Source organism: Streptomyces sp. NPDC048462 (assembly GCF_043200175.1).
Lineage (GTDB): Bacteria > Actinomycetota > Actinomycetes > Streptomycetales > Streptomycetaceae > Streptomyces.
The window spans coordinates 165590-220957 of record NZ_JBICXG010000011.1 but is presented as its reverse complement, the minus strand read 5'-3'; the positions used below and the strand labels follow the sequence as shown (position 1 = coordinate 220957).

General features: G+C 67.9%; 64 protein-coding genes and 1 tRNA gene (2 of these 65 only partly in view). 10 read left to right on the top strand and 55 right to left on the bottom strand.

The window, feature by feature from the left end:
- On the bottom strand, positions 1-50 hold the start of the coding sequence (gene rplM / locus ACGFU6_RS20595; protein ID WP_024490227.1) for a 50S ribosomal protein L13. The gene continues 394 nt to the left of window position 1, outside the view; 50 of the gene's 444 nt are visible here — the first part of the coding sequence; its start codon is at positions 48-50; its stop codon lies off the left edge, out of view.
- A 243-nt stretch (positions 51-293) separates the two neighbouring features.
- Positions 294-1913: an ABC-F family ATP-binding cassette domain-containing protein gene (locus ACGFU6_RS20590; protein ID WP_393612598.1), complete on the bottom strand. Its 1620-nt coding sequence runs from the start codon at positions 1911-1913 to the stop codon at positions 294-296.
- A gap of 67 nt (positions 1914-1980) precedes the next feature.
- Here ACGFU6_RS20590 and ACGFU6_RS20585 point away from each other — a divergent pair, with 67 nt between their 5' ends.
- A complete protein-coding gene (locus tag ACGFU6_RS20585; protein WP_393612596.1) occupies positions 1981-2835 on the top strand; it encodes a hypothetical protein in 855 nt (284 codons plus the stop codon).
- Positions 2836-2866: 31 nt separating this feature from the next.
- Here ACGFU6_RS20585 and truA read toward each other — a convergent pair whose 3' ends face one another.
- The 32 genes from truA to ACGFU6_RS20425 all read right to left on the bottom strand — a co-directional run bounded on the left by truA (position 2867) and on the right by ACGFU6_RS20425 (position 21861).
- A complete protein-coding gene (truA, locus tag ACGFU6_RS20580; RefSeq protein ID WP_393612594.1) occupies positions 2867-3721 on the bottom strand; it encodes a tRNA pseudouridine(38-40) synthase TruA in 855 nt (284 codons plus the stop codon).
- Positions 3722-3823: 102 nt separating this feature from the next.
- On the bottom strand, positions 3824-4327 hold the full coding sequence (gene rplQ, locus ACGFU6_RS20575; RefSeq protein WP_123524181.1) for a 50S ribosomal protein L17: 504 nt from the start codon (positions 4325-4327) through the stop codon (positions 3824-3826).
- 187 nt (positions 4328-4514) lie between these two features.
- Complete coding sequence (locus tag ACGFU6_RS20570; RefSeq protein WP_024491600.1) at positions 4515-5537, bottom strand: DNA-directed RNA polymerase subunit alpha; 1023 nt, start codon at positions 5535-5537, stop codon at positions 4515-4517.
- 137 nt (positions 5538-5674) lie between these two features.
- The gene (rpsK, locus tag ACGFU6_RS20565; RefSeq protein WP_003956432.1) at positions 5675-6079 is read right to left on the bottom strand and encodes a 30S ribosomal protein S11; all 405 of its coding nucleotides are present in this window, start codon (positions 6077-6079) and stop codon (positions 5675-5677) included.
- A 105-nt stretch (positions 6080-6184) separates the two neighbouring features.
- The gene (gene rpsM / locus ACGFU6_RS20560) at positions 6185-6565 is read right to left on the bottom strand and encodes a 30S ribosomal protein S13 (protein WP_014047799.1); all 381 of its coding nucleotides are present in this window, start codon (positions 6563-6565) and stop codon (positions 6185-6187) included.
- A 192-nt stretch (positions 6566-6757) separates the two neighbouring features.
- Complete coding sequence (gene rpmJ / locus ACGFU6_RS20555; protein WP_003956441.1) at positions 6758-6871, bottom strand: 50S ribosomal protein L36; 114 nt, start codon at positions 6869-6871, stop codon at positions 6758-6760.
- Between the two features lie 60 nt (positions 6872-6931).
- Positions 6932-7153 (bottom strand): translation initiation factor IF-1, encoded by a 222-nt coding sequence (infA, locus tag ACGFU6_RS20550; RefSeq protein WP_014047798.1) that lies wholly within the window; start codon positions 7151-7153, stop codon positions 6932-6934.
- A gap of 200 nt (positions 7154-7353) precedes the next feature.
- On the bottom strand, positions 7354-8190 hold the full coding sequence (map, locus tag ACGFU6_RS20545; protein WP_393612593.1) for a type I methionyl aminopeptidase: 837 nt from the start codon (positions 8188-8190) through the stop codon (positions 7354-7356).
- Between the two features lie 117 nt (positions 8191-8307).
- The gene (locus ACGFU6_RS20540; RefSeq protein ID WP_123524183.1) at positions 8308-8967 is read right to left on the bottom strand and encodes an adenylate kinase; all 660 of its coding nucleotides are present in this window, start codon (positions 8965-8967) and stop codon (positions 8308-8310) included.
- Positions 8967-10286: a preprotein translocase subunit SecY gene (gene secY / locus ACGFU6_RS20535; RefSeq protein WP_123524184.1), complete on the bottom strand. Its 1320-nt coding sequence runs from the start codon at positions 10284-10286 to the stop codon at positions 8967-8969. Before secY ends, ACGFU6_RS20540 begins: the two co-directional genes overlap by 1 nt.
- A 224-nt stretch (positions 10287-10510) precedes the next feature.
- Positions 10511-10966, bottom strand: coding sequence for a 50S ribosomal protein L15 (rplO, locus tag ACGFU6_RS20530; protein ID WP_073732675.1), 456 nt, complete (start codon positions 10964-10966; stop codon positions 10511-10513).
- Position 10967: 1 nt separating this feature from the next.
- Positions 10968-11150: a 50S ribosomal protein L30 gene (gene rpmD, locus ACGFU6_RS20525; protein ID WP_024491595.1), complete on the bottom strand. Its 183-nt coding sequence runs from the start codon at positions 11148-11150 to the stop codon at positions 10968-10970.
- Positions 11150-11746: a 30S ribosomal protein S5 gene (gene rpsE, locus ACGFU6_RS20520; RefSeq protein WP_393612590.1), complete on the bottom strand. Its 597-nt coding sequence runs from the start codon at positions 11744-11746 to the stop codon at positions 11150-11152. The genes rpmD and rpsE overlap by 1 nt, the downstream gene beginning before the upstream one ends.
- A 47-nt stretch (positions 11747-11793) precedes the next feature.
- Positions 11794-12177 carry a 50S ribosomal protein L18 gene (rplR, locus tag ACGFU6_RS20515; RefSeq protein ID WP_024491593.1) on the bottom strand — a complete coding sequence of 128 codons (384 nt, stop codon included), beginning with the start codon at positions 12175-12177 and terminating at the stop codon, positions 11794-11796.
- Positions 12178-12180: 3 nt separating this feature from the next.
- The gene (gene rplF, locus ACGFU6_RS20510) at positions 12181-12720 is read right to left on the bottom strand and encodes a 50S ribosomal protein L6 (RefSeq protein ID WP_393612588.1); all 540 of its coding nucleotides are present in this window, start codon (positions 12718-12720) and stop codon (positions 12181-12183) included.
- A 21-nt stretch (positions 12721-12741) separates the two neighbouring features.
- Positions 12742-13140, bottom strand: coding sequence for a 30S ribosomal protein S8 (gene rpsH, locus ACGFU6_RS20505; protein ID WP_393612586.1), 399 nt, complete (start codon positions 13138-13140; stop codon positions 12742-12744).
- Positions 13141-13364: 224 nt separating this feature from the next.
- Positions 13365-13550, bottom strand: a complete 186-nt coding sequence (locus tag ACGFU6_RS20500) for a type Z 30S ribosomal protein S14 (protein ID WP_024491590.1) — start codon at positions 13548-13550, stop codon at positions 13365-13367.
- Between the two features lie 2 nt (positions 13551-13552).
- Positions 13553-14110 (bottom strand): 50S ribosomal protein L5, encoded by a 558-nt coding sequence (gene rplE / locus ACGFU6_RS20495; protein WP_018550615.1) that lies wholly within the window; start codon positions 14108-14110, stop codon positions 13553-13555.
- Complete coding sequence (gene rplX / locus ACGFU6_RS20490) at positions 14110-14433, bottom strand: 50S ribosomal protein L24 (protein WP_389685538.1); 324 nt, start codon at positions 14431-14433, stop codon at positions 14110-14112. Before rplX ends, rplE begins: the two co-directional genes overlap by 1 nt.
- A gap of 2 nt (positions 14434-14435) precedes the next feature.
- Positions 14436-14804, bottom strand: a complete 369-nt coding sequence (gene rplN, locus ACGFU6_RS20485) for a 50S ribosomal protein L14 (protein ID WP_003966950.1) — start codon at positions 14802-14804, stop codon at positions 14436-14438.
- Positions 14805-14911: 107 nt separating this feature from the next.
- Complete coding sequence (gene rpsQ, locus ACGFU6_RS20480; protein ID WP_393612584.1) at positions 14912-15196, bottom strand: 30S ribosomal protein S17; 285 nt, start codon at positions 15194-15196, stop codon at positions 14912-14914.
- Positions 15196-15420, bottom strand: a complete 225-nt coding sequence (rpmC, locus tag ACGFU6_RS20475; RefSeq protein ID WP_136328433.1) for a 50S ribosomal protein L29 — start codon at positions 15418-15420, stop codon at positions 15196-15198. The genes rpsQ and rpmC overlap by 1 nt, the downstream gene beginning before the upstream one ends.
- On the bottom strand, positions 15420-15839 hold the full coding sequence (gene rplP / locus ACGFU6_RS20470) for a 50S ribosomal protein L16 (protein WP_003966953.1): 420 nt from the start codon (positions 15837-15839) through the stop codon (positions 15420-15422). The genes rpmC and rplP overlap by 1 nt, the downstream gene beginning before the upstream one ends.
- Positions 15840-15844: 5 nt before the next feature.
- Positions 15845-16690 (bottom strand): 30S ribosomal protein S3, encoded by an 846-nt coding sequence (gene rpsC, locus ACGFU6_RS20465; protein ID WP_393612582.1) that lies wholly within the window; start codon positions 16688-16690, stop codon positions 15845-15847.
- The gene (gene rplV, locus ACGFU6_RS20460) at positions 16690-17037 is read right to left on the bottom strand and encodes a 50S ribosomal protein L22 (RefSeq protein ID WP_073733141.1); all 348 of its coding nucleotides are present in this window, start codon (positions 17035-17037) and stop codon (positions 16690-16692) included. Before rplV ends, rpsC begins: the two co-directional genes overlap by 1 nt.
- Positions 17038-17079: 42 nt before the next feature.
- Positions 17080-17361: a 30S ribosomal protein S19 gene (gene rpsS, locus ACGFU6_RS20455; protein ID WP_015610726.1), complete on the bottom strand. Its 282-nt coding sequence runs from the start codon at positions 17359-17361 to the stop codon at positions 17080-17082.
- A gap of 12 nt (positions 17362-17373) precedes the next feature.
- On the bottom strand, positions 17374-18210 hold the full coding sequence (rplB, locus tag ACGFU6_RS20450; protein WP_024494973.1) for a 50S ribosomal protein L2: 837 nt from the start codon (positions 18208-18210) through the stop codon (positions 17374-17376).
- A 39-nt stretch (positions 18211-18249) separates the two neighbouring features.
- A complete protein-coding gene (gene rplW, locus ACGFU6_RS20445) occupies positions 18250-18573 on the bottom strand; it encodes a 50S ribosomal protein L23 (protein ID WP_014154589.1) in 324 nt (107 codons plus the stop codon).
- Positions 18573-19226: a 50S ribosomal protein L4 gene (gene rplD, locus ACGFU6_RS20440; protein WP_393612580.1), complete on the bottom strand. Its 654-nt coding sequence runs from the start codon at positions 19224-19226 to the stop codon at positions 18573-18575. Before rplD ends, rplW begins: the two co-directional genes overlap by 1 nt.
- 4 nt (positions 19227-19230) lie before the next feature.
- On the bottom strand, positions 19231-19875 hold the full coding sequence (gene rplC / locus ACGFU6_RS20435) for a 50S ribosomal protein L3 (protein ID WP_014154591.1): 645 nt from the start codon (positions 19873-19875) through the stop codon (positions 19231-19233).
- A 14-nt stretch (positions 19876-19889) separates the two neighbouring features.
- Complete coding sequence (gene rpsJ, locus ACGFU6_RS20430) at positions 19890-20198, bottom strand: 30S ribosomal protein S10 (RefSeq protein ID WP_003948644.1); 309 nt, start codon at positions 20196-20198, stop codon at positions 19890-19892.
- A 415-nt stretch (positions 20199-20613) separates the two neighbouring features.
- Positions 20614-21861: a hypothetical protein gene (locus ACGFU6_RS20425; RefSeq protein ID WP_393612578.1), complete on the bottom strand. Its 1248-nt coding sequence runs from the start codon at positions 21859-21861 to the stop codon at positions 20614-20616.
- A 214-nt stretch (positions 21862-22075) separates the two neighbouring features.
- Between ACGFU6_RS20425 and ACGFU6_RS20420 the strand changes: the two genes are divergently transcribed.
- Complete coding sequence (locus tag ACGFU6_RS20420; protein ID WP_393612576.1) at positions 22076-23746, top strand: RNA ligase family protein; 1671 nt, start codon at positions 22076-22078, stop codon at positions 23744-23746.
- Positions 23746-25917, top strand: a complete 2172-nt coding sequence (locus ACGFU6_RS20415) for an RNA repair domain-containing protein (RefSeq protein ID WP_393612574.1) — start codon at positions 23746-23748, stop codon at positions 25915-25917. Before ACGFU6_RS20420 ends, ACGFU6_RS20415 begins: the two co-directional genes overlap by 1 nt.
- Before the next feature lie 4 nt (positions 25918-25921).
- Here the strand turns inward: ACGFU6_RS20415 and ACGFU6_RS20410 are convergent, their stop codons facing one another.
- Positions 25922-26131 carry a DUF397 domain-containing protein gene (locus ACGFU6_RS20410; RefSeq protein WP_393612572.1) on the bottom strand — a complete coding sequence of 70 codons (210 nt, stop codon included), beginning with the start codon at positions 26129-26131 and terminating at the stop codon, positions 25922-25924.
- Positions 26128-27006: a helix-turn-helix domain-containing protein gene (locus ACGFU6_RS20405; protein WP_393612571.1), complete on the bottom strand. Its 879-nt coding sequence runs from the start codon at positions 27004-27006 to the stop codon at positions 26128-26130. Before ACGFU6_RS20405 ends, ACGFU6_RS20410 begins: the two co-directional genes overlap by 4 nt.
- Positions 27007-27169: 163 nt before the next feature.
- Here ACGFU6_RS20405 and ACGFU6_RS20400 point away from each other — a divergent pair, with 163 nt between their 5' ends.
- The 4 genes from ACGFU6_RS20400 (at position 27170) to ACGFU6_RS20385 (ending at position 29693) form a co-directional block, all read left to right on the top strand.
- Positions 27170-27595 carry an ATP-binding protein gene (locus tag ACGFU6_RS20400; protein ID WP_393612569.1) on the top strand — a complete coding sequence of 142 codons (426 nt, stop codon included), beginning with the start codon at positions 27170-27172 and terminating at the stop codon, positions 27593-27595.
- A 297-nt stretch (positions 27596-27892) separates the two neighbouring features.
- On the top strand, positions 27893-28876 hold the full coding sequence (locus tag ACGFU6_RS20395) for a helix-turn-helix domain-containing protein (protein ID WP_393612567.1): 984 nt from the start codon (positions 27893-27895) through the stop codon (positions 28874-28876).
- 65 nt (positions 28877-28941) lie between these two features.
- Positions 28942-29157, top strand: a complete 216-nt coding sequence (locus ACGFU6_RS20390) for a hypothetical protein (protein WP_393612565.1) — start codon at positions 28942-28944, stop codon at positions 29155-29157.
- Between the two features lie 68 nt (positions 29158-29225).
- Positions 29226-29693: a GNAT family N-acetyltransferase gene (locus tag ACGFU6_RS20385; RefSeq protein WP_393612563.1), complete on the top strand. Its 468-nt coding sequence runs from the start codon at positions 29226-29228 to the stop codon at positions 29691-29693.
- Between the two features lie 95 nt (positions 29694-29788).
- Here ACGFU6_RS20385 and tuf read toward each other — a convergent pair whose 3' ends face one another.
- The 14 genes from tuf to ACGFU6_RS20315 all read right to left on the bottom strand — a co-directional run bounded on the left by tuf (position 29789) and on the right by ACGFU6_RS20315 (position 47936).
- Positions 29789-30982, bottom strand: a complete 1194-nt coding sequence (tuf, locus tag ACGFU6_RS20380; RefSeq protein WP_393612561.1) for an elongation factor Tu — start codon at positions 30980-30982, stop codon at positions 29789-29791.
- 161 nt (positions 30983-31143) lie between these two features.
- Complete coding sequence (gene fusA / locus ACGFU6_RS20375) at positions 31144-33273, bottom strand: elongation factor G (protein ID WP_393612559.1); 2130 nt, start codon at positions 33271-33273, stop codon at positions 31144-31146.
- Between the two features lie 38 nt (positions 33274-33311).
- Positions 33312-33782 carry a 30S ribosomal protein S7 gene (gene rpsG / locus ACGFU6_RS20370; RefSeq protein ID WP_014047773.1) on the bottom strand — a complete coding sequence of 157 codons (471 nt, stop codon included), beginning with the start codon at positions 33780-33782 and terminating at the stop codon, positions 33312-33314.
- Positions 33783-33784: 2 nt separating this feature from the next.
- Positions 33785-34156 carry a 30S ribosomal protein S12 gene (gene rpsL / locus ACGFU6_RS20365; RefSeq protein ID WP_003948652.1) on the bottom strand — a complete coding sequence of 124 codons (372 nt, stop codon included), beginning with the start codon at positions 34154-34156 and terminating at the stop codon, positions 33785-33787.
- 385 nt (positions 34157-34541) lie between these two features.
- Complete coding sequence (locus ACGFU6_RS20360) at positions 34542-38441, bottom strand: DNA-directed RNA polymerase subunit beta' (protein WP_393612557.1); 3900 nt, start codon at positions 38439-38441, stop codon at positions 34542-34544.
- Positions 38442-38571: 130 nt separating this feature from the next.
- Positions 38572-42057 (bottom strand): DNA-directed RNA polymerase subunit beta, encoded by a 3486-nt coding sequence (gene rpoB, locus ACGFU6_RS20355; RefSeq protein WP_393612555.1) that lies wholly within the window; start codon positions 42055-42057, stop codon positions 38572-38574.
- A gap of 607 nt (positions 42058-42664) precedes the next feature.
- A complete protein-coding gene (gene rplL, locus ACGFU6_RS20350) occupies positions 42665-43048 on the bottom strand; it encodes a 50S ribosomal protein L7/L12 (protein ID WP_393612553.1) in 384 nt (127 codons plus the stop codon).
- An 83-nt stretch (positions 43049-43131) separates the two neighbouring features.
- Complete coding sequence (rplJ, locus tag ACGFU6_RS20345; RefSeq protein WP_393612551.1) at positions 43132-43689, bottom strand: 50S ribosomal protein L10; 558 nt, start codon at positions 43687-43689, stop codon at positions 43132-43134.
- Positions 43690-43962: 273 nt separating this feature from the next.
- Positions 43963-44865, bottom strand: a complete 903-nt coding sequence (locus ACGFU6_RS20340) for a hypothetical protein (protein WP_393612549.1) — start codon at positions 44863-44865, stop codon at positions 43963-43965.
- 158 nt (positions 44866-45023) lie between these two features.
- The gene (gene rplA / locus ACGFU6_RS20335; RefSeq protein WP_123461041.1) at positions 45024-45746 is read right to left on the bottom strand and encodes a 50S ribosomal protein L1; all 723 of its coding nucleotides are present in this window, start codon (positions 45744-45746) and stop codon (positions 45024-45026) included.
- Between the two features lie 79 nt (positions 45747-45825).
- Positions 45826-46260: a 50S ribosomal protein L11 gene (rplK, locus tag ACGFU6_RS20330; protein ID WP_024494105.1), complete on the bottom strand. Its 435-nt coding sequence runs from the start codon at positions 46258-46260 to the stop codon at positions 45826-45828.
- A gap of 188 nt (positions 46261-46448) precedes the next feature.
- Positions 46449-47396, bottom strand: a complete 948-nt coding sequence (nusG, locus tag ACGFU6_RS20325) for a transcription termination/antitermination protein NusG (RefSeq protein WP_393612547.1) — start codon at positions 47394-47396, stop codon at positions 46449-46451.
- 73 nt (positions 47397-47469) lie between these two features.
- Complete coding sequence (secE, locus tag ACGFU6_RS20320; protein ID WP_073732696.1) at positions 47470-47757, bottom strand: preprotein translocase subunit SecE; 288 nt, start codon at positions 47755-47757, stop codon at positions 47470-47472.
- 106 nt (positions 47758-47863) lie between these two features.
- Positions 47864-47936 (bottom strand) — tRNA-Trp (locus ACGFU6_RS20315).
- A gap of 235 nt (positions 47937-48171) precedes the next feature.
- On the opposite strand from ACGFU6_RS20315, the gene ACGFU6_RS20310 reads away from it, so the two are divergent.
- Both ACGFU6_RS20310 and ACGFU6_RS20305 read left to right on the top strand, forming a co-directional pair.
- The gene (locus tag ACGFU6_RS20310) at positions 48172-49398 is read left to right on the top strand and encodes a pyridoxal phosphate-dependent aminotransferase (RefSeq protein WP_393612545.1); all 1227 of its coding nucleotides are present in this window, start codon (positions 48172-48174) and stop codon (positions 49396-49398) included.
- A 122-nt stretch (positions 49399-49520) separates the two neighbouring features.
- Positions 49521-50543 carry an adenosine deaminase gene (locus ACGFU6_RS20305; RefSeq protein WP_393612543.1) on the top strand — a complete coding sequence of 341 codons (1023 nt, stop codon included), beginning with the start codon at positions 49521-49523 and terminating at the stop codon, positions 50541-50543.
- Positions 50544-50572: 29 nt separating this feature from the next.
- Here ACGFU6_RS20305 and ACGFU6_RS20300 read toward each other — a convergent pair whose 3' ends face one another.
- Positions 50573-51178, bottom strand: coding sequence for a TetR/AcrR family transcriptional regulator (locus tag ACGFU6_RS20300; protein ID WP_393612542.1), 606 nt, complete (start codon positions 51176-51178; stop codon positions 50573-50575).
- Positions 51179-51264: 86 nt separating this feature from the next.
- Between ACGFU6_RS20300 and ACGFU6_RS20295 the strand changes: the two genes are divergently transcribed.
- On the top strand, positions 51265-51900 hold the full coding sequence (locus ACGFU6_RS20295) for an NAD(P)-dependent oxidoreductase (RefSeq protein WP_393612541.1): 636 nt from the start codon (positions 51265-51267) through the stop codon (positions 51898-51900).
- A 42-nt stretch (positions 51901-51942) separates the two neighbouring features.
- Here ACGFU6_RS20295 and ACGFU6_RS20290 read toward each other — a convergent pair whose 3' ends face one another.
- The 4 genes from ACGFU6_RS20290 to ACGFU6_RS20275 all read right to left on the bottom strand — a co-directional run.
- A complete protein-coding gene (locus tag ACGFU6_RS20290) occupies positions 51943-52998 on the bottom strand; it encodes a UDP-N-acetylmuramate dehydrogenase (protein WP_393612540.1) in 1056 nt (351 codons plus the stop codon).
- 70 nt (positions 52999-53068) lie between these two features.
- The gene (locus tag ACGFU6_RS20285) at positions 53069-54499 is read right to left on the bottom strand and encodes an MFS transporter (protein WP_393612538.1); all 1431 of its coding nucleotides are present in this window, start codon (positions 54497-54499) and stop codon (positions 53069-53071) included.
- 75 nt (positions 54500-54574) lie between these two features.
- Positions 54575-55123 (bottom strand): TetR/AcrR family transcriptional regulator, encoded by a 549-nt coding sequence (locus ACGFU6_RS20280; RefSeq protein ID WP_393612536.1) that lies wholly within the window; start codon positions 55121-55123, stop codon positions 54575-54577.
- Between the two features lie 125 nt (positions 55124-55248).
- A protein-coding gene (locus tag ACGFU6_RS20275) for a MaoC family dehydratase (protein ID WP_393612534.1) crosses the window boundary here: on the bottom strand, positions 55249-55368 show its final stretch. Its footprint extends 309 nt past the window's final position; the window shows 120 of its 429 coding nt (coding positions 310-429); its start codon lies off the right edge, out of view; its stop codon occupies positions 55249-55251.

The window sequence follows — 55368 nt, the reverse complement described above, 5'->3', positions numbered from 1 at the left end:
ATGTGCCACTGGCGAGTGACATCGCCGGGCTTGGGGCTGTACGTACGCACTTCGTAGCCTTCGCTTCTTCAGTGGATGGGGTCCATACACACGACACACCTCTGAAGCGATCATGCAGCTGGGGCTCACAATGCCGGGAACGACACCCGTATGCGAGCCACTGGTAACTGCTCCAGAGAACCTACGCAGGGGCGGTCCTTCGTGCGAGAACGACACGGCCCATACGTATAACAAACCTCGACACTACCCGCCGCGCCCCGGGCCGGTCAAAACGCCCCGGCCCGCCCAGGCCGCTACCGGGCCCGCTCCACCCGCCGCTCGTCCCACACCGGCTCCGCCGTCTCCCGTACGACCCCGTCCGAGCCGAAGACCAGGTACCGGTCGAAGGACTTCGCGAACCAGCGGTCGTGGGTGACGGCCATCACCGTGCCGTCGTAGACCTCAAGGCCGTCCTGGAGCGCCTCGGCCGACTCCAGGTCCAGGTTGTCGGTCGGCTCGTCCAGCAGCAGCGCCGTCGTGCCGGCCAGTTCCAGCAGCAGGATCTGGAAGCGGGCCTGCTGGCCGCCGGACAGCTTCTCGAAGGGCTGGTCCCCCTGCCGCTCCAGCTCGTACCGCCGAAGCACGGACATCGCGCCGCCCCGGTCCTTGGCCTGCTCCGTCCACAGGATCTCGACCAGCGTCTTGCCGAGCAGCTCCGGGTGGGCGTGGGTCTGCGCGAAGTGGCCGGCCACCACCCTCGCCCCGAGCTTCCACTCCCCCGTGTGTGCCACCGTCTCGCCGGCCAGCAGCCGCAGGAAGTGCGACTTGCCCGACCCGTTCGATCCGAGGACGGCGACCCTCTCCCCGTAGAAGATCTCCAGGTCGAACGGCTTCATCAGACCGGTCAGCTCCAGGTTCTTGCAGGTCACCGCCCGCATCCCGGTCCGGCCGCCACGCAGCCGCATCCGGATGTCCTGCTCCCGGGGCGGCTCCGGCGGCGGGCCGGCGTCCTCGAACTTCTTGAAGCGGGTCTGCATCGCGTGGTAGCGGTTCGCCATGTCGGGGCTGTTCGCCGCCTGCTGCCGCATCCGCAGGACGAGCGCCTTCAGCCGGGCGTGCTCCTCCTCCCAGCGCCGCAGCAGCTCCTCGAAGCGCGCGAACCGCTCCTTGCGGGCCTGGTGGTACGTGGCGAAGCCGCCACCGTGCACCCACACGTCACTGCCGGCCGCGCTCGGCTCCACGCTGACGATCTTCTCGGCGGCCCGGGACAGCAGCTCCCGGTCGTGGGAGACGAACAGGACCGTCTTACGGGTCTCCTTCAGCCTCTCCTCCAGCCAGCGCTTCCCGGGGACGTCCAGATAGTTGTCCGGCTCGTCGAGCAGCAGCACCTCGTCGGGGCCGCGCAGCAGCGCCTCCAGCACCAGGCGCTTCTGCTCACCGCCGGACAGCGTGCGCACCTCACGCCACTGCGCCTTCTCGTACGGGACGCCGAGCGCCGCCGTCGTGCACATGTCCCAGACGGTCTCGGCCTCGTACCCGCGCGCCTCGGCCCAGTCGCTGAGCGCCTGCGCGTACGCCATCTGCGCGGCCTCGTCGTCCACGGTGAGGATCTTCTCCTCGGCCCGGTCGACGGCCTGCGCGGCCTCGCGGATACGGGGCTGGGCGACGGAGACCAGCAGGTCGCGCACCGTGCGCTCGTCGCGGACCGAGCCGACGAACTGCTGCATCACGCCGAGCCCGCCGCTCACCGAGACCGAGCCGCCGTGCGGCTGGAGCTCACCGGCGAGCAGCCGCAGCAGCGTGGTCTTCCCGGCGCCGTTCGCCCCGACGAGGGCGACCACCGCGCCGTCCGCCACCCGGAACGAAGCATCGCCGAGCAGCACCCGCCCGTCCGGTAGGTAGTACTCCAGATGGCCTGCTTCAAGATGTCCCATGCAGAGCATTGTCACGGCCCGCCAGGCTATGGCCCAACCGGTTTCACGCGGCGCTAGGATTCGCCGCATGAGCTTTGGGCAAGGGGGGCCCTCCTGGGGGCCAGGGGAGAGCGGGACTCCGGACTGGGCGGCTCTGGCCGATCAGTCCGCGTCACGGACCAGGCGCAAGCGGTGGCTGATGATCGGCGGGGGCGCGCTCGCCACCGCCGCCGTCGCGGCGATCGTGGCAACGGCGGTCATCAAGACCGACAAGGACGACACCAGCGCCTCCGGGGGGAAGGACGCGAGCCAGCTGCCGTCGGCGACGGACCTGCCGAGCCAGACCGCCGAGCCCGAGCCGTCCTTCTCCGCGGTGCAGCCGCCGCCCCCGCCGGACCCGAAGGACTACATATCCGACGTGAAGAAGGACCGGGCGCCCGTCAGCGCCGACGCCTTCTTCCCCGGCAAGCAGCTCAAGATGGGCGACCGCGTCTACGCCAAGGGCGCCACGGCCCGCACCACCAACTGCGCCGCCACCACCCAGGGCGCACTCGGCTCGATCCTCGTCAACAACGGCTGCGACCAGGTCATCCGGGCTACGTACAGCCGCGGCGGCGTGGCCGTGACCATCGGGCTGGCGGTCTTCGAGACCGAGGCCCAGGCCAAGAAGGCCGCCCAGCAGGCCTCCGGCTCCATCGCGTCACTGAGCGGCGCCGGTGTGCCGACCTTCTGCCGAGGCGGCGCCGTCTGCCGCAGTACGACCAACTCCTACGGCCGGTACGTCTACTCCGCGATCAGCGGCTTCACCAACGGCAAGAGCGTCACCAAGGCCGACAAGAACGTGTTCACCGTGGGGAACGACCTGACGGACTTCACGTTCCGCCAGATCCGCCACCGCGGCGAGGTCCAGGCCTCGGCTGCCGCCACCGCACCCACCACCTGACCCCGCCGCCCGCCGCACGGGGGCCGTCCGCTCAGCAGCAGCCGGCCCCCGGCAGCGTCCGCACGTTACGGGCCTCGACAGCCCGCGCGGCCAGCAACTCATCGGCCGGGTAGGCGACTTCCTCCAGCGTCAGCCCGTGCGGCCGCACCACGTGCACGCCCGGGTCGCGCACCCGGGCCGCGAGCACCTCGGCCGGCCAGGCAGCCGGACGCCGCCCGTCCCCCACGAACAGCGCGGCCCCGATCAGCGCCCGCACCATGTTGTGGCAGAACGCGTCGGCCTGCACGGTCGCCGTCATCACGCCCGACGCCTCATCACGCGCCCAACTCAGCTCCTGCAGCGTCCGGATGGTCGTCGCACCCTCGCGCTTCTTGCAGTACGCGGCGAAATCGTGCTCCCCGGTCATCCGCGCCGCCGCCTCGTTCATCGCGCCGACGTCCAACGTCCGGTCGTGCCACAGCACATGACCCCGGATCAGCGGGTCCACGCCCCCCGGCCGGTCCGCCACCCGGTACGCGTACCTGCGCCACAGCGCCGAGAAACGCGCGTTGAACCCCGTCGGCGCCTCCGCGATCCGCATGATCCGCACATCGGGTGCCATCCGCCCGGCCATCCGCCGCAGCAGCTTGTCCGCGTGCTCGGCCCACACCCCGGCCGGCAGGTCCACGTGCGCGACCTGGCCGCGCGCGTGCACCCCGGCGTCGGTGCGCCCTGCCACCGTCAGGTCGTACGTCCGCGAGGAGCGCGTCACGGTGCGCAGGGCGTCCTCGATCTCGCCCTGGACGGTGCGCCGGCTCGTCTGCTTCGCCCAGCCCGAGAAGTCCTTGCCGTCGTAGGCCAGGTCCAGCCGCACCCGTACGAAACCGGGCTCCACTACGTCACTCACCAGCGATCCTCTCAAGATCCGTACACAGCACACGGCACACAGCAGAACGGGCCCGCACCGCCCCGAAGGGTGATGCGGGCCCGTCCCGTGGTCTCAGAACGCTCAGGCGTCCTTGGACTCCGCGTCGGCGTCGGCCGGCTTGGCGTCCTCGACGGACTCGACCGGGGTCTCGTCCTTCTTCTGGGCGTCTTCCTTGACCGCACGCTTCGTGGCGGCCTCGGCCTCACCGGTAGCGGCCTGCGCCACGGTCAGGGCCTCGACCAGCTCGATGACGGCCATCGGGGCGTTGTCGCCACGACGGTTGCCGATCTTGGTGATACGGGTGTAACCACCGGGGCGGTTCTCGTACCGCGGGGCGATCTCGGTGAAGAGCGTGTGCACGATGCCCTTGTCCGTGATCGACTGCAGCACCAGGCGACGGTTGTGGATGTCGCCCTTCTTCGCCTTGGTGATGAAACGCTCGGCGACCGGACGCAGACGGCGGGCCTTGGCCTCGGTCGTGGTGATGCGGCCGTGCTCGAACAGCGACTTCGCGAGGTTGTTGAGAAGAAGCTTCTCGTGCGCAGCGCTGCCGCCCAGACGGGCGCCCTTGGCGGGCTGAGGCATGGTATTTCTCCTTGTGTGCTGCACCGGCCGTATCAGGTACCGGTGTCAGTTCCCGCGCGGCGGTCGCCACACGGAAGTTCAGGTGCCGGAAGGCCCGAGCGAATTCAAGCCCGTCCGGCAATCGAGGACAAAGCCCTCGCCCGGTCCGGGGCACGCATCAAGGACACGCACCCCGGCCGGAGGCGACTCAGTACTGCTCGGTCTCCACGAAACCGGCATCCGCGTCGTCGTCCGCGCCGAACGCGTCGGCGGCGGCGGTCGGGTCGAAGCCGGGAGGCGAGTCCTTCAGCGCCAGGCCCATACCGGCCAGCTTCGCCTTGACCTCGTCGATCGACTTCGCACCGAAGTTGCGGATGTCGAGCAGGTCCGCCTCGGAGCGGGCCACGAGCTCGCCCACCGAGTGGATGCCCTCGCGCTTGAGGCAGTTGTACGAGCGGACCGTGAGCTCCAGCTCCTCGATCGGCAGCGCCAGATCGGCAGCGAGCGCGGCGTCCGTCGGCGACGGGCCCATGTCGATGCCCTCGGCGTCGATGTTGAGCTCGCGCGCCAGACCGAACAGCTCGACCAGGGTCTTACCGGCCGACGCCATGGCGTCACGGGGACGCATGGCCTGCTTGGTCTCGACGTCGACGATCAGCTTGTCGAAGTCGGTGCGCTGCTCGACACGGGTCGCCTCGACCTTGTACGTGACCTTGAGCACCGGCGAGTAGATCGAGTCGACCGGAATCCGGCCGATCTCCTGGCCCACCTGCTTGTTCTGGACGGCCGAGACGTAGCCGCGACCGCGCTCGACGGTCAGCTCCATCTCCAGCTTGCCCTTGCCGTTCAGGGTGGCCATGACGAGGTCCGGGTTGTGGACCTCGACACCGGCCGGCGGGGCGATGTCGGCAGCGGTGACCAGGCCGGGACCCTGCTTGCGCAGGTACATCACGACCGGCTCGTCGTGCTCCGAGGAGACGACCAGCTGCTTGATGTTGAGGATGAGGTCGGTGACGTCCTCCTTGACACCCGGCACGGTGGTGAACTCGTGCAGAACGCCGTCGATCCGGATGCTGGTGACAGCGGCGCCCGGGATCGAGGAGAGGAGCGTACGGCGAAGAGAGTTACCGAGCGTGTAGCCGAAGCCCGGCTCCAGCGGCTCGATGACGAACCGCGAGCGGAACTCGTCGACGACCTCTTCGGTCAGCGACGGACGCTGAGCGATAAGCATGTGTGAATCCTTCAGTCGTGGGCGACCACTATTTGACGCCCGACAGATGAAACAAGGATACGGGCGGCACACCCCCGTAGGGGGCATACCGCCCGTACCCACGCTACTGACGCACGGCCGTCACCGGCCGTGGCGCATCAGACGCGGCGACGCTTCGGCGGACGGCAGCCGTTGTGCGGCGTCGGGGTGACGTCCTGGATCGAACCGACCTCGAGGCCCGTGGCCTGGAGGGAGCGGATCGCGGTCTCGCGGCCGGAGCCCGGACCCTTCACGAAGACGTCGACCTTGCGCATGCCGTGCTCCTGCGCGCGGCGGGCGGCCGACTCGGCGGCCATCTGCGCGGCGAAGGGGGTGGACTTGCGCGAGCCCTTGAAGCCGACGTGGCCGGCGGAGGCCCAGGAGATCACGTTGCCCGAGGGGTCCGTGATCGAGACGATGGTGTTGTTGAACGTGCTCTTGATGTGCGCGTGGCCGTGAGCGACGTTCTTCTTTTCCTTGCGACGCACCTTCTTGGCTGCGCCCTGACGACCCTTGGGGGGCATGTCTTTACTCCAGATGGAGAGGGGAGGTGATCGGTCCTACAGCGAAGACCGCTGGATGCTGCGGATGCCCGGGGACCCGGACCTTCGCAGTGCGTCCGCTGAGGACTACTTCTTGCCCGGCTTCTTCTTACCGGCGATGGCGCGACGCGGGCCCTTGCGGGTACGCGCGTTCGTGCTGGTGCGCTGGCCGTGCACCGGCAGACCACGGCGGTGACGAATGCCCTGGTAGCAGCCGATCTCGATCTTGCGGCGGATGTCGCCCTGGATCTCGCGGCGGAGGTCACCCTCGGTGCGCAGGTTGGCGTCCACGTACTCGCGGATCTTGACCAGGTCCTCTTCGGCCAGGTCACGAACGCGGGTGTTCGGGTTCACGCCGGTGGTGGCGAGGATCTCCTTGGACCGGGTGCGCCCGATACCGAAGACGTAGGTGAGGGCAACCTCCACGCGCTTTTCGCGCGGGATGTCAACACCTGAAACGCGTGCCATTCAATGGCTCCAGTTGTTATTTCGGGGGTCTTCCGCAGTGCCGCTCCCGACCGCCGACCCCTCACGGGGAGAGGTGGTACGCCCGGGTCTCCGGCCCCCGCCGGAGGTGTCGTCAGCCGTGGCTTGGACGGGCACTGCGTATGTACGTTTACGTGCGTCGCGCGAAGTCTGCGAGATGCAGGGGGTCGTGCGTCAGCCCTGGCGCTGCTTGTGGCGCAGGTTGTCGCAGATGACCATGACCCGACCGTGACGGCGGATCACCTTGCACTTGTCGCAGATCTTCTTGACGCTCGGCTTGACCTTCATGGGATGTCAGGTTCTCCGGGTCAGTGCCAGCACCCCGCCGCAGCGGAATGTGGGCAAGATCTACTTGTAGCGGTAGACGATCCGGCCACGCGTCAGGTCGTACGGGGAGAGCTCCACGACGACCCGGTCATCGGGAAGGATTCGGATGTAGTGCATCCGCATCTTCCCGCTGATGTGCGCGAGGACCTTGTGACCGTTCTGGAGCTCCACCCTGAACATGGCGTTCGGGAGAGACTCGATCACGGTGCCCTCAATTTCGATGGCACCTTGCTTCTTGGCCACGCTTCGCCTTTCGAATCGGCTACCTTGATCGGCTCCGTACCGTCGTGTGCACACATACGGGCACACTGATGCACGAGAGCCGACGAGTCAGTCTACGTCAGCGGACTCCAAAAGACGAATCCGTCAAGTTTGCCCACCGCCGGAGATCCTTAGACCTCCGGGCCACCGCCAATCACCCCGGCGGGCGCGGTGCACACCATTCAGCCCAGCGGGTCCGGCGCCGCCTCGATGCCGTACTGCGCGAGCTTCTCGCGGCCGCAGTCCGGCGCGGTGAGCACCAGCGGGCCCTGCTCCGTGAGGGCGATGGAGTGCTCCCAGTGGGAGGAGGAGCTGCCGTCGGTCGTGATCACGGTCCACTCGTCGGCCAGCACCTCGGTGCGGGCCGTGCCGAGGGAGACCATCGGCTCGATGGCCAGGCAGACGCCGGGGACCAGCTTGATGCCCTTGCCGCGCTTGCGGGCGACGTAGTTCAGCAGGTGCGGGTCCATGTGCATCTCGGTGCCGATGCCGTGGCCGCCGTAGTCCTCGACGATGCCGTACTTACCGGTCGACGGGCGGGGCTGGCGGCGGATGTAGGACTCGATCGCCCGCGAGATGTCGACCAGGCGGTTGTTCACCTTCATCGCCGCGATGCCGGCCCACATCGACTCCTCGGTCACCCGGGACAGCTCGACGAGCTCCGGAGCGTGACCGGTGCCGACGAAGGCCGTGTAGGCGGCGTCGCCGTGCCAGCCGTCGATGATCGCGCCGGCGTCGATGGAGATGATGTCGCCGTCCTTGAGGACGGTCTTCTCGTCCGGGATGCCGTGGACCACGACCTCGTTGACCGAGGTGCAGATCGTCGCGGGGAATCCGCCGTAACCGAGGAAGTTCGACTTCGCACCGTGGTCGGCGATCACCTTGCGGGCGACCTGGTCCAGGTCCAGCGTGGTGGCGCCGGGAACGGCGGCCTCTCGGGTGGCCGCGTGAATGGCAGCGACCACCAGCCCCGCCTCACGCATCTTCGCGATCTGCTCGGGGGTCTTGATCTGCACCATTGCGCGGCGCCTTTCTGCATACGGGACGGGGCGGCCTACTCAACGATACGGCCGCACGCACTCGGCCGCGGCGCCCATGGACGCCGCGGCCGAATGACAGGTACTACGGGTTCGCTCTCAGGCCTCGTCGGGCTTCTTGAGCGCCTCCATGGCCCGCTCGGTCACATCGGTGACCTTGCCGAGCGCGGAGATGGTGACCACCAGGTCCTGGGCCCTGTAGTAGTCGATGATCGGCTCGGTCTGCGTGTGGTAGACCTCGAGCCGGGTGCGGACCGTCTCTTCGCTGTCGTCGTCGCGCTGGTACAGCTCGCCGCCGCAGGTGTCGCAGACACCCTCGGTCTTCGGCGGGTTGTACGTCACGTGGAACACGTGCGCGCTCTCGTTGCGGCAGATGCGACGGCCCGCGATCCGCTTCACGACCTCGTCCTCGGGGACCTCGAGATCGAGAACCGCGTCCAGCTCTACGCCCTCGTCCTTGAGCATCACATCAAGGGCTTCGGCCTGGCCCACGTTGCGCGGGAAGCCGTCGAGCAGGAAGCCGTTGACCGCGTCCGACTGGGACATCCGGTCCTTGGCCATCCCGATCGTGACCTCGTCCGGCACCAGCTGCCCCGCGTCCATGTAGGCGCGGGCCTGCTTGCCAAGGTCAGTGCCCTGGCTGATGTTGGCGCGGAAGAGGTCGCCCGTGGAGATGTGCGGAATCGACAGGTTCTTGGCAAGGTACGCAGCCTGCGTTCCCTTGCCGGCACCCGGCGGGCCGACGAGGACGATTCGCATCAGCGGAGGAACCCTTCGTAATTGCGCTGCTGGAGCTGACTCTCAATCTGCTTCACGGTTTCCAGACCCACACCCACGATGATGAGGATGCTCGTCCCGCCGAACGGGAAGTTCTGGTTAGCGCCACCGAAGCCTGCCAACGCCATCGTTGGCACCAGAGCGATCAGACCCAGGTACAGCGAGCCCGGCCAAGTGATCCTGTTGAGCACGTAGCTCAGGTACTCGGCAGTAGGTCGACCAGCCCGGATACCCGGGATGAAGCCACCATACTTCTTCATGTTGTCCGCGACTTCCTCGGGGTTGAACGAAATCGCCACGTAGAAGAAGGCGAAGAAGACGATCAACAGGAAGTACGCGGTGATGTAGTACGGGTGGTCGCCCTTGACGAAGTGGTCCTTGATCCAGGTCGCCCAAGCCGCTTGGGAGTTGGAGAACTGGACGATCAGGGCCGGGATGTAGAGCAGCGAAGAAGCGAAGATGACGGGAATCACACCCGCCTGGTTCACCTTCAGCGGGATATAGGTGGACGTACCACCGTAAGACCTGCGGCCGATCATGCGCTTCGCGTACTGCACCGGAATGCGGCGCTGGGCCTGTTCGACGAAGACGACGAGGGCCACCATCACGAAGCCGATCAGGATGACGGTGCCGAACTCGATCCAGCCGTCGGCGAGCTTGCCGCTCGTCTTGATGGCCCACAGGGCGCCGGGGAAGCTGGCGGCGATCGAGATGAACATCAGGATCGACATGCCGTTGCCGATGCCGCGGTCGGTGATCAGCTCACCGAGCCACATGACGGCGGCGGTGCCGGCGGTCATCGTGATGACCATGGTGATGGTCGTGAAGAGCGAGTCGTTCGGGACGATCTGGTCAGCTACCGGGCAGCCGCTGAAGAGCGCACCGCTGCGTGCGGTGGCCACCAGGCCGGTGCCCTGCAGGATGGCGAGTGCGACCGTCAGATAACGCGTGTACTGCGTGATCTTTGCCTGGCCGGACTGCCCCTCCTTCTTGAGCGCCTCGAGTCGGGGAATCACCACGGTCAGCAGCTGAAGAATGATGCTGGCCGTGATGTACGGCATGATGCCGAGCGCGAAGATCGTGATCTGCAGCAGTGCACCACCGCTGAACATGTTCACCAGGCCGAAGAGGCTGTTGTTGCCCTTGCTTGCCTGATCAACACAGGTCTGGACGTTCTCGTAGCTCACCCCCGGGACCGGGATATGCGCCCCGAGCCGGTAGAGCACGATGATGCCGAGCGTGAAGAACAGCTTCTTGCGCAGGTCGGGCGTCTTGAACGCCCGGGCGAACGCGGTGAGCACGGTGCCTCCTGCGACCCCCGCGCGATGCGTAGAGGTGACGGTCTTGAGGATTGACGAATACGTAACAGTCAAAGGTCCCCGGACGACATGCGTCCAGGGCTTACCACAGCAACGGACGCCACCTTACCGGCGTACATGCCCCCCTAGGAACGACCAACCGGGGATGCCCCATATGAGAGGCATCCCCGGTTGGATGTTCAGGCCACCTATGTGTCCGAGTTGTCTCAGACCAGTTCGGTGACGGTGCCGCCGGCAGCGGCGATCTTCTCCTTGGCGGAGCCGGAGACGGCGTCAACCGAAACCTGCAGTGCCACGGAGATCTCGCCCTGTCCGAGGACCTTGACGAGGTGGTTGTTGCGCACAGCGCCCTTGGCGACCAGACCGGCCACCGTGACCTCTCCACCCTCGGGGTAGAGCGTCGCGAGCTTGTCCAGGTTCACGACCTGGTACTCGGTGCGGAACGGGTTCTTGAAGCCCTTGAGCTTCGGGAGACGCATGTGGAGGGGCATCTGCCCACCCTCGAAGCGCTCCGGAACCTGGTAACGGGCCTTGGTGCCCTTGGTGCCACGTCCGGCGGTCTTACCCTTGGACGCCTCGCCTCGACCCACACGGGTCTTGGCGGTCTTGGCGCCCGGGGCAGGCCGGAGGTCGTGGGCCTTCAGCGGCTGGTTCTCCGCCATGTCAGTCGACCTCCTCAACCGTCACGAGGTGGCGGACGGTGTTAGCCATTCCGCGGAACTCGGGGCGGTCCTCCTTGACAACCACGTCGTGCAGGCGCTTGAGCCCGAGCGAACGCAGGGTGTCGCGGTGGTTCTGCTTGCTGCCGATGTACGACTTGGTCTGCGTGATCTTGAGGCGAGCCATCACATACCTGCCGCTCGGGCACGGAGCAGCGCGGCCGGGGCCACGTCCTCGAGGGGCAGACCACGGCGAGCCGCGATCTCCTCGGGACGCATGAGGCCCTGGAGGGCCGCCACCGTCGCGTGCACGATGTTGATCGGGTTCGAAGACCCGAGCGACTTCGACAGGATGTCGTGAACGCCGGCGCACTCGAGCACGGCGCGCACGGGGCCACCCGCGATCACACCGGTACCGGGGGAAGCAGGCTTGAGCAGGACAACGCCCGCGGCCTTCTCGCCCTGGATCGGGTGCGGGATGGTGCCCTGGATACGCGGGACCTTGAAGAAGCTCTTCTTGGCCTCTTCAACGCCCTTGGCGATGGCCGCGGGAACTTCCTTGGCCTTGCCGTATCCGACACCGACGCTGCCGTCACCGTCGCCCACCACGACCAGCGCGGTGAAGCTGAAGCGACGACCACCCTTCACAACCTTGGCGACACGGTTGATCGCGACGACACGCTCGACGTACGCGGTCTTCTCCGCGGCAGCGCCGTCACGGCCCTTCCGGTCCCGCCGCTCGCCGCCACCGGCACCGCTTCCGCGGCGCTGGGGTCCAGCCATTGGAATTACCTCTCTCTGTTACGTCCGCTGTGCGTAGGAACCGGGACTTAGAACTTCAGTCCGGCTTCACGGGCGGCGTCAGCCAGAGCGGCAATCCGCCCGGCGTACTGGTTGCCACCGCGGTCAAACACGACGGCCTCGACGCCTGCGGCCTTGGCGCGCTCGGCGACCAGGGCCCCGACCTGCTTGGCGAGGGCACTCTTGTCACCCTCGACGCCGCGGATGGAAGCGTCGAGCGTCGACGCCGACGCGAGCGTGTGGCCCGCGATGTCGTCGATGACCTGAGCGACCATGTGGCGGTTCGAACGCGTCACAACCAAGCGCGGACGCTCGGGCGAACCGGAGATGTGCTTCCGGACGCGGATGTGGCGGCGCTTGAGGGCGGCACGCTTGTAGGCGTCGCCCTTGGCGATCTTTACACCGTATGCCATGGCTTACTTACCCGCCTTTCCGACCTTGCGGCGGATAACCTCGCCGGCGTACTTGACGCCCTTGGCCTTGTACGGGTCAGGCTTCCGCAGCTTGCGGATCTTCGCCGAAACCTCGCCGACCTTCTGCTTGTCGATGCCCTCGACACTGAACTTCGTGGGCGACTCGACCTTGAAGGTGATGCCTTCGGGGGCCTCGATGAGGATCGGGTGGCTGTAGCCCAGGGCGAACTCCAGATTGGAGCCCTTCGCCTGGACGCGGTAACCGACACCGCTGATCTCGAGCGCCTTGATGTATCCCGTGGTCACGCCGGTGATCATGTTCGCCACCAGCGTGCGGGACAGGCCGTGAAGGGCCTTGTTCTGACGCTCGTCGTTCGGGCGGACGACGTTCAGAACGCCGTCCTCACCCTTGGTGACCTCGATCGGCGCGGCGACGGTGTGCGAGAGGGAACCCTTGGGGCCCTTCACCGCGACCGTGCGGCCATCGATGGTGACGTCCACACCGGCGGGAACCTGGATGGGGAGCTTGCCGATTCGCGACATGAGCTATTCCTCCGTTCCCGACTACCAGACGTAGGCGAGGACTTCCCCACCTACGCCCTTCTTGCTGGCCTGCTGGCCGGTCAGGAGACCGTAGGACGTGGAGATGATCGCCACGCCCAGGCCGCCGAGAACCTTCGGCAGATTGGTGGACTTTGCGTATACACGCAGACCCGGCTTCGAAATACGCTTGATGCCGGCGATCGAACGCTCGCGGTTCGGCCCGAACTTCAGGTCGAGAACGAGGCTCTTGCCGACCTCGGCGTCCTCGACCTTCCAGCCGGTGATGAAGCCCTCCTGCTGGAGGATCTCCGCGATGTGCGACTTGATCTTGCTGTGCGGCATCTTGACGTCGTCGTGATACGCCGAGTTCGCGTTACGCAGACGCGTGAGCATGTCTGCGATGGGATCAGTCATGGTCATGAGTTGGCCTTCGGCCTCTCTCGCCGGGGTTTCCTGTATGCGCCATCCCTCTCCCCACTCAGTGGCGGGACGGGTGCGGTGCGGGGACCTACGGCGTAGTAAGTCGGTCTAGGGCGGCAGGCGCCCAACCACACAAGCCTACGGCATGTGAGGGCGGGCTCCTGCCGACCAGATACTTACCGAGAGCTTCCGGATAATCCCAACGCCCAGAGGGCGAAGGAGGATTACCAGGAGCTCTTGGTCACGCCCGGCAGCTCGCCACGGTGAGCCATCTCACGAAGGCACACGCGGCACAGGCCGAACTTGCGGTAGACGGAGTGGGGCCGGCCGCAGCGCTGGCAGCGGGTGTACCCGCGGACGCCGAACTTCGGCTTGCGGGCGGCCTTAGCGATCAGGGACTTCTTCGCCACGGTCAGTTCTCCTTGAACGGGAAGCCGAGGTGACGAAGGAGGGCACGACCCTCGTCGTCATTGGTCGCCGTGGTGACCACGGTGATGTCCATGCCCCGGACCCGGTCGATCTTGTCCTGGTCGATCTCGTGGAACATGACCTGCTCCGTGAGACCGAAGGTGTAGTTGCCACGGCCGTCGAACTGCTTCGGCGACAGGCCACGGAAGTCACGGATACGCGGAAGCGCGAGCGACAGCGTACGGTCCAGGAACTCCCACATGCGGTCACCACGGAGGGTGACGTGGCAGCCGATCGGCTGCCCCTCGCGCAGCTTGAACTGCGCGATCGACTTGCGGGCCTTGGTGACGGCGGGCTTCTGGCCGGTGATCGTGGTGAGGTCGCGCACGGCGCCATCGATCAGCTTGGAGTCGCGGGCGGCGTCGCCCACACCCATGTTGACCACGATCTTGACCAGACCGGGGATCTGCATGACGTTCTCGTAGGAGAACTCCTCACGCAGCTTGCCGGCGATTTCCTCGCGGTAGCGCGTCTTGAGACGCGGCGCTGTGGTGGTAGTCATCAGATGTCCTCACCGGTGCGCTTGGCAACGCGGATCTTGTTGCCCTCGTCGTCAAAGCGGTAGCCGACGCGAGTAACGACCTTGTTGCCGTCCTTCTCAACAACCAGCTGCACGTTGCTGATGTGGACGGGAGCCTCGGTCGTCACAATGCCACCGGTCTGCGAACCGCGAGCGGTCTGACCGGCCTTCGTGTGCTTCTTGACCCGGTTGACACCCTCGACGAGGACGCGGTCCTGAGCGGGGTAGGCAACGATGACCTTGCCCTGCTTGCCCTTGTCCTTGCCGGTGATGACCTGAACCAGGTCGCCCTTCTTGATCTTCATGCTTACAGCACCTCCGGCGCGAGCGAGATGATCTTCATGAACTTCTTCTCGCGCAGCTCACGGCCCACCGGGCCGAAGATACGGGTGCCGCGGGGGTCGCCGTCGTTCTTCAGAATGACGGCGGCATTCTCGTCGAAGCGGATGTACGAGCCATCCTGACGACGACGCTCCTTGACGGTGCGAACGATGACGGCCTTGACGACGTCACCCTTCTTCACGTTGCCACCGGGGATCGCGTCCTTGACGGTGGCGACGATGACGTCACCGATGCCCGCGTAGCGACGACCCGAGCCACCGAGAACACGGATGGTGAGAATTTCCTTCGCACCCGTGTTGTCGGCGACGCGCAGTCGCGACTCCTGCTGGATCACGTCTATCTCCTGATCGTCTGCCGGTTCCCGGCGGGGGCCGCTCCGTTACCGGAGCGAACCCCCGCCGAGCCTGGCGGAACCTGCCTGAGGGGAATGCCCTTCAGGAATTACTTGGCCTTCTCGAGGATCTCGACGATGCGCCACCGCTTCGTGGCGGACAGCGGCCGGGTCTCCATGAGGATGACGCGGTCGCCGACGCCAGCGGCGTTCTGCTCGTCGTGAGCCTTGAGCTTGTTCGTACGGCGGATGACCTTGCCGTACTTGGCGTGCTTCACGCGGTCCTCGACAGCGACGACGACGGTCTTGTCCATCTTGTCGCTGACGACCAGACCCTCACGGGTCTTACGGAAACCGCGGTCAGTGTTCGTCTCAGTCACAGTCTTCTCGCTCATCAGACGCTCTCCACCGTCTCGATGCCGAGCTCGCGCTCACGCATCAGGGTGTAGATCCGGGCGATGTCCTTACGGACGGACTTGAGCCGGCCGTGGTTCTCGAGCTGTCCGGTCGCCGCCTGGAAGCGGAGGTTGAACAGCTCTTCCTTGGCCTCGCGGAGCTTGTTGAGGAGCTCCTCGTCGCCCAGCTCGCGCAGCTCGGACGTCTTGGTACCGGCCGACATCACGACTCACCTGCCTCGCGCCGAACAATCCGGCACTTCATCGGAAGCTTGTGAGCAGCGCGGGTGAGCGCCTCACGAGCAATCTTCTCGTTCGGGTAGGACAGCTCGAACATCACCCGACCGGGCTTGACGTTCGCGATCCACCACTCGGGAGAACCCTTACCGGAACCCATGCGGGTCTCGGCAGGCTTCTTCGTCAGGGGGCGGTCCGGGTAGATGTTGATCCAGACCTTGCCGCCACGCTTGATGTGACGGGTCATCGCGATACGAGCGGACTCGATCTGACGGTTCGTCACGTACGCCGGGGTCAGCGCCTGGATGCCGTACTCGCCGAACGCAACCTGCGTGCCACCCTTGGACATACCGCTGCGCTTCGGGTGGTGCTGCTTGCGGTGCTTGACCCTACGGGGGATCAGCATTTCGGTCAGGCCTCCGTTCCGGTGCTCTCAGCCGCCGGAGCAGCGGCGGGCGCCTCGGCCTTGGGGGCCTCGGCGGCCGGAGCCGACTGCTGCGGCTTGCGGCCGCGGCCGCCACGCTCGCCGCCGGCGCCACCGCGGCCACCGCGGCCGGCCGGACGGTCAGCGCCGCCACGGGCCGGGCGGTTGCCCGCACGGGCAGCAGCGTTCTCGGCGCGGACCTCGGCGATGTTCTTGACGTCGCCCTTGTAGATCCAGACCTTCACACCGATGCGGCCGAAGGTCGTCTTGGCCTCGAAGAAGCCGTAGTCGACGTTCGCACGGAGGGTGTGCAGGGGCACGCGGCCCTCGCGGTAGAACTCCGAGCGGGACATCTCGGCGCCGCCGAGACGACCGCCGCACTGGATCTTGATGCCCTTGGCGCCGGCCTTCATCGTGCTCTGCATGCTCTTGCGCATGGCACGACGGAAGGAGACGCGGGAGGAGAGCTGCTCGGCGACGGCCTGGGCCACCAGCTGAGCGTCCACCTCGGGGTTCTTGACCTCGAGGATGTTCAGCTGGACCTGCTTGCCGGTCAGCTTCTCCAGCTCGCCACGGATGCGATCGGCCTCGGCGCCGCGGCGGCCGATGACGATGCCCGGACGGGCGGTGTGGATGTCAACGCGGACGCGGTCGCGGGTGCGCTCGATCTCAACCTTCGAGATGCCGGCCCGCTCCATGCCCTTCGTCATCATGCGACGAATGGCGACGTCTTCCTTGACGTAGTCCTTGTACAGCTTGTCGGCGTACCAACGGGACTTGAAGTCCGTGGTAATGCCGAGCCGGAACCCATGCGGGTTAACCTTCTGGCCCATTACCGGGTTCCTTCCTTGCTGCTGACGACCACGGTGATGTGGCTGGTCCGCTTACGGATCCGGTAGGCACGGCCCTGAGCACGCGGACGGAACCGCTTCAGGGTCGGACCCTCGTCCACAAACGCCTCGCTGATGACCAGCGAAGAGGCGTCGGGGTGGTCGTAGTTGTGTGCAGCGTTGGCGATGGCGCTGTCAAGCACCTTGCCAACCGGCACGCTCGCGGCCTGCGGGGCGAAACGCAGGACCGCCTGAGCCTCCGTGGCATCCATGCCACGGATGAGGTCCACCACTCGGCGGGCCTTCATGGGCGTGACGCGGATGTACCGCGCCTGGGCCCTGGCTTCCATGGTTGTCCCTTCGGTGTGAGTCATAGTCGTTTCCACCCCGCGCTAGCGGCGCTTCGACTTCCGGTCGTCCTTGACGTGGCCGCGGAAGGTGCGAGTCGGCGAGAACTCGCCGAGCTTGTGGCCGACCATCGACTCGGTGACGAACACCGGGACGTGGATCTTGCCGTTGTGCACCGCGATGGTGTGACCCAGCATGGCCGGGATGATCATCGAGCGACGGGACCAGGTCTTGATGACGTTCTTGGTGCCGGCTTCGTTCTGTACGTCCACCTTCTTGACGAGGTGGCCGTCGACGAAGGGCCCCTTCTTGAGACTGCGCGGCATCTAAACCCGCTCCTAGCGCTTCTTGTTCGTCTTGCGGCGGCGGACGATGTACTTGCTCGATGCCTTCTTCGGCGAGCGAGTACGACCCTCCTTCTGACCCCACGGCGAGACCGGGTGACGTCCACCGGAGGTCTTGCCTTCACCACCACCGTGCGGGTGGTCGACCGGGTTCATCGCAACACCGCGGACGGACGGGCGAACGCCCTTCCAGCGCATGCGACCGGCCTTGCCCCAGTTGATGTTCGACTGCTCGGCGTTGCCGACCTCGCCAATCGTGGCGCGGCAGCGGGCGTCGACCAGCCGGATCTCACCGGACGGCATACGAAGGTGGGCCATGGTGCCCTCCTTCGCCAGCAGCTGCACGGAGGCACCCGCGGAACGGGCGAACTTCGCGCCGCCGCCGGGCCGCAGCTCGATGGCGTGGATGGTCGTACCGACCGGGATGTTGCGCAGCGCCAGGTTGTTACCGGGCTTGATGTCGGCGGCCGGGCCGTTCTCGACACGGTCGCCCTGACCCAGGCCGCGCGGCGCGATGATGTATCGCTTCTCGCCGTCGGCGTAGTGCAGGAGCGCGATGCGCGCGGTGCGGTTCGGGTCGTACTCGATGTGCGCGACCTTGGCCGGCACGCCGTCCTTGTCGTGACGACGGAAGTCGATCACGCGGTAGGCGCGCTTGTGGCCACCACCCTGGTGGCGAACGGTCACACGACCGGTGTTGTTACGGCCGCCCTTGCTGTGCAGGGGGCGGACCAGCGACTTCTCCGGCGTGGACCGCGTGATCTCGACAAAGTCGGCGACGCTGGAGCCACGACGGCCCGGGGTCGTCGGCTTGTACTTGCGGATACCCATTTCTCAGTCCTCGTCCGATTCCGGACGACTCGACCTCCGTTAGGAGGTCGGGCCGCCGAAGATGTCGATTCGGTCGCCCTCAGCGAGGGTCACGATGGCGCGCTTGGTGTCTGCGCGCTTGCCGAAACCGGTCTTGGTGCGCTTGCGCTTACCCTGACGGTTGATCGTGTTGACCCCGGTGACCTTGACCGAGAAGACCGCTTCGACGGCCTGCTTGATCTGGGTCTTGTTGGAGCCGGGCGCGACGATGAACGTGTACTTGTTCTCGTCGAGCAGCGCGTAGCTCTTCTCCGAAACAACCGGCTTGACGAGAACGTCACGCGGGTCGGAGTAGGTCTTGCTGGTAACGGTCGCCTCACTCATCAGGCGTCGCTCCCTTCGGTCTCAGCGGTCTGGGGGCCAGACACGAAGGACTCGAAAGCGGCCTGGGTGAAGACCACGTCGTCAGAGACGATCACGTCGTACGTGTTCAGCTGGCCCGGGTCCAGGATGTGCACCTGGGGCAGGTTGCGAGCGGAGAGCCACGCGGCCTCGTCGCTGCGGTCGACGACCAGGAGCACGTTCTTGCGCTCGGAGATCTTGCCGAACAGCGTCTTGGCGGCCTTCGTGGACACCGCGGCACCCTCGACCACGCCGGTGACGACGTGGATGCGGGAGTGACGCGCCCGGTCGGAGAGGGCACCGCGCAGGGCGGCGGCCTTCATCTTCTTCGGGGTGCGCTGCGAGTAGTCGCGCGGCTTGGGGCCGTGCACGACGCCACCGCCGACGAACTGCGGTGCACGGGTCGAACCCTGGCGGGCGCGGCCGGTGCCCTTCTGGCGGTACGGCTTACGGCCACCACCACGGACTTCACCGCGGCGCTTGGTCGAGTGCGTGCCCTGACGGGCAGCTGCCAGCTGTGCGACAACGACCTGGTGGATCAGCGGAACGCTGGTCTTCGCGTCGAAGATCTCCGCGGGGAGCTCGACGGTACCGGCCTTGTCGCCTGCCGGCGAAAGGATGTCAATGGTGCTCATTACCTCAAGCCCCCTTGGCCGCGGTACGGACCAGGACGAGGCCGCCGTTCGGACCGGGGACCGCGCCCTTGATGAGCAGCAGACCCTTCTCCGCGTCAACCGCGTGGATGGTCAGGTTCTGGGTGGTGACGCGCTCGTTACCCATCCGGCCGGCCATGCGCATGCCCTTGAAGACACGCCCAGGGGTGGCACAGCCACCGATCGAACCGGGGGAACGGTGCTTGCGCTGGACGCCGTGTCCGGCGCCGAGGCCCTTGAAGTTGTGACGCTTCATGACACCGGCGAAGCCCTTGCCCTTGCTCTTGCCCGTGACGTCAACCTTGACGCCGGACTCGAACACCTCGGCAGTGACCTCCTGGCCCAGCGTGTACTCGCTGGCGTCAGGGGTGCGGAGCTCCACCAGGTGGCGGCGCGGGGTCACGTCGGCCTTGGCGAAGTGACCCTTGAGGGGCTTGTTCACCTTGCGCGGGTCAATCTCGCCGAAGGCGATCTGGACCGACTCGTAGCCGTCGCTGTCGTTCGTACGGACCTGCGTCACGACGCACGGACCGGCCTTGACGACGGTCACCGGGACAACCCGGTTGTTCTCGTCCCAGACCTGGGTCATACCGAGCTTCTCGCCCAGGACGCCCTTGATGTTCTTGCTCATCTCGGCCCGTCCCCTCAGAGCTTGATCTCGATGTCGACGCCAGCCGGCAGGTCGAGGCGCATCAGCGAGTCAACCGTCTTCGGCGTGGGGTCGAGAATGTCGATGAGGCGCTTGTGCGTGCGCATCTCGAAGTGCTCGCGAGAGTCCTTGTACTTGTGCGGCGACTTGATGACGCAGTACACGTTCTTCTCAGTGGGCAGCGGCACCGGGCCCGCGACCGACGCACCAGTGCGGGTCACCGTCTCGACGATCTTCTTCGCCGAGGAGTCGATGACCTCGTGGTCGTAGGCCTTGAGCCGGATGCGGATCTTCTGTCCCGCCATGGCTACTAGTAGTCCTGTCTCTCGTAACGCTCTGGAACCCGGGGTTCTCGTTACTCCGCCTCCGACCCACGCGGTCGGGCGTGTCGCATCCCCTCTACGAAAATCTCCCGAAGAAGATCCCAACCAAGGGGGTGCGGGCCTGAGACCGCGAATGCCGGGGGAGGAACCCCACCGGGTGCCTGGCCGGTGGCACACATACGCTTCCCGAAAGATTCCCGTACGTCCGGCCCACAAGGGGCCGACGAGTACTGTGGGACTCGCTTCCGGTCCTCCCGGCGGGAGGCGCGCAGCATTGACACTCAACCGAGCAACCTGGTCAGTGTGCCATACGGCGCACTGGCCTGGCCAATCGGGTCGGAGATCTTACCCCCCGCGGATGAATGGTCAAACGCGCGCGCCCCCGGCCGCGGCGGGGTCAGGTCCGGATGACCGTCCCGCAGCCCTCGTTCTCGTCTTCCCGAAGGGACCGGCTCCGGTCGTAGGGGTCCTCGGCCGGGCCGGTGGCGGGATCGCCGGCCGGTGCGTCGTCGTTCGGGAATCCGGGGTGGTAGTACCCGTCGTGAACGCCGCACGCGCTGTTGGCGGACTCACTGGTGTAGTCCCCAACCGTGAGCCTGCCCTTCGTCGCCATCCACTTGTGCGGGTCGAGCAGAGCCAGAGTCACGTCGCGGCGGACGATCGTCCGCGCCACGACGTCACTGTCCGCACCGGCCCGGACCGTCGGATAGACGAAGCTGTAGTCCGCGTGCACCCGCACCTCGCCCGGCTTTCCGGCGGAGAAGGTCAGATGGCCGCGCACCTTGACCACGTCACCTGCCAGGACCACGTCGGCCGGGTCGAAGCGGGTCACCATGTCCAGCGGGTCGTGCTTCTCGTCCGGGTCGCTCAGCGAACGCCGCAGCCCGGGCAGCACCTCCGGCTGCTGCGGGTCGAGCAGGGACATCGCGGCGGTGGGCTGCCCACCGCGCAACACTGCCGGGTCCAGGTTGGTGGCGACCAGGAACTCCTTCGTACGGCGCAGGGCGAGCGCCACGTCCGCCTTGCTCATCCCGCCGGTCGCCTTCGCCCGCGGCAGTTCGATGGCGTCGGCCCCCGAGGCCCACCGCTCGGCGGGCGAGCCGCGGAACGGGTGCTCCCGGGTGGGCCTGGCGGTCTGGACCGCCGCGGCGGGCGCGCTGGACGGCTGCGCCGTCTCGGCGGGCAACGGCGAGGGCGAGGCCTCGGCCGCGGCAGCCGCCGCATCGGGCTGGTGGCCGGGAAGCCGGTCCAGCAGCAGGGACGGCCGTACAGCGACGACGGCGAGCGCGGCCACCAGCACCACCGCGAACAGCGAGCGCACGGTGCGGCCCCGGCCGCTCCGCCCGTTCATCTCCTGCCAGGCCGGGCCGGTACGCCACCCGGGCGGCAACGCCGGCGCCGGCTCCGCCGCGGCCTTACGGCCCCACCGCCGCCGGCCGCTCCCGGCCCGGCCCGACGCCACCTCGTCCTGCTCGCGCAGCCGGCGCGTCACCATGCGCTCCCGCGCGGACGGTTCCTCCGGTGCCTTCCGGGCGTCGCCCTGCACGCTGTCCCGCAGGAACGCGTTCCACTGTTCGTCGGATATCGGGGACGTCCCGTCTTCGGGTCTGTCGTCAGGATGCTCGGGGGACGGAACGGTACTCACGGTCTCGCTCTCACGGAGAAGGGTGCGGCAGGGCAGCGGACGGAAGGGACAGGGCATTGTCGGTGCCCTCTGCACATACGGCCCAGAACCGGATCGAATCCGTGATCCAATCGGTGCCCGGCCGATTCCGCGACCTCCCGAAATCCGGTCGAATACCGCGTGCCCGCGCCCCTAGAGTGACCGGCCGGAGCAGCGACCGACGGGGGCACAGAACATGCGTACGCACTATCCACGGACCCCGCATCTGCCCTGGTCGCCCGGGGCCACCTCGGACGACGTGCGCCTCGCCGACCTCGCCGGACTGACCGGCTGCGAGGTCGTCGTCACCGAGAAGCTCGACGGCGAGAACACCACGCTGTACGCCGACGCACTGCACGCCCGCTCCCCGGACTCCGCGCACCACCCCTCCCGCAACCGGGTCAAGGCGCTCCAGGGCCGCATCGGCCCCCGCATCCCGGCGGGGTGGCGGATCTGCGGCGAGAACATGTTCGCCCGCCACTCGATCCCGTACGACGGCCTGTCGAGCCACTTCTACGGCTTCTCCGTCTGGAACGGGGAGCTCTGTCTGGACTGGGACCGGACCACGGACTTCCTGCGGGACCTGGGTATCCCGACACCACCGGTGCTGTGGCGCGGTGTGTTCGACGCCCGGGCCGAGAGGGCGCTGCGCGCGCTGCGGCCGGACACGGAACGCCAGGAGGGTTACGTCGTCCGACCGGTCGAGCGCTTCTCGGCCGCCGCGTTCAAGCGGCGCGTCGCGAAGTGGGTGCGGCCGGACCACGTGACAACGGACACGCACTGGATGCACGCGGCAGTGGTGGAGAACGGACTCGCTCCCGCCGCCGCCCTGTGGTCCGTGCGTTCGGGCGCCCCGGTGGACCCGGCTGCACTCGCAGCCGCCGCGGGCACCGGCCCCGGCGACGCGGCCGCGGCTCTCGCGACGGCCGACGCGCTGGACGCACGGGGCAGCACCGGCGACGACCGGCTGACGGGGGTGCTGGCCGCCCTGCTCCACCGCACCCGCCGGGCCGCACTCGCACCGGCGCTGGCCGGACCGCTCGGAATGCCGCTCGCCCGGCGGACCGCGGACCTCGTCGGCCTTTACCCCGCACTGCACCGCCCGTATCCGGACGACGAGCGCCACGGCGGCCTGGCGCGGATGGCGCTCGCCGCCGACCTGACGGTCCTGCACGCGCTGGCCGGTGTGCTGGCCGGGACGCCCGAAGCCCGGGACCAGGTGGAGTGGTCGTCCCTGCACGCCCAGGAGGTACGCGAACCGTCCGGACTGTCCGAGGCCTTCGCGGACCTGGCACCGGAAGCCGCCGCCCGCTGTCTGGCGCAGGCCCGTGAGGCGTACGCGCTGGGCCGCGTCACCACCGCGGAGGAGGCGGTCGCCGCGACCTGGCGGTGGCGGTCCGGGGACTTCCCGCGCCTGGTCCATCTGGTCGGCCCGTCCGGCAGCGGGAAGAGCACCTCCGGCCGCGGCCTGCCGGGCACCGCCACGTACATCTCGCTGGACGACCTGCGCGAGTCCCGCGGCTCCCGCGCCGACCAGAGCGCCAACGCGGACGTCCTGCGCGAGGGCCTGCGCCGCCTGGACGCCGCCCTCGTCCCCGGCGGGACGGTGGTCTGGGACGCCACCTCGCTCAACCCGCACCAGCGCTCCCTGATCCACACGGTCGCCCGACGGAGGGACGCCCTGGTCACCCATGCCGTGGCGTGGATCGGCGAGGACGAGCTGACCGCGCGCAACGCCCGGCGCAGCCACCCGGTGCCCCCGGAGGTCCTGGCCTCCCAGCTGCGCCGCTTCGATCCCCCGTATCCCGGCCAGGCCCACCGCACCTGGTACATCGGCACGAGCGGAACCGTGGAGGACCGGGCCTGATGCGTACGAGCGAGGAGATCTACCACCGGGTCCGCTGGGACGCCCGGTTCGATCCGGCGCGCTTCGTCCTCGGCGTCGCCCAGCGCGGCCGGGACCCCAAGCGCGTGCCGCTGGAACGGTTCACGCCGGGCGGGGACATCCCCTGGCACCGGGTGCTGTTCGTCGAGGCGGACGGCGAGACGGTGTGGGACCGGGCCTCGGGCACCGACCGGATCGACGCGACGGAGGCGGGCCGGATCCGGACCCCGCGCCGGCTGCCGTCCCCTTACTTCGCATCCCGCACCCCACACACCTTCTCCTCCACTACGGGCACCTGGGAACCGGCACCGGCCGGACCGACGAGCACGGTCGCCTCGCTGACCGTGCTGACGTGGAACACCCTCTGGGACCGGTACGACAGCGACCGGATCGACACCGCCCGCCGCCGCCCCCTGCTCCTGGGCGCACTGCACGCGGCGGACGCGGACGTCATCGCGCTCCAGGAGGCCGAGCCCGCTCTGCTGGAGCTGCTGCTGACGTCCGCCTGGGTGCGCGAGCGCTACACGCTCGCCACCGAACCGGCCGGCCGCGACGTGGCGGACTGCGGCCTGCTGCTGCTCAGCCGCCTGCCGGTGAGGGAGGCGGGCCTGTACGCGCTCGGCCCGCACAAGGCGGTGGCGGCGGCCGTCGTGGATACGGCGGAGGGTCCCGTCACGGTGGCCGTGACCCACCTCAGCAGCGACCACTCCCCCGCCGGAGCCGTCCGCCGCGACAGCGAACTCGCCCAACTGGCAACGGGGTTGGCCGGCGTCGAGGGTGAGGTGCTGCTCGTCGGCGACTTCAACGACGGCGGCGACCGGCCGCAGCACCGGCTGGCGATGGCGGACGCCTGGCACCAGGTGCACGGCTCCGCCGACCACACCCCGACCTTCGACCCGGCCGCCAACCCGCTGGCCGCCGTCTCCTCGCTGTCCGGCCGCGCCTCCCGGCTGGACCGGGTGCTGCTGCGCACGGAACGCCTCCGGGCCCGCACCGCGACGCTGGCCGGGGACGCCGCGGGCCCGCAGGGGCTGTACATCTCCGACCACTACGGGGTGCGGGTGGAGCTGGGCCCGGCCGCTGCGGATTTTGACGCCGATCGCGTCGCCGAGCGGGTCCTGGCCGCCCTCCCCGGCGCCCGCGTCCACCTCGTCGGCTCCCGGCGCATGGGCTGCGCGCTGCCGGACGCGGACCTGGACCTGGTGGCGGCGCTGCCGGGCGACCCCGATCCGGCAGGCGTACGACGATCGCTGGCCGCCGCGTTCCCGGAAGCCCGGGACCTGCGTGCGGTGTCCGGTGCCCGGGTGCCCGGCCTGCGCTGGTACGTCGACGGTCTCCGGGTCGACCTGGTCACCGTGGCGACCGGTCCCCTCTCCCCCGCCGAGGCGGTCGCGCGCCGCACCGGGCTGGGCGATGCGGCGGCGGTCGCCCTGAGCGCGGTGAGCGACGCCGAAGCGGTGCTCGCGGCAGCGGACCCGCACCGGGAGGCCTTCTCCGGCCTCGCCCGGGACGTCAAGGCGTGGGCGGGGGCGCGTGGCCTCGACTCCGCGCCGTGCGGCGGGCTGCCGGGCCTGGCCTGGGCGGTGCTCGCGGCCCGTACCGCACACGAGGCGGGCGCCCTGCCGCCGCTGGCGCTGCTCCGGCACTTCTTCGCGGCCTGGGCGATGCGGGACTGGGACGAGGCGGTGGGGTCGGGCCCTGCCGTGGGCCCCGTCACGGTGCTGACCCCGACCACTCCGGTGCGCTCCTGCACCACGCAGGTCTCCGCCGCCGGCCGCGATCTCCTCGCCGCCGAGCTGTACCGCGCCTGGGAGATCACGGACGCCGCCGAGGGCGACGAGGACCCGCGCCCTCTGCTCTGCGCCCCGCCGCGCCTGACCGACCTGCACCCGTCGTGGGCCCTTGCCTCTGCACCCCCGGGCGGCCCGGACGAGGGGCGACTGCGCGGCAGGCTCCTCGCCCTTGCGGCCGCACTCGCCGAAGCGGGCGCCGCCGACTGCCGCATCTGGCCACGCCCGCTCACGGCCGACGGCCGCACGGGGTACGCGATCGGGCTCGGCGCGACGCCGCCCGCCGCGCACCGGCTGGCGGAGATCGGGGCGGAGGTGCTGCGGGGGATCCGGGACGCGTCGTTGGCCCCGGTACGTATATAGGGAGTCAGCGGCCGGCCGCGTACGGGACGAAGCCCGCCCACGCGGTCGGGGCGAAGGCGAGCCGTGGCCCCGGCAGGTTCTTGGAGTCGCGCACGTGCACTGCACCGGGGGCCGTCGCAACCTCGACGCACGAGTCCCCCTCACTGCTACTGCTGTAGCTGCTCTTGAACCAGGCCAGCCCGGAAGCGGCCCCGGCAGAGGTCTCGCTGATCATGTCTCTCCCAGCAGTTGCTCGATGAAGGCCAGCGACTCTCCTGGCGGGAGAGCCTGGGCCCGGATCATCCCACAGCGCAACTCAAGGATCCTGAGCTGCTTCGGATCGAACACCGGCCGCCCCGCGAAGGCGCCATCCGACCGCCCCACCGCAGTGCCATCCTCAAACTTCAATACCTCGACCCCACCATCCATTCCGGCGTGGTCCTCACGGCTGGTCGGCATCACCTGAATCTCAACATTCCGCAACTGCCCCACCTCTAGCAGCCGTTCGAGCTGTCGGCGCAGCACCACTGCACCCCCGATAGGGCGAAGCAGAGTCACTTCCTCCTGCACGAAACTGAGCGTGGGACCGGGCGACCTCTCAAAGACGCGCCGCCTGGCCATGCGCGCCGCCAACACCCTCTCCACTTCGTCCTCCGAGTACGCAGGCCGCCTCATCTCGAACAGAGCCCGCGCATACTCCGTTGTCTGCAACAGGCCGTGGATGTTGTGGTTGCTGTACAACCCCATCTCAACCGCCCGCTCCTCCATTTTCGCCAGCTCCCGGATCTTCTTCGGGTACCGCACCTCCGCCAGGTCCCGCTTCATCGCGGCGAGCTTCCCGCCCGCGCCCACCGCATCGTCCGCGCGGTCCAGGAACTCCGGCCGGGCGATGCGCCGCCCGCCCTCGACCTTGTAGACCAGGTCCTCCCCATAACCGATCGCCGCCCCGAACTCGGCGGCCCGCATACCGGCCGCTTCCCGCCAGGCCTTGATCTGGCGGCCCACGGCGGCAACAACCGCGACACCCGGTTCGTCATCGGGATCGACGTCCCAACCGGGCTCGTCCGCCCCGCCGCCGCCCTGCTCCGTGCCGGTCCCGTCCACACTCATCCGTGCCCCACTTCCGACGCGCGTGCCGTTCTTCCTCAACCGCCTCTGTTCCCCACACGTCACTCCGGACAGCCGGGACAGCACTGGACAAGCCCGGGACAATCACCGTACGCAAGGGCTTCGTCACTGTTCACGGTACGCAGACACGGCCACGCTGAGTGACGTGAACCAACAAACCGCCTCCCCCCAACGCCCCACCGCCGAGCGCACGTTCACCGTGCGACTCTCCCCCACCCGGCGAGGGGCCCGGCCGGCCCGGCTGCTCGCCGTGGCCCACCTCGGCCTGTGGGGCCTGCCGTCCGATTCGGCCGCGCACATCGTCGCGGAGCTCGCCGCCAACGCCATGGTCCACGGCCGCGTACCGGGCCGGGACTTCCAACTGAGCCTCACCGTGATCGCGGACGAACGGCTGCGGATCGAGGTCACCGACACCCGGGGCGACCGCCTGCCCGTGGCGGCGGTCCCCGACCGGCTCGCGGAGAGCGGACGCGGCCTGCTCATCGTGGAGGCCCTCGCCGGCCGCTGGGGCGTCATTCCGGGCCCGGTCCCGCGCAAAACGGTCTGGGCGGAACTCGACCTCGTACCGTGACCGGACCCACCGGGTCGCGGGCGCCCACGACCCCCTCGGCCACGACCCGGTGAGCCGCGACGCGGTCGGCCACGACGTCTAAAGGCTTTTAAAGAACTCGGGAAAACAACCCACCCAAACCCCACCCGAACCCGTCCTGACCCGCGTCACTCACACGGGTGACAAATGGCAACAGAGCTGGATTTAGGCCGGGTTGACTGGCATATGCTCGCCGCGACAACCACACAACGAGACGGCCCCCGGCGAGACGCGAATCTCAACCAGGGGCCTGACCACGAGGAAGTAGACCTCTTCCCGATGGATACCCAGCAGGTTATCGCGCCCCCGTGCGCCCGGCCCAGCTCCCCGGGCTCGCCCGGTCCCGGCTCCGCGCATGACGTCACGCCGACATCCGGCGTCCTCCACGTCAACACCCGCCACACCTCCGGCTTCACGGTCATCGGCAACCACCTCGCCCAGCACCACGAGCTCTCCCTCATCGCGATCGGGCTCGCCGCGCACATCCAGTCGCTGCCCGCCGGGGCGAAGGTCGGCATCAAGGTGCTCACCGACCGCTTCCCGGAGAGCGAGGCCCGGATCACGGCCGCTCTGCACGAGCTGGAAGCGAAGGGCTACCTGCACCGCAGCCGGGTGCGCCTCCCCAGCGGTCGCATGGTCACGCGCACGATCTCGTACAACCGGCCCAGCGCCTCCACCATCACCACGCCGCAGCCCCGGTCCAAGCCCCAGCCCCGTCGCAGCCAACCGCCGGTGCCACCCACCACCCCACCGCCGCGCGAGGCCACCTCACCCGCCCCGGCGCCGGCCCTCGCACCCGTCCACGTACCGCCGCCCACCGCCCCCAGGACTCCGCCCCCGCCGCTCCCCCGGCCGCACGCCCCCACCGAGGAGCTGCACCGAACCGCTTCCGCGCTCCTGGCCGACCTACGCCGTCACGCACCCACGCTCACCCTCACCGAGGGCGACATCGCCACCCTCACCCCGGGCATCGCCACCTGGCTCGAACGCGACAGCCACCCCGACACCGTCCGCCACGCCCTCACCACCGACCTCCCGGTCCCCGTCAAGCACCCCGCGAAGCTCCTGCGGCACCGCATCACCACCCTCCTGCCGCCCCCACTCCCCGGCACAGCAGACCTCGCCCCGCCCCGCCGCAAGGTCCTCGTCATCCCGCTCCAGAACTGCGACGCCTGCGAGCGAGCCTTCCGCTCCCCCCACCCCGGCAACTGCCGTGACTGCCAAACCGAAAAACAGGCCGTCACGCACAGCCCCACCGCATGACGCACATCCACCCTCAACCCCCGAGGAACCTGGTGGCCGTGGATACCTCTTTCTACACATCCTTCATGTCAGAAGAAATCCGGGACGAAGGCCGGGCAGAGGGACGCGCAGAAGGCCGCGCGGAAGGCCTCCTCCTGGTCCTCGAAGCACGCGGTATCCCGCTCACCGACGAGACCCGCGAGAAGATCACTACCTGCACCGACCCCCAGCTCCTGCGGCAGTGGCTCCACCCCGCCACTACCGCCGCCACTGCCGAGGAAGTCGTCGTCGAGGAACGCTGACCGTCCGGCTGTGTCCGCTCCCCGGTCGGCCCGGGAGCGGGCCGGTCACGTTCTGGCAGACTCCGGCCATGCATGTACGTACCACTCAGGCGTGGGCGCTGCGCCCCGCCACCCCCGACGACCTGGAAGCCATGGTCGAGCTCCGGGCCGTCGTGATGCGCCCGGACCTGGTCCGCCTCGGACGCTACGACGAGGACCGGGTGCGCCGGCGGATGCGCGACTCCTACCTGCCGGAGCACACCTCGGTCATCGTCGTGGACGGGCGCTTCGCCGGGTGCGTCACCCTGCGGCCGCACGACGACGACGGCCGGTGGCTGGAGAGCTTCTTCCTCGCCCCGGAGCTCCAGGGTGCGGGCATCGGCTCCGCGGTCCTGCGCGAGCTGCTGGCCCGTACCGACGCCGAAGGAGCCACGGTCCGCCTCGACGTACTCCAGGGCAGCGCGGCCCGGCGGCTGTACGAGCGGCACGGATTCGTCCTGGAGCGCGAGGACCCGGTCGACGTCTTCATGGTGCGCCGGCCCGTACCCACCGCCTGACCGCATACAGAAGGGCCCCCTCCCACCGCTTGCGCGATGGGAGGGGGCCCTTCTCGGTGCTCTGTGCGGAGCTACCAGGTCAGACGCTCAAGTAATTACTTGAGGATCTTGGTGACCTGGCCGGCGCCCACGGTCCGGCCACCCTCACGGATGGCGAACTTCAGGCCCTCTTCCATCGCGACCGACTGGATCAGCGAGACGTTCATGAGGGTGTTGTCGCCCGGCATGACCATCTCGGTGCCCTCGGGGAGGGTCACGACGCCCGTTACGTCCGTGGTACGGAAGTAGAACTGCGGGCGGTAGTTGTTGAAGAAGGGGGTGTGACGGCCACCCTCGTCCTTCGACAGGATGTAGGACTGGGCCTCGAACTCGGTGTGCGGCGTGACCGAACCCGGCTTGATGATGACCTGGCCGCGCTCGACGTCCTCGCGCTTGATGCCACGAAGAAGCAGACCGACGTTCTCACCGGCCTGGCCCTCGTCGAGCAGCTTGCGGAACATCTCGATGCCGGTGACCGTGGTGGTGGTCTTGTTCTCCTTGATGCCCACGATGTCAACAGTCTCGTTGACCTTGAGGACACCACGCTCGATACGACCGGTGACGACGGTGCCACGACCGGTGATCGTGAAGACGTCCTCGATCGGCATCAGGAACGGCTTCTCGACGTCACGCTCGGGCTGCGGGATCGACTCGTCGACGGCCTTCATCAGGTCGAGGACGGTCTGGCCCCACTCCTTGTCACCCTCAAGAGCCTTGAGCGCCGAGACCTTGACGACCGGAAGGTCGTCGCCCGGGAACTCGTACTCGGAGAGGAGCTCACGGACCTCGAGCTCGACGAGCTCCAGGATCTCCTCGTCGTCCACCATGTCGGCCTTGTTCAGGGCGACGACGATGTACGGAACGCCGACCTGGCGGGCCAGGAGCACGTGCTCCTTGGTCTGCGGCATCGGGCCGTCGGTCGCGGCGACGACGAGGATGGCGCCGTCCATCTGCGCCGCACCCGTGATCATGTTCTTGATGTAGTCAGCGTGACCGGGGCAGTCGACGTGCGCGTAGTGACGCGACTCCGTCTGGTACTCGACGTGCGCGATCGAGATGGTGATACCGCGCTGGCGCTCCTCAGGAGCCTTGTCGATCTGGTCGAAGGCCGAGGCCTCGTTCAGGTCCGGGTACGCGTCGTGCAGCACCTTGGTAATGGCGGCCGTGAGGGTCGTCTTACCGTGGTCAATGTGACCGATGGTGCCGATGTTGACGTGCGGCTTAGTCCGCTCGAACTTTGCCTTCGCCACTGGGTCCTCCTGCGGAGTGGTTCTGTACGCCTTGCTTCATCGGCGCCAGGTGATCTTTGCTGGGATGCCGGGACCCGGGGGCATTCCGCGCAGCACTTGCGCGCTGTGCGGAATGCCCCACCGGGCTCCGGTGACAAGCCTAAAGCGTGAGCTCGGGAGAGTTACTCGCCCTTGGCCTTCGCGATGATCTCCTCGGCGACGTTCCGCGGAACCTCGGCGTAGGAGTCGAACTGCATCGAGTAGCTTGCGCGACCCGAGGTCTTGCTGCGGAGGTCTCCGACGTAGCCGAACATCTCCGAGAGGGGCACGAGGCCCTTCACGACGCGAGCGCCGCTACGCTCCTCCATGGCCTGGATCTGGCCACGGCGGGAGTTGAGGTCGCCGATCACATCGCCCATGTAGTCCTCGGGCGTGGTGACCTCGACGGACATCATCGGCTCCATGAGCACGGGGGACGCCCTGCGGGCACCCTCCTTGAACGCCTGCGAACCGGCGATCTTGAAGGCGAGCTCCGAGGAGTCGACCTCGTGGTAACCACCGTCGAGAAGGGTGACGCGGACGCCCACCATCTCGTAACCGGCCAGGATGCCGAACTGCATGGCTTCCTGAGCACCCGCGTCCACCGAGGGGATGTACTCCCTGGGGATGCGGCCACCGGTGACCTTGTTGACGAACTCGTAGGACGCGTCGCCACCCTCGATGGGCTCGATGGCGATCTGCACCTTCGCGAACTGGCCGGTTCCACCAGTCTGCTTCTTGTGCGTGTAGTCGATGCGCTCGACGGCCTTGCGGATCGTCTCGCGGTACGCGACCTGCGGCTTGCCGACGTTCGCCTCGACGCGGAACTCGCGCTTCATGCGGTCGACGAGCACCTCGAGGTGAAGCTCGCCCATACCACCGATGATGGTCTGGCCGGTCTCCTCGTCGGAGTGCACCTGGAAGGAGGGGTCCTCCTCGGAGAGGCGCTGGATGGCGACACCCAGCTTCTCCTGGTCGCCCTTGGACTTCGGCTCGATGGCGACCTCGATGACCGGCGCCGGGAAGTCCATGGACTCCAGGATCACCGGGTTCTTGTCGTCACAGAGCGTCTCACCGGTCGTGGTCTGCTTGAGCCCCATGACAGCGATGATGTCGCCCGCGCCCACCGACGCGATCTCCTCACGCTTGTTCGCGTGCATGCGGTAGATCTTGCCGATGCGCTCCTTCTTGCCCTTGACCGAGTTCAGCACCGCGGTGCCGGCCTCGAGGCGACCGGAGTAGATCCGGACGAAGGTGAGCTTGCCGAGGTGCGGGTCGCTCGCGATCTTGAACGCGAGGCCGGAGAACGGCTCGTCGTCCGAAGGCCGGCGCTCGATGACCTTCTCGGGGTCCTTGACGTCGTGGCCTTCGATGGCCTCGACGTCCAGGGGGGAAGGCAGGTAGCGGACGACCGCGTCGAGCAGGGGCTGGACGCCCTTGTTCTTGAACGCGGTGCCACAGAACACCGGGGTGACCGTGACGGAGTCGGCCGTGCCCTTCGACGCGAGGGTGATCCGGCGGATCGCCTCGTGCAGCTGGTCCTGGGTGGGCTCGACGCCCTCCAGGTACAGCTCCATCATCTCGTCGTCGTTCTCGGAAACGGCCTCAAGGAGCTTGCCGCGCCATTCCTCGGCAGCTTCCTTGTGGGTGTCCGGGATCTCGATCGTGTCGTACATCTCGCCCTTGGCGGCCTCTTCGGGCCACACGAAGGCCTTCATCGACACGAGGTCGACGACGCCCTTGAAGTCGGCCTCTGCGCCGATGGGGAGCTGCATGACGAGCGGGACGGCACCAAGGCGGTCGACGATCATGTCGACACAGCGGTGGAACTCGGCACCCGTGCGGTCGAGCTTGTTGACGAAGCAGATACGCGGCACGCCGTAGCGGTCCGCCTGACGCCAGACGGTCTCGGACTGCGGCTCGACGCCGGCCACACCGTCGAACACGGTGACGGCACCGTCGAGGACGCGGAGCGAACGCTCCACCTCGACGGTGAAGTCGACGTGACCCGGGGTGTCGATGATGTTGATCGTGTGGTCAACATCATTGAGCGGCCAGTGACAGGTCGTCGCGGCGGACGTGATCGTGATGCCGCGCTCCTGCTCCTGCTCCATCCAGTCCATCGTGGCTGCGCCGTCGTGGACTTCACCGATCTTGTACGAAACGCCGGTGTAGAAGAGGATCCGCTCGGTGGTGGTCGTCTTGCCCGCGTCGATGTGGGCCATGATCCCAATGTTGCGGACCTTGGCCAGGTCAAGCGAAGTGGTGGCCATAAGGCTCAATCTTCTCTCGGTCTCGATGGGGTAAGCGACTACCAGCGGTAGTGCGCGAAGGCCTTGTTCGACTCGGCCATCTTGTGGGTGTCCTCGCGCTTCTTGACTGCAGCGCCAAGACCGTTGGAGGCGTCGAGCAGCTCGTTCATGAGCCGCTCGGTCATCGTCTTCTCGCGACGGGCACGGGAGTAACCGACGACCCAGCGCAGCGCGAGGGTGGCGGCACGACCGGGCTTGACCTCGATCGGCACCTGGTAGGTGGCGCCACCGACACGGCGGGACTTGACCTCGAGCGAGGGCTTGACGTTCTCAAGCGCGCGCTTCAGCGTGATGACCGGGTCAGCGCCGGTCTTCTCGCGGAGGCCTTCCATGGCGCCGTACACGATCCGCTCGGCGGTGGAACGCTTGCCGTTGAGCAGGATCTTGTTGATCAGCGAGGTGACAAGAGGAGAACCATAGACCGGGTCAATGATGACCGGGCGCTTCGGGGCGGGGCCCTTACGAGGCATTCTTACTTCTCCTTCTTGGCGCCGTAGCGGCTGCGGGCCTGCTTGCGGTTCTTGACACCCTGGGTGTCAAGGGAGCCGCGGATGATCTTGTAACGAACACCCGGCAGGTCCTTCACACGGCCACCACGCACGAGCACGATGGAGTGCTCCTGCAGGTTGTGTCCCTCACCCGGGATGTAGGCCGTGACCTCGATACCGGAGGTCAGACGCACACGTGCGACCTTCCGGAGCGCGGAGTTCGGCTTCTTCGGGGTGGTCGTGAACACACGCGTGCAGACGCCGCGGCGCTGGGGAGAACCCTCGAGCGCGGGCGTCTTGTTCTTCTCGACCTTGTCCTGCCGGCCCTTCCGGACCAGCTGCTGAATCGTAGGCACTACTTCTCCGGTTTCTGTGTGCCGTCGGTGAAACTAACCTGAAACAACTCCGACCCACGCGGTCGGGTGTGTCGAATACTGCGGGTCACTGCCCTGAAGGCGGTTCATACGCAGATCACGGTGGCCAAAGACGGACTCGCCGTGCGGTTGAGGACACGCACACGAGCCCAGGCACACCCCAGGCACAAGGTCTGATCGTACCTACCTCATCGACTCCGGTCAAAACAAGTGCTGTCCACCCGGACACGCCCGTCCGGGTACAGCCCCGCTCGGGGCGCCCCCGGCCGGGCCCGTGGGCCGCCGGCGGGCGGCCGTGCCGCCCACGCCGGAGGGCGGCCACCCCGCGTACGGGGTGACCGCCCTCCGGTCGTATCAAGCGACTCGCTTACTGGTTGTACGGACCGTAGTCGTAGTCCTCCAGCGGAACGGCCTGGCCGGAGCCGGTGCCGAACGGCGAGTAGTCGATGTCGTCGTAGCCGACGGCCGAGTACATCGCGGCCTTGGCCTCCTCGGTCGGCTCGACCCGGATGTTGCGGTAGCGGGACAGGCCCGTACCGGCCGGGATGAGCTTACCGATGATGACGTTCTCCTTGAGGCCGATCAGGGAGTCGGACTTGGCGTTGATCGCCGCGTCCGTCAGGACCCTGGTCGTCTCCTGGAAGGAAGCCGCGGACAGCCACGACTCCGTCGCCAGCGAGGCCTTGGTGATACCCATCAGCTGCGGTCGGCCGGAGGCGGGGCTGCCGCTCTCCTGGACCACACGACGGTTCTCGGTCTCGAACTTCGAGCGCTCGACGAGCTCGCCCGGCAGCAGTTCCGCGTCGCCGGACTCGATGATCGTCACGCGGCGGAGCATCTGCCGGATGATGATCTCGATGTGCTTGTCGTGGATCGACACGCCCTGCGAGTTGTAGACCTTCTGGACTTCGCCGACCAGGTGGACCTGGACCGCGCGCTGACCGAGGATCCGGAGCACGTCGTGCGGGTTGGTGGCACCCACGGTGAGCTTCTGGCCCACCTCGACGCGGTCGCCCTCGCCCACCAGCAGACGGGCGCGCTTGGAGATCGGGAACGGGATCTCCTCGCTGCCGTCGTCCGGCGTCACGACGAGCTTCTTCGTCTTCTCGGTCTCCTCGATCCGGACCCGGCCCGCGGATTCCGAGATCGGGGCGACACCCTTGGGCGTACGGGCTTCGAAGAGCTCGACGACTCGGGGCAGACCCTGGGTGATGTCGTCACCGGCCACACCACCGGTGTGGAAGGTACGCATCGTCAGCTGGGTGCCGGGCTCACCGATGGACTGGGCGGCGATGATGCCGACCGCCTCACCGATGTCGACCAGCTTGCCGGTGGCGAGCGAGCGTCCGTAGCAGAAGGCACAGGTGCCGACCGCGGACTCACAGGTCAGGACCGAGCGGGTCTTGACCTCCTCGACGCCGGCGGCCACCAGGGCGTCGATCAGGACGTCACCGAGGTCGACGTTGGCAGGCGCGATGACCTTGCCGTCGATGACGACGTCCTCGGCGAGCATGCGGGCGTAGACCGAGGTCTCGACGTCCTCCGTCTTGCGGAGCACGCCGTCGGCGCCCTTGACCGCGATCTTCAGCTTGAGGCCGCGGTCGGTGCCGCAGTCCTCCTCGCGAATGATCACGTCCTGCGAGACGTCCACCAGACGACGGGTCAGGTAACCCGAGTCGGCGGTACGCAGGGCGGTGTCCGCCAGACCCTTACGGGCACCGTGCGTGGAGATGAAGTACTCCAGAACGGTGAGGCCCTCACGGAAGGACGCCTTGATGGGACGGGGAATCGTCTCGTTCTTGGCGTTGGACACCAGACCACGCATACCGGCGATCTGACGCATCTGCATCATGTTTCCTCGGGCACCCGAGTCAACCATCATGAAGATGGGGTTCGTCTTGGGGAAGTTCGCGTTCATCGCCTCGGCAACCTCGTTGGTCGCCTTGGTCCAGATCGCGATGAGCTCCTGCGTGCGCTCGTCCTTGGTGATCAGACCGCGCTCGTACTGCTTCTGGACCTTCTCGTCCTGCTCCTCGAAGCCCCTGACGATGGCCTTCTTGGCCTCGGGGACGACGATGTCCGCGACGGACACGGTGACGCCGGAACGAGTCGCCCAGTGGAAGCCCGCCGCCTTCAGGTTGTCGAGCGTCGCCGCCACGATGACCTTGGGGTAGCGCTCGGCGAGGTCGTTGACGATCTCGGAGAGCTGCTTCTTGCCGACCGAGTAGTCGACGAACGGGTAGTCCTCGGGCAGCAGCTCGTTGAAGAGCGCGCGGCCCAGGCTGGTGCGCAGCCGGAAGGTGTCACCCGGCTGGTACTCGGGCTCGCCCTCCTCGGCGACCGGCGGAACCCAGCCACGCGGCGGGATGGTGCCCACCGGGAAGCGGATGTCGACGGACGACTGGAGCGCCAGCTCACCGGAGTCGAACGCCATGATCGCCTCGGCCGTGGAGCCGAACGCACGGCCCTCGCCCTTGGTGTCACGGAGTTCACCGTCGGTGGTGAGGAAGAACAGACCCAGCACCATGTCCTGGGTCGGCATGGTGACGGGACGACCGTCGGCCGGCTTCAGGATGTTGTTCGAGGACAGCATCAGGATGCGGGCCTCGGCCTGCGCCTCTGCCGACAGCGGCAGGTGCACGGCCATCTGGTCACCGTCGAAGTCCGCGTTGAACGCGGTGCAGACGAGCGGGTGGATCTGGATGGCCTTGCCCTCGACCAGCTGGGGCTCGAAGGCCTGGATGCCGAGGCGGTGCAGGGTGGGCGCACGGTTCAGCAGCACCGGGTGCTCGGCGATGACCTCTTCGAGGACGTCGTACACCACGGTGCGGCCGCGCTCGACCATGCGCTTGGCCGACTTGATGTTCTGCGCGTGGTTCAGGTCCACCAGACGCTTCATCACGAACGGCTTGAAGAGCTCCAGCGCCATGGCCTTCGGCAGACCGCACTGGTGCAGCTTGAGCTGCGGGCCGACGACGATCACGGAACGCGCGGAGTAGTCCACACGCTTGCCGAGAAGGTTCTGACGGAATCGGCCCTGCTTGCCCTTCAGCATGTCGCTGAGGGACTTGAGCGGGCGGTTACCGGGACCGGTGACCGGGCGACCGCGGCGGCCGTTGTCGAACAGCGCGTCGACGGCCTCCTGCAGCATCCGCTTCTCGTTGTTCACGATGATCTCGGGGGCGCCGAGGTCAAGGAGACGCTTGAGGCGGTTGTTGCGGTTGATCACACGGCGGTACAGGTCGTTCAGGTCGGAGGTCGCGAAGCGGCCACCGTCCAGCTGCACCATCGGACGCAGGTCCGGCGGGATGACCGGCACGCAGTCGAGCACCATGCCCTTGGGCTTGTTGCTGGTCTGCAGGAACGCGGAGACGACCTTGAGGCGCTTGAGCGCACGGGTCTTCTTCTGGCCCTTGCCGGTGCGGATGATCTCGCGGAGGCGCTCGGCCTCCTCGTCGAGGTCGAAGGACTCCAGGCGCTTCTGCAGGGCGGCGGCGCCCATGCAGCCGTCGAAGTACGTGCCGAAGCGGTCACGCAGCTCGCGGTAGAGCAGCTCGTCGCCCTCCAGGTCCTGGACCTTGAGGTTCTTGAAGCGGCTCCACACCTCGTCGAGGCGGTCGATCTCGCGCTGCGCACGGTCGCGCAGCTGCTTCATCTCGCGCTCGGCGCCTTCGCGCACCTTGCGGCGCACGTCGGCCTTGGCGCCCTCGGCCTCCAGCTCGCCGAGGTCCGTCTCGAGCTTCTTGGCGCGGTTCTCCAGATCGGAGTCGCGACGGTTCTCGACCTGCTGGCGCTCGACGGAGACGTGCGCCTCCAGCGACGGGAGGTCGCGGGTACGGCGCTCCTCGTCGACGAACGTGATCATGTACGCGGCGAAGTAGATGACCTTCTCGAGGTCCTTCGGCGCGAGGTCCAGCAGGTAGCCCAGACGCGACGGGACGCCCTTGAAGTACCAGATGTGGGTGACGGGAGCGGCAAGCTCGATGTGGCCCATGCGCTCACGGCGCACCTTGGCGCGAGTGACCTCGACGCCACAGCGCTCACAGATGATGCCCTTGAAGCGGACACGCTTGTACTTGCCGCAGTAGCACTCCCAGTCCCGGGTCGGACCGAAGATCTTCTCGCAGAAGAGTCCGTCCTTTTCGGGCTTGAGCGTGCGGTAGTTGATGGTCTCCGGCTTCTTCACTTCGCCGTGGGACCAGGTCCGGATGTCGTCCGCGGTGGCAAGGCCGATCCGCAGCTCGTCGAAGAAGTTGACGTCGAGCACTTGTCGTCAATCCCTCTTTCGGGGGTTCGAGCCCCCTCGCGTCAACGCGAGAAATCGGGGCACTTCAGCAATGGTCTGAACGGGTCCGGGGAGAGCCGGCCGGATCACAGGGATCCGGCCGGCCAACCCGTCAGACCTCTTCGACGCTGCTCGGCTCTCGCCGGGACAGGTCGATTCCGAGCTCCTCCGCCGCGCGGAAGACGTCCTCGTCCGTGTCGCGCATCTCGATGGACATGCCGTCCGAGGACAGCACCTCCACGTTGAGGCAGAGCGACTGCATTTCCTTGATGAGCACCTTGAAGGACTCGGGAATGCCGGGCTCGGGAATGTTCTCGCCCTTGACGATGGCCTCGTAGACCTTCACGCGGCCGGTCACGTCGTCGGACTTGATCGTCAGCAGCTCCTGGAGGGCGTATGCGGCGCCATAAGCTTCAAGGGCCCACACCTCCATTTCACCGAAGCGCTGTCCACCGAACTGAGCCTTACCACCCAGCGGCTGCTGGGTGATCATGGAGTACGGACCCGTCGAACGAGCGTGGAGCTTGTCGTCGACGAGGTGGTGGAGCTTGAGGATGTACATGAAGCCGACCGAGACCGGCTCCGGGAACGGCTCGCCGGAGCGGCCGTCGAACAGGTTGGCCTTGCCCGTGGGCTGGACCAGCCGGTCACCGTCGCGGTTCGGGATCGTGGCCTGGAAGAGGCCGGTGATCTCGTCCTCACGGGCACCGTCGAAGACCGGGGTCGCGACGTTGGTGCCGGGGGCGACCTGGTCGGCGCCGATGGTCTGCAGGCGCTTGGCCCACTCGTCACCGAGGCCGGAGACGTCCCAGCCGCGGCTGGCGAGCCAGCCGAGGTGGATCTCCAGGACCTGTCCCGGGTTCATTCGGGACGGGACACCCAGCGGGTTGAGGATGATGTCGACCGGGGTGCCGTCCTCCAGGAACGGCATGTCCTCGATCGGCAGGATCTTCGAGATGACGCCCTTGTTGCCGTGACGGCCGGCGAGCTTGTCACCATCGGTGATCTTGCGCTTCTGCGCGACGTAGACGCGGACCAGCTGGTTCACGCCCGGCGGCAGCTCGTCGCCCTCTTCGCGGTCGAAGACGCGGACGCCGATGACCTTGCCGATCTCGCCGTGCGGCACCTTCAGCGAGGTGTCGCGCACTTCGCGCGCCTTCTCACCGAAGATCGCGCGGAGCAGGCGCTCCTCGGGGGTCAGCTCGGTCTCGCCCTTGGGCGTGACCTTGCCGACGAGGATGTCACCGGCGACGACCTCGGCACCGATCCGGATGATCCCGCGCTCGTCGAGGTCCGCGAGGACCTCTTCGGAGACGTTCGGGATGTCCCGGGTGATCTCCTCCGGGCCGAGCTTGGTGTCACGGGCGTCGACCTCGTGCTCCTCGATGTGAATCGAGGAGAGGACGTCGTCCTGTACGAGGCGCTGCGACAGGATGATCGCGTCCTCGTAGTTGTGACCCTCCCACGGCATGAACGCCACGAGCAGGTTCTTGCCCAGGGCCATCTCACCGTTCTCGGTGGCCGGCCCGTCGGCGAGGACCTGGGCCTCGATGACGCGGTCGCCCTCGGAGACGACGACCTTCTGGTTGACCGAGGTGCCCTGGTTCGAGCGCATGAACTTCGCGATGCGGTACGTGGTGTACGTGCCGTCGTCGTTGGTCACGGTGATGTAGTCCGCGGAGACCTCCTGGACCACACCGTCCTTCTCGGCCTTCAGTACGTCACCGGCGTCGGTGGCGCAGCGGTACTCCATGCCGGTGCCGACGAGCGGGGCCTCCGACTTGATGAGGGGCACCGCCTGACGCATCATGTTCGCGCCCATGAGGGCACGGTTGGCGTCGTCGTGCTCCAGGAACGGGATCATCGCGGTGGCGACGGACACCATCTGGCGCGGCGAGACGTCCATGTAGTCGACTTCGGTGCCGGGCACGTAGTCGACCTCTCCGCCACGACGGCGGACCAGGACGCGGGGCTCGGTGAAGCGCAGCTCGTCGGAGAGCGTCGCGTTCGCCTGGGCGATGACGTAACGGTCTTCCTCGTCGGCCGTGACGTAGTCGACCTCGTCGGTGACCTGGCCGTCGACGACCTTGCGGTACGGCGTCTCGATGAAACCGAACGCGTTGACGCGTCCGTACGAGGCGAGCGAACCGATCAGACCGATGTTCGGGCCTTCAGGGGTCTCGATCGGGCACATGCGTCCGTAGTGGGACGGGTGCACGTCACGGACCTCGAAGCCGGCCCGCTCACGGGAGAGACCACCCGGGCCGAGCGCCGACAGGCGGCGCTTGTGGGTGAGACCCGACAGCGGGTTGTTCTGGTCCATGAACTGCGACAGCTGGCTGGTGCCGAAGAACTCCTTGATGGAGGCGACGACCGGCCGGATGTTGATCAGGGTCTGCGGCGTGATCGCCTCGACGTCCTGGGTCGTCATCCGCTCGCGGACGACGCGCTCCATACGAGCCAGACCCGTGCGGACCTGGTTCTGGATGAGCTCGCCGACGTTGCGCAGACGACGGTTGCCGAAGTGGTCGATGTCGTCGGTCTCGACGACGATCGAACGTCCGGACTCACCGACGGTCTCGGTCTCCCCGGCGTGCAGCTTCACCAGGTACTTGATGGTCGCGATGATGTCGTCGCTGGTGAGGACACCGGCGTCGAGCGGCTCTTCCGCGCCGAGCTTCTTGTTCACCTTGTAGCGGCCGACCTTCGCGAGGTCGTAGCGCTTCGGGTTGAAGTAGAGGTTCTCGAGCAGCGTCTGAGCAGCTTCGCGGGTGGGCGGCTCGCCCGGACGCAGCTTGCGGTAGATGTCGAGCAGTGCGTCGTCCTGGCCCTGGGTGTGGTCCTTCTCCAGGGTGGCGCGCATCGACTCGTACTCGCCGAACTCCTCGAGGATCTGCTCGGTGGTCCAGCCGAGAGCCTTCAGGAGGACGGTGACGGACTGCTTGCGCTTGCGGTCGATGCGGACACCGACCATGTCGCGCTTGTCGATCTCCATCTCCAGCCAGGCACCCCGGGAAGGGATGATCTTGGAGGAGAAGATGTCCTTGTCGGACGTCTTGTCGATCGAGGAGTCGAAGTAGACACCCGGCGAGCGGACCAGCTGCGACACGACGACACGCTCGGTGCCGTTGATGACGAAGGTGCCCTTGTTGGTCATGAGCGGGAAATCACCCATGAAGACCGTCTGGGACTTGATCTCGCCGGTCTCGTTGTTGGTGAACTCGGCCGTGACGAAGAGCGGGGCGGCGAACGTGAAGTCGCGCTCCTTGCACTCGTCGATCGAGTTCTTCGGGGGCTCGAAGCGGTGGTCGCGGAACGTAAGCGACATCGACCCGGAAAAGTCCTCGATCGGTGAGATCTCCTCAAAGATCTCCTCCAGGCCGGACTTGGTGGGGACGTCTTGTCCACTGTCCAGAGCAGCCTCGACGCGAGCCTTCCAGGCGGCGTTGCCCAGGAGCCAGTCAAAGCTCTCGGTCTGCAGCGCGAGGAGGTTCGGAACCTCGAGGGGCTCCTTGATTTTTGCAAAAGAGATGCGCAGCGGGGCGGTGCTGGCGCCGTTGTTCGTATTCGCGGTCGAGGCGTTGCGCGAGGCGGCCAAGAGGGGGTCCTTCCGAGGGCTCGGACTCACTACGCGCGTACCGGTCCCAAACTGGACACATGGATAGATGTCCCTCTTCAGGGATGCTCAGTCCACGGTGCACAAGATGGGTATGCCCCTGGTGACGGGCAGGAGGCAGCTAACAGGCAGCGCAAAGGGTCAGTGTAGCCAAGAGGCACACTGATGTCCAGTCGGGGTTCTCAGAGACCCACGTTGCTCTCAACAGCTTGTTCTCAACACCTATGTCTAGCCCTGCGTAGCCCTGCATGAACCGCGCTCTTCTTTACTGCCCTCTTCGCCCTCGATCCATGCCTCGGATCCGGATCGATGTGACGACGCGCCTTGAGAATTGCGCGCCTCGTGCGGTTCGTCAAGGCCCCCCGGCCGGGACTGGCCCCGGAGACCCGCCTGCGCCGCCCCCGCGCGCCGTTCGCACTCCCCTACGAGAGGCGCACGGCGAAGATCACCATACTCGTCAGCGCGGGAAGAGCAAGGCACTCCCACGGGTACGCCGAAAGGCGACCACCCGTACGGGTGATCGCCTTTCGCGATGTGACGTCCGCGCCTCGCGGCACGGTGGTCCAGACGAGTCAGAAGACTCGCAGGGTCACTTGACCTCGACGGAGGCGCCGGCGGCCTTGAGGGACTCGGCAGCCTTCTCGGCAGCGGCCTTGTCGACCTTCTCGACGACGGGCTTCGGGGCGCCGTCCACGAGGTCCTTGGCCTCCTTGAGACCCAGCGAGGTCAGCTCACGCACGACCTTGATGACCTGGATCTTCTTCTCGCCGGCACCCGTGAGGATGACGTCGAACTCGTCCTGCTCGGCCTCGGCCTCGGCGGCGGGGCCACCCGCGGCGGGACCGGCGACGGCGACGGCCGCGGCGGCGGTGACGTCGAACTTCTCCTCGAAGGCCTTAACGAACTCGGAGAGCTCGATGAGGGTGAGCTCCTCGAACTGGGCGAGCAGGTCTTCCTGGCTGAGCTTCGCCATGATGGCGTCCTTCCACTATTCGGCAGGTGCCGGATGTATATGTCGGCGGGCGTACGTGGAGCCCGCTGGACCGCTGAGCGAAATTACTCGGCGGCCTCGGCGGGAGCCGGAGTACCGGCACCGCCCTGCTCTTCCCGCTTGGCACGAAGCGCTTCCGCGGTGCGGACGAACTTCGACGGCAGAGCCTGGAAGAGCTGCGCAGCCTGAGTCTGCTTGCCCTTCATGGCACCGGCCAGCTTGGCGAGCAGAACCTCGCGGGACTCGAGGTCCGCGAGCTTCTTGAACTCATCGGCGGACAGCGCCTTACCGTCAAGGACACCGCCCTTGATGATGAGGTTGGGGTTGTCCTTGGCGAAGTCACGAAGACCCTTCGCCGACTCCACCGGGTCACCGGTGACGAAGGCAACCGCCGTCGGACCTGCGAACAGGTCGTCGAGCGTGTCGATCCCGGCCTCGTTGGCCGCAATCTTGGTCAGCGTGTTCTTCACCACGGCGTACTGGGCGTTCTCACCGAGCGAACGGCGCAGCTGCTTGAGCTGTGCCACGGTGAGACCCCGGTACTCGGTCAGCACGGCGGCGTTCGAGCTGCGGAACTGCTCCGCGAGCTCGGCTACCGCGGCAGCCTTGTCGGGCCTTGCCATGAGCGTCGGCCTCCTTCCGGGTGATGAGGACCGCTCAGAAGGGGCCGGAAAAGACGAAACGCCCCAGCACAAGTGCCAGGGCGTAGCTCAACCGCACGAAGTCCGGGAGCTTTCCACAGTCACCTGCGCAGGTCGTCCGTGCTCAACGGATCCTTCGGTTGCTGTCCTCCTTGCGGAGTGCAGCAACGACCAGCGGTCTTTGGCTTCTGCAGAAGAGTACGCGACCGGGGCCGCGCCGAGCAAATCCGTCCCGGTCCGGGCGGTCAGGGAGGTTTAGGACGCGCTCCCGGACGCACCCTGCTGCTGCTTCAGGAGCTCCTTGAAGCCGATGGTCTCGGAGGCCGGCGGCCGCTCGACCGACACCTTGGTGCCGTAGTCGCTGTAGTAGACCGTCGAGTTGAGCTCGCCGGTCTTCATCTGGCCCCGCTCGGTCTTCTTCACCAGCAGGTCGTTCTTGTCGACCCAGATGTCGATCTTCTCCGTGCTGATCCCGGCGTCGCTGAGCTGCTTCTTGAGCTCGGTGACCTGGTCGGCGTCGAGCTCGGAGTTCTTCGCGGTGAGCTCGGCGACGTCGACCGTGCCGGAGTAGTGCGTGGTGGGGACACCCCGTACGTCCTCCTGGCCGGCCTTCTTCACGTCGCCCGAGGCCAGCAGCGACTTCAGCCCCTGCTCGGGGGTGGCGTTCGACATCTGGTCCTGCATGGCCGCACCCGCGGCGCCCCCGAGCTCGGCGAGGTCGGCGTAGGAGTAGCTGATCCAGCTCTTGCCGCCGGTCTGCGCGGCCATGGCACTGCCCATGTTCGCCGCGTACCCGTCCTTGAAGTACCGGGCCTCCATCGTGCCGTCGCCGCCGGCCTTCTTCATGGTGTCGGCCATGGCGCCGCCGGTGTACGTGATCTTCATGGAGCCGCTGACACCGTCGGACCAGTCGAGCGCCCCGGCCTGCTTCATGGACATCGCGCTGCCCATCGCGGTGGTGCCCTCGACCTTCGCCGAGTTCGCCCCGCCGGTCTTCTTCTGGACGGCGAGGAGCGCGGCGACCGGATCGGCCTTCGTCACCGCGCTGCCGGCCTTGCCCTCGCTCTTGTCGTCCGATCCGCCACAGGCCGCGACCGACGTCAGCGCCGCCGCCACCGCCACGGACAGACCAACGCGCCGTACGGTACTCGTCCTCATATCTGCTCCCACCCCTTTGTCCGGCTCTCGGTGACCACACGCTAACGCACGGCTCCGACAACACCGGTTCGTACATACGAGGACGGGCCCCGCACCTCGAAAGGTTGCGGGGCCCGTCAATGTCACACGTGACACGGCGGTCGTACGAGCGCGGAGGCTCAGACGGAGGCCGGGTCCTCCTCGACGAGGAGGTTACGGGTGCGGTTGGAGTCCAGCGGGATGCCGGGGCCCATCGTGGTGGCCAGCGTGGCCTTCTTGATGTAGCGGCCCTTGGCGGCGGACGGCTTCAGACGGAGGATCTCATCCAGCGCCGCTGCGTAGTTCTCCACCAGCTTGGTCTCGTCGAACGAGGTCTTGCCGATGATGAAGTGCAGGTTCGAGTGCTTGTCGACGCGGAACTCGATCTTGCCGCCCTTGATGTCGTTGACAGCCTTCACGACGTCGGGGGTGACGGTGCCGGTCTTCGGGTTCGGCATCAGACCACGCGGACCGAGCACGCGGCCCAGGCGGCCGACCTTGCCCATGAGGTCCGGGGTCGCGACGACGGCGTCGAAGTCCAGACGGCCCTTCGCCACCTCGTCGATGAGCTCGTCGGCGCCGACGATGTCGGCGCCCGCGGCTTCCGCGGCCGCAGCACGGTCACCGGTCGCGAAGACCAGGACCCGGGCGGTCTTGCCGGTGCCGTGCGGGAGGTTCACGGTGCCACGGACCATCTGGTCGGCCTTGCGAGGGTCAACACCCAGGGCAAACGCGACCTCGACGGTGCTGTCGAACTTCGTGGAGGCGGTGTCCTTGGCGATACGGACGGCCTCGAGCGGGGCGTAGTTGCGCGCCCGGTCGATCTTGGCGTCCGCAGCGCGGAGGTTCTTGCTGCGCTTCACTTCTACTCCTGTGGGTTCAGAGTGTGGAGTCGTGGTGCGGACCAGCGCTTGGTCCTACCACTGAGGGGGTGGGGCTGAATCAGCCTTCGACCGTGATGCCCATGGAACGGGCGGTGCCTGCGATGATCTTCGACGCGGCGTCGAGGTCATTGGCGTTCAGGTCGGGGAGCTTCGTCGTGGCGATCTCGCGGACCTGGGCGGCCGTCAGCTTGGCAACCTTGGTCTTGTGCGGCTCGCCGGAGCCCTTGTCCACACCCGCGGCCTTGAGGATCAGCTTGGCGGCCGGCGGAGTCTTGGTGATGAAGGTGAAGGAGCGGTCGTCGTAGACCGTGATCTCCACCGGCACGACCATGCCACGCTGCGACTCGGTCGCGGCGTTGTAGGCCTTGCAGAACTCCATGATGTTGACGCCGTGCTGACCCAGTGCGGGGCCGACCGGCGGGGCCGGGTTGGCCGCACCGGCGTTGATCTGGAGCTTGATAAGCCCCGTGACCTTCTTCTTCTTGGGAGGCATGTGCTCTCTCCGGGTCCTAGTGAGAGTTTTCGCCGTCATCCGGTCATCCGGATGCAGGCATACCGCACAACGATAACGGGTATAGCTGCGCGACCAAAAACCAAGCAGGTCAGACAGGCTTTGACAGCCGGTCTGACCTGCTTGGTAGGCATGTGTCCAGAAGCTGGCAGTCGCCTGCTCGGGTGGTGCTAGTTCTTCTGGATCTGGTCGAAGCTGAGCTCGACCGGCGTCTCGCGGCCGAAGATCTCGACGAGACCCTTGACCTTCTTCGAGTCGGCGTTGATCTCGTTGATCGTCGCCTGAAGCGTCGCGAACGGGCCGTCGGTGACGGTGACGGAGTCGCCCACCTCGAAGTCCAGCACCTGGACCTCGACCTTGCGGGACGGAGCGGGCTTGCCCTCGGCCTCGGCGGCCTCACGGGCGGCCTTCTCCTCGGCCTCCGGCGCGAGCATCTTGACGATCTCGTCCAGGGTCAGCGGGTACGGGTCGTAGGCGTTGCCCACGAAGCCGGTGACACCGGGAGTGTTGCGGACGACGCCCCAGGACTCGTTCGTCAGGTCCATGCGCACCAGGACGTAACCCGGGAGCTTGTTCTGCCGGACGTTCTTGCGCTCGCCGTTCTTGATCTGGACGATTTCCTCCTCAGGCACCTCGGCCTGATAGATGAACTCCTCCACGTTCAGCGAGACGGCGCGCTGCTCCAGGTTGGCCTTCACACGCTTCTCGTAACCGGCGTACGTGTGGATGACGTACCACTCACCCGGCAGGGTGCGCAGTTCCTCGCGCAGGGCCGTGACGGTGTCGACGGGCTCGGCCGGCTCGGCCTCTTCCTCGTCGGCCTCGTCGGCGGCTTCCTCGGCGTCGGCGTCCTCGTCGTCCGCGGCGGCCTCGGCCTCTGCGGTCTCGTCGTCGGCGCTCTCGGCCTCGGCCTCACCGGCGTCGGCCGCTGCGGCCTCGTCGACGGGCTCGGAGTGCACTGCGGCCTGCTCGGCGGGCTCGCCCGCGGCGGCGTCGGCAGCTTCAGCCTGGTCCGGCTCCACAGCGTCCGCCGCCTCGACGATGTCGAGCTCGTCCTCGGCGGACTCGAAGGCGCCCGCCGTCGGCTCGACGGCGTCGTTCAGGTTCGGGTCAGACACGGTGGCTGCTTCTTCCTGGATACAAATGGGTGGAACATGCGAAAGGGGCGCCCATGAGGCGCCCTCCGCGGGATCAGCCGAAGACGTACTTGATGACCCGCTGGAACCCGAAGTCAATCACGGTAACGAGACCGATCATGACGACGACGAACACGATCACCACGGAGGTGTATGTCGTCAGCTGGTTGCGAGTCGGCCAGACAACCTTGCGGAGCTCGGCGACGATCTGGCGGTAGAAGAGCGCGAGACGGCCCAGAGGGCCCTTCTTGCCGCGCTTTCCGCCCTTCCGGGTCTTCTTCTTCGACTCGGGGACTTCATCCTCGGCATCAGGCATGTCGATGGAGCCCACGGCGTCCGTCACGCTTCTCACCTGATTCCGGGTCATGGCCGTGCCGCGCCCGGTGGAGCCGCACGGCGATGCATTGAAGTACGTACATGCGCACACATCCTGGCGAAGGAGTGTGTAGCAGGGCCGGAGGGACTTGAACCCCCAACCGCTGGTTTTGGAGACCAGTGCTCTACCAATTGAGCTACGACCCTTTGTGGTTTCCACCAACCTACCGCATGCTCCGGGATGCCCCGGGTGCAGGAACGGTGCGGCTGGTGAAGGCCAACGACAGGTGAGTGTACGTGCTCAGCGGCCCGGCGTCGAACAGATAGCTCCCGACCGCTCCTGTCCGATGCTGTCCGGTTGCCTGTCCGCATGCTGTCCAACTGATGTCCGGTCCCTGAAACCCCTGTGCCGACACGGAATACGGTCTGGGAGCATGGGGGCATGAGCGCTGCTACTCCTCCCTCCGAGCGCCGGGTCTCCGCCCGCATCGGTGCCATCTCCGAGTCCGCCACCCTCGCCGTCGACGCCAAGGCCAAGGCCCTCAAGGCCGCCGGCCGTCCGGTGATCGGCTTCGGTGCCGGTGAGCCCGACTTCCCCACCCCCGGCTACATCGTCGACGCCGCGGTCGAGGCCTGCCGCAACCCGAAGTACCACCGCTACACCCCGGCCGGCGGGCTCCCCGAGCTCAAGGCCGCCATCGCGGAGAAGACGCTGCGCGACTCCGGCTACCAGGTCGACGCGTCCCAGATCCTGGTGACCAACGGCGGCAAGCAGGCCATCTACGAGGCCTTCGCCGCGATCCTCGACCCGGGCGACGAGGTCATCGTCCCGGCTCCGTACTGGACCACCTACCCCGAGTCGATCCGCCTCGCGGGCGGCGTGCCGGTGGAGGTCGTCGCCGACGAGACCACCGGTTACCGGGTCTCCGTCGAGCAGCTGGAGGCGGCCCGTACCGAGCGCACGAAGGTCGTGCTGTTCGTGTCGCCGTCGAACCCGACGGGTGCCGTCTACAGCGAGGCCGACGCCGAGGCGATCGGCCACTGGGCCGTCGAGCACGGCCTGTGGGTGCTGACCGACGAGATCTACGAGCACCTCGTCTACGGCGACGCGAAGTTCACCTCGCTGCCCGCGATCGTGCCCGAGCTGCGCGACAAGTGCATCGTGGTCAACGGCGTCGCCAAGACCTACGCCATGACCGGCTGGCGGGTGGGCTGGATCGTCGGCCCCAAGGACGTCGTGAAGGCCGCGACCAACCTTCAGTCGCACGCCACGTCCAACGTCTCCAACGTGGCCCAGATCGCCGCGCTGGCCGCCGTCTCCGGGGACCTGGACGCGGTCGCCGAGATGCGCACCGCCTTCGACCGGCGCCGGCACACCATCGTGCGGATGCTCAACGAGATCGACGGCGTGCTGTGCCCGGAGCCCGAGGGCGCGTTCTACGCGTACCCCTCGGTGAAGGAGCTGCTCGGCAAGGAGATCCGCGGCAAGCGTCCGGCCACCTCGGTGGAGCTGGCGGCCCTGATCCTGGACGAGGCCGAAGTCGCGGTCGTACCGGGCGAGGCCTTCGGCACGCCGGGATACCTGCGTCTTTCCTACGCGCTGGGCGACGAGGACCTCGTCGAGGGCGTCTCACGCCTCCAGAAGCTGCTGGGCGAGGCCAAGGCCTAGTACCTCCCGTTTTCGGCGAGCGACCCCCCGGCTGCGGCCGGGGGGTCGCTTTCTTGTTCGGTGGGCAACTCGATGGGGAAAGCGGCTACCGCGACGCACCGTCCGTGCGGCAAGATCTTTGAATGGAGCGTGACGTACGGCTGTTGCCCAAGGCCCACCTGCACTTGCATTTCACCGGGTCGATGCGGCCCACGACGCTGCTCGAACTCGCCGACAAGTACGGCGTGAGACTGCCGGAAGCGCTGACCGGGGGCGAGCCTCCCCAGCTGCGCGCGACGGACGAGCGCGGCTGGTTCCGCTTCCAGCGGCTCTACGACATCGCCAGGTCCTGCCTGCGCTCACCCGAGGACATCCAGCGACTGGTGCGCGAGGCAGCCCAGGAGGACGTCGCGGACGGGTCCGGCTGGCTGGAGATCCAGGTCGACCCCACCTCGTACGCGCCCCTGCTCGGGGGGCTCATTCCGGCGATCGAGATCATCCTGGACGCGGTGGACAGCGCGTCCCGGGCGACCGGGCTGCCGATCCGGGTGGTCATCGCGGCCAACCGGATGAAGCACCCGCTGGATGCCAGGACGCTGGCCCGGCTCGCGGTGCGCTACGCCGACCGGGGCGTCGTCGGATTCGGGCTCTCCAACGACGAGCGGCGCGGCATGGCCCGCGACTTCGACCGGGCCTTCGCCATCGCCAGGGAAGGAGGCCTGCTGGCGGCCCCGCACGGCGGCGAGCTGGCCGGCCCCTCCAGCGTCCGCGACTGCATGGACGATCTCGACGCCTCCCGGGTCGGGCACGGAGTGCGGGCCGCCGAGGACCCCCGCCTGCTGCGCAGGCTGGCGGAGCGCGGGGTGACCTGCGAGGTGTGCCCCGCCTCGAACGTGGCGCTCGGCGTCTACGAGAAGCCCTCCGACGTCCCCCTGCGCACCCTGTTCGAGGCCGGGGTACCGATGGCGCTCGGCGCGGACGACCCGCTGCTCTTCGGCTCCCGGCTGGCCGCGCAGTACGACCTCGTGCGCCGCCATCACTCCTTCACCGACGAGGAGCTGGCCGAGCTGGCACGTCAGTCGGTACGGGGTTCGGCGGCGCCGGAGCCGGTACGGGCCGAGCTGCTGGCGGGCGTGGACGACTGGCTGGCGCAGCCGGTGGGCTGACCGCCCCCCCCCCCCCCCCCCGGCCCGGCCTACTGCCCGATCCCGCGCAGCAGGGCGCGGGCCATTGACGCGGCGAACTCGTCGAGGGACTGCGGCGGCCGCCCGTCCTCCAGGGCCACGTAGGCGAAGGCCCGCTGCGCGCAGGCCCCCACCAGCAGGGACGCGGCCGCGTAGGTGTCGGCGTCGGCCCGTACCCGGCCGGCGGACTGTTCGGCGCGCAGATAGGCGTCCACGCCCCGGATCGGCACGTGGGGGCCGGTACCCAGCTCCCGCATCGCCGCGTTGTGACGGCTCATGAGCCTCGGCTCGGCGTACAGGGACGCCGCGATCGGGAAGCTCTGCTCGTAGAAGAGCGCGGCCTCGCGGGCGATCTCGGCGAGGTTCTGCTCGACCGTCCGCTCCCCCTCCCCCGGCTCCGCGATCAGCCGCTTCAGGATGCCGTCGACCTTGGGCAGCCGCTCCTTCAGGACCACCACGAAGAGCTCCTCCTTGCTCGGGAAGTGCTTGTAGAGCGCGGCCTCGGAGCAGCCGGCGGCCTTGGCGATCTCCTTGGTGGTGGCGCGGGCCAGGCCGATGGTGAGCATCAGCCGGTGAGCGGCGTCGATGATGCGGGCGCGGGTCGGCTTCTGCTCCATGTGCGCTCCAACGAAGCTTGACGAGCGGGTGAGTACTCACTCACTCTAGAGGTGAGTGAATACTTACCCACCCAGGAGGGTGTGCGATGCGACTCACAGTGTTCGGTGCGACAGGCGGTATCGGCCAGGAGATCGTCCGCCAGGGGGTGGCGGCAGGACACGAGGTGACGGCGGTGGTGCGGGACCCCGCGCGCCTGCCGGTCCCGCTCTCCGACGTGACGGTCCGCACGGTGGCCCGGTTCGACGACCCGGAGGCGCTGCGCGAGGCGGTCGCGGGCCAGGACGCGGTGCTCTCCGGCCTGGGCGCACCCGGCCGGAAGGCGGACGGGGTGGCGGAGCGGCTGACCCGCGCGGTGCTGGCGGCGATGGAGGCCGAGGGCACGCGGCGGCTGCTCGTGGTGAGCGCGGCCCCGGTCGCGCCGCACCCGGCGGACGACCCGCTGCTCGACCGGATGATGCTCTCCGCGATCGGCGCGATCCTCAAGGAGGTCTACGCGGACCTCACGGCGATGGAGGCCGCGCTCGCGGTGTCCGCGACGGAATGGACGTCGGTGCGGCCCCCGAAGCTCACCAACGGGCCGCTGACGGGGACGTACCGGACGGTCCACGGCAGTAACCCGCGCAGCGGCCGGTCCATCTCCCGGGCCGACGTGGCGCACGCGATGCTGGCGCTGATCGACGACCCGGCGGCGCTGAAGCAGGGCGTGGGCGTGGCGTACTGACCGCCGGGCCCGCACAGGCGCCGGGCCACGCTTACGGTCCGGTCAGAGGGTCACGCCCACGGTCACCGGTTCGTTGACCAGGGTGACGCCGAAGGCCTCGTGGACGCCGGCGACCACCTCGCGGGCGAGCGCCAGCAGGTCCTCGGTGCTCGCGGCGCCCCGGTTGGTGAGGGCGAGCGTGTGCTTGCCGGAGATGCGGGCCGGGCCGGTGCCGTATCCCTTGGTGAATCCGGCCCGGTCGATGAGCCAGGCCGCCGAGGTCTTGGTGCGTCCCCCGCCCGCGGGGAAGGCGGGGGGCGCCACCTCCGGTCCGAGCCGGTCCGCGACCCGGGCCAGGAAGGCCTCGAACTGCTCGGGGTCCAGGATCGGGTTGGTGAAGAACGAGCCTGCGGACCAGGTGTCGTGGTCCTCGGGGTCGAGCACCATGCCCTTGCCGGCCCGGAGCCCGAGCACGGTCTCACGGGCCGCGGCGGCGGGCACGCGCTCCCCCTCGGCGACACCCATGGCACGGGCCGTCTCGGGGTACTTCAGGGGCGCGGACAGCCCGCCGGCCTCTTCCAGCCCGAAGCGGACGCGCAGCACCACGAAGCGGTCGGGTTCGGCCTTGAAGCGGCTGTGCCGGTAGGAGAAGTCGCACTCGCTGTTCGGGATGGTGACCGTCTCCCGGCTGTGCCGGTCGTAGGCGACGACCTCCGTGATGGTGGACGACACCTCCTGCCCGTACGCCCCGACGTTCTGGATCGGCGTCGCACCGGCGGAACCGGGGATTCCGGCCAGGCATTCGAGTCCGGCGAGACCGGCCTCCACGCTGCGGGCGACGGCGTCCGTCCAGATCTCTCCGGCGGCCAGTTCGAGGGTCTCGCCGTCCAGCACGAATCCCTTGGTGGCGATGCGCAGGGCCGTCCCGTCGAAGCCCTTGTCACCGATGACCAGATTGCTGCCGCCGCCGATGACCAGGAGCGGGGTGCCGCTGTCGTCGGCCTCGCGTACGGCCCCGACGACTTCGGCGTCGGTCGTCGCGGTGAGGAGGCGGGTGGCGGGGCCGCCGAGCCGGAGGGTGGTCAGGGGGGCGAGGGGCGCGTCGTGGAGTTCCTGCACGGGGACAAGAGTACGGTCCGCGGGCCCGCCGTCAGGGCGGGGCCGCGGACCGTACCGGCGTGACAACCCCTCAGGCGGAGACGGGGACCCGCGCCTCGGCCCGGTCGGACTCCTGCACCGGGGTGCCGCTGCGGCCCGGGATCATCAGGGCGGCGAGCCCGGCGAGGGCCACCACCGCGGCGCCGATCCAGAGCGCGAGCACGGTCCCGTCCGTGAAGGTCTGCGGGGAGTCGTAGCCGCCCTGCGAGGAGAACGCGGTGGCGAGCACCGCGACCCCGAGGGCCCCGCCGACCTCGCGCAGCGCGTTGTTGGCGCCGGAGGCGATGCCCTGTTCCCCGGGGAGGACGCTGGACATCACCAGGCTGGCGGCCGGCGCGAAGTACATGGCCATCCCGATGCCGCCGACCATCAGACCGGGCAGCTGCGAGACGTAGGAGGCGTCGGGTGCCAGCGCGATGGCGAACAGGGCGAGGCCGACGGCCTGGAGGGCGAGTCCGGTCACGACCACCGGGCGGCCGCCGAACCGGTCGGCGAGCACCCCGGCGACGGGCGCCACCAGCATCGGCATGCCGGTCCAGGGCAGCATCCGCAGACCGGCCTCGGTGGGCGAGTAGCCCAGCACTCCCTGGAAGTACTGGCTGAGCAGGAAGATCGAACCGAACATACCGAGGAACATCAGCAGGCCGGCCATGTTGATCCCGAAGAACGCCCGGTTCCTGAAGAGCCGCATCGGCAGCATCGGGTTCTTGGCGCGGATCCCGTGGCGGATGAACCCGCCGATGAGGGCGGCACCGGCGATGAGTGAGGTCAGGACGGTGGGGTCGGTCCAGCCGTCGGAGTTGGCGTTCACCAGGCCGTAGACGATCCCGAAGAGCCCGCCGCTGACCAGGAGGGTGCCGGGGACGTCGAGCCGGGAGTCGGGGGCGTACGACTCGGCCAGGCGCAGCCGGGCGAGGGGCAGCAGGACCAGGCCGATCGGAACGTTCAGCCAGAAGATCCACTGCCAGGAGAGGTGTTCGGTGAGGCTGCCGCCGACCAGCGGCCCGCTGGCCACGGCCAGCCCGGTCACGGCGCTGAAGATGCCCAGCGCGGCGCCGCGGCGGGCGGGCGGCACGGCGGCCGTGAGCAGGGTGAGCGTCAGCGGCATCATGATCGCCGCACCCATGCCCTGGACCGCGCGGAAGGCGATCAGTTCGTTGATCCCGGGCGAGAGGGCGGCTGCGGCGGAGGCGCCGGTGAAGACGGAGAGCCCTATGACGAAGAGCCGGCGCCGGCCGAACCGGTCTCCCAGGGAGGCGCCGAGCATCAGCAGGACGGCGAAGGTGAGGGTGTACGCGTTCACCGTCCATTCGAGCTCCCCCAGCTCGCCGCCGAGGCTCTCGCGGATGGACGGCAGGGCGGTGGTGACGACGAGGTTGTCGAGGGCGGCCATGAAGCCGGCGATGCTGGTGATGACAAGAGCCCAGGCCACTCCCGAGCGGCCCTTCGTGTGCTGTTCCACTGCTCCCCCTGAGGGTTAGTTATTGATTACTAACTTTTCTGCACAGAAAGCGGCCGCCCATCCGGGCCGCATCGATCAGGCGTCCGGCTTGGCCGAGTCGTAGAACCCGGACCAGACGCGGTGGCCGGCCGGGAAGCCGAGCGAGGCGAGGGTGTTGGCCAGCATGCCGTAGGCGAGGAAGGTCGTCGTCCCGTCGGTGTCGGCCCCGAGCGCCAGGTGGACGTCGTCCCACAGCCGGAGCCAGCCCGCCCGCACCGACTCGCCGAACTCACGGTCCCCGGCGGCCTCGGCCGCCGCGACGGCCGCGTACATCTGCATCTGCATCAGCAGCTTGTCCGGGTCGTGGATGATCAGGCGCTGGTACGCCGTCGCCATGGCATGGAGCGCCTCCTCGGCCTCCAGCCCCTCGGCGGCGTCCGCGAAGACTTTGCGGGTGTCCGCGATGCACCGCTCGGCGGCGGCCAGAAACATCGCCTGCTTACTGGGGAAGAGGCGGAAGAGGTAGGGCTGCGAGACGCCCACGCGCCTGGCGATCACCTCGGTGGACGTCGCGCTGTACCCACCGCGGGCGAACTCCGTCACCGCCGCGCGGATGACGCTCTCGCGCCGCTCGTCTGCACTCATCCTCGCCATGCGGCTAAGTTAGTACTCAATCACTAACTTAGTCAACCGGTGCGCCGGGCCAGCCCACGCGTAAGGGGCGTGGCCCAAGGACCACGCCCCTTACGCGCACTTCTTGCGGTCAGGCGTCAGGCGAGCTGGACCACGGCGCGGGACATGCCCAGCACCTTCTTGTCGCCGCTCATCGCCGTCAGGTCGACGCGCACCCGCTTGTCGTCCAGCAGAACGGCCACCTTGGCACTGACCTC

Coding starts and splice junctions, on each gene's coding strand:
- rplJ (WP_393612551.1), bottom strand. CDS start 43,689: ATGGCAAGGCCCGACAAGGCTGCCGCGGTAGCCGAGCTCGCGGAGCAG.
- ACGFU6_RS20390 (WP_393612565.1), top strand. CDS start 28,942: ATGTCAGAAGAAATCCGGGACGAAGGCCGGGCAGAGGGACGCGCAGAA.
- rpsE (WP_393612590.1), bottom strand. CDS start 11,746: ATGGCTGGACCCCAGCGCCGCGGAAGCGGTGCCGGTGGCGGCGAGCGG.
- rpsS (WP_015610726.1), bottom strand. CDS start 17,361: ATGCCGCGCAGTCTCAAGAAGGGGCCCTTCGTCGACGGCCACCTCGTC.
- rpmD (WP_024491595.1), bottom strand. CDS start 11,150: ATGGCTCGCCTCAAGATCACGCAGACCAAGTCGTACATCGGCAGCAAG.
- ACGFU6_RS20280 (WP_393612536.1), bottom strand. CDS start 55,123: ATGAGTGCAGACGAGCGGCGCGAGAGCGTCATCCGCGCGGCGGTGACG.
- rplX (WP_389685538.1), bottom strand. CDS start 14,433: ATGAAGATCAAGAAGGGCGACCTGGTTCAGGTCATCACCGGCAAGGAC.
- rplV (WP_073733141.1), bottom strand. CDS start 17,037: ATGGAAGCCAGGGCCCAGGCGCGGTACATCCGCGTCACGCCCATGAAG.
- ACGFU6_RS20590 (WP_393612598.1), bottom strand. CDS start 1,913: ATGGGACATCTTGAAGCAGGCCATCTGGAGTACTACCTACCGGACGGG.
- rplC (WP_014154591.1), bottom strand. CDS start 19,875: ATGAGCAAGAACATCAAGGGCGTCCTGGGCGAGAAGCTCGGTATGACC.
- rplE (WP_018550615.1), bottom strand. CDS start 14,110: ATGACTACCACCACAGCGCCGCGTCTCAAGACGCGCTACCGCGAGGAA.
- ACGFU6_RS20570 (WP_024491600.1), bottom strand. CDS start 5,537: ATGCTTATCGCTCAGCGTCCGTCGCTGACCGAAGAGGTCGTCGACGAG.
- rplW (WP_014154589.1), bottom strand. CDS start 18,573: ATGAGTGAGGCGACCGTTACCAGCAAGACCTACTCCGACCCGCGTGAC.
- rplF (WP_393612588.1), bottom strand. CDS start 12,720: ATGTCGCGAATCGGCAAGCTCCCCATCCAGGTTCCCGCCGGTGTGGAC.
- ACGFU6_RS20305 (WP_393612543.1), top strand. CDS start 49,521: ATGGAGCGTGACGTACGGCTGTTGCCCAAGGCCCACCTGCACTTGCAT.
- rplL (WP_393612553.1), bottom strand. CDS start 43,048: ATGGCGAAGCTCAGCCAGGAAGACCTGCTCGCCCAGTTCGAGGAGCTC.
- rplO (WP_073732675.1), bottom strand. CDS start 10,966: ATGGCGGAGAACCAGCCGCTGAAGGCCCACGACCTCCGGCCTGCCCCG.
- ACGFU6_RS20310 (WP_393612545.1), top strand. CDS start 48,172: ATGAGCGCTGCTACTCCTCCCTCCGAGCGCCGGGTCTCCGCCCGCATC.
- rpmJ (WP_003956441.1), bottom strand. CDS start 6,871: ATGAAGGTCAAGCCGAGCGTCAAGAAGATCTGCGACAAGTGCAAGGTG.
- rpsK (WP_003956432.1), bottom strand. CDS start 6,079: ATGCCCCCCAAGGGTCGTCAGGGCGCAGCCAAGAAGGTGCGTCGCAAG.
- ACGFU6_RS20585 (WP_393612596.1), top strand. CDS start 1,981: ATGAGCTTTGGGCAAGGGGGGCCCTCCTGGGGGCCAGGGGAGAGCGGG.
- rpsC (WP_393612582.1), bottom strand. CDS start 16,690: ATGGGCCAGAAGGTTAACCCGCATGGGTTCCGGCTCGGCATTACCACG.
- ACGFU6_RS20295 (WP_393612541.1), top strand. CDS start 51,265: ATGCGACTCACAGTGTTCGGTGCGACAGGCGGTATCGGCCAGGAGATC.
- rpmC (WP_136328433.1), bottom strand. CDS start 15,420: ATGTCGGCCGGTACCAAGACGTCCGAGCTGCGCGAGCTGGGCGACGAG.
- rpsQ (WP_393612584.1), bottom strand. CDS start 15,196: ATGAGCGAGAAGACTGTGACTGAGACGAACACTGACCGCGGTTTCCGT.
- rplR (WP_024491593.1), bottom strand. CDS start 12,177: ATGGCATACGGTGTAAAGATCGCCAAGGGCGACGCCTACAAGCGTGCC.
- ACGFU6_RS20415 (WP_393612574.1), top strand. CDS start 23,746: ATGCGTACGAGCGAGGAGATCTACCACCGGGTCCGCTGGGACGCCCGG.
- rplD (WP_393612580.1), bottom strand. CDS start 19,226: ATGAGCACCATTGACATCCTTTCGCCGGCAGGCGACAAGGCCGGTACC.
- ACGFU6_RS20300 (WP_393612542.1), bottom strand. CDS start 51,178: ATGGAGCAGAAGCCGACCCGCGCCCGCATCATCGACGCCGCTCACCGG.
- ACGFU6_RS20420 (WP_393612576.1), top strand. CDS start 22,076: ATGCGTACGCACTATCCACGGACCCCGCATCTGCCCTGGTCGCCCGGG.
- rplQ (WP_123524181.1), bottom strand. CDS start 4,327: ATGCCTCAGCCCGCCAAGGGCGCCCGTCTGGGCGGCAGCGCTGCGCAC.
- rplP (WP_003966953.1), bottom strand. CDS start 15,839: ATGCTGATCCCCCGTAGGGTCAAGCACCGCAAGCAGCACCACCCGAAG.
- rpsJ (WP_003948644.1), bottom strand. CDS start 20,198: ATGGCGGGACAGAAGATCCGCATCCGGCTCAAGGCCTACGACCACGAG.
- rpsG (WP_014047773.1), bottom strand. CDS start 33,782: ATGCCTCGTAAGGGCCCCGCCCCGAAGCGCCCGGTCATCATTGACCCG.
- rpsM (WP_014047799.1), bottom strand. CDS start 6,565: ATGGCACGCGTTTCAGGTGTTGACATCCCGCGCGAAAAGCGCGTGGAG.
- map (WP_393612593.1), bottom strand. CDS start 8,190: ATGGTGCAGATCAAGACCCCCGAGCAGATCGCGAAGATGCGTGAGGCG.
- ACGFU6_RS20405 (WP_393612571.1), bottom strand. CDS start 27,006: ATGAGTGTGGACGGGACCGGCACGGAGCAGGGCGGCGGCGGGGCGGAC.
- ACGFU6_RS20410 (WP_393612572.1), bottom strand. CDS start 26,131: ATGATCAGCGAGACCTCTGCCGGGGCCGCTTCCGGGCTGGCCTGGTTC.
- rpsH (WP_393612586.1), bottom strand. CDS start 13,140: ATGACCATGACTGATCCCATCGCAGACATGCTCACGCGTCTGCGTAAC.
- rplB (WP_024494973.1), bottom strand. CDS start 18,210: ATGGGTATCCGCAAGTACAAGCCGACGACCCCGGGCCGTCGTGGCTCC.
- ACGFU6_RS20395 (WP_393612567.1), top strand. CDS start 27,893: ATGGATACCCAGCAGGTTATCGCGCCCCCGTGCGCCCGGCCCAGCTCC.
- fusA (WP_393612559.1), bottom strand. CDS start 33,273: ATGGCCACCACTTCGCTTGACCTGGCCAAGGTCCGCAACATTGGGATC.
- ACGFU6_RS20340 (WP_393612549.1), bottom strand. CDS start 44,865: ATGAGGACGAGTACCGTACGGCGCGTTGGTCTGTCCGTGGCGGTGGCG.
- rplK (WP_024494105.1), bottom strand. CDS start 46,260: ATGCCTCCCAAGAAGAAGAAGGTCACGGGGCTTATCAAGCTCCAGATC.
- ACGFU6_RS20385 (WP_393612563.1), top strand. CDS start 29,226: ATGCATGTACGTACCACTCAGGCGTGGGCGCTGCGCCCCGCCACCCCC.
- ACGFU6_RS20540 (WP_123524183.1), bottom strand. CDS start 8,967: ATGCGAATCGTCCTCGTCGGCCCGCCGGGTGCCGGCAAGGGAACGCAG.